The sequence below is a fragment of the Methylocella silvestris genome (assembly GCF_002891535.1).
Taxonomy (GTDB): domain Bacteria; phylum Pseudomonadota; class Alphaproteobacteria; order Rhizobiales; family Beijerinckiaceae; genus Methylocapsa; species Methylocapsa silvestris_A.
In genome coordinates, this window is the sequence record NZ_PDZR01000022.1 from 1 (window position 1) to 57,671 (window position 57,671).

Consider the following 57,671-nt stretch of genomic DNA (forward strand, 5'->3'; position numbering starts at 1 on the left):
CGATCCGGCCGGGCGTGCGGGCGAGTTACGCCGCGGACATCTTCCGCGTCGGCAACATCGCCGGCGAATGCCATCCGATCATCGCCGAGGGCATTGCGATGGCGCTGCAATCGGGCTGGCTGCTCGCCTGCGCGCTAGCGCGGCACGACGTCTGGGACGCGAGATCGCGCGCCGCCGCGGGGCGCGACTATTCGCGGGCGTGGCGGCGGCAGTTCACGACCCGCATCGCCGCCGCCGCGGTGCTGGCGCGGCTCGCGATCCTGCCGCAGACGGCTGGCGCGATGCAGGCTGTCGTCCGCGCTCTTCCGTCGAGCCTTTCCTTCGGCGCGCGGCTGAGCGGCAAGACGAGGGCTGTGCCGGAATGCCGATGATCCGCGAAAGATCGTCGCCACAATCGACAAGGCGGGCGCCATATCGCGGCGCACGGCGTTGTCGGTGAGGGCGACGCGTTCGACGTGCGGATCCAGAGTCGGCGCGCGGCGGGGCATTGACGCTCGGAGGGGCGGGTCGCGCTCGTCCCGTGCGGATGGATTGTGTCGATGAGCGCGGCGGCGCGGGATCTAGGACGGCGCCTGTCAATATCGAATTTGCGCGGTTCTCGACGCGGCGCCGAAAACGCCACTTTTGCGCCGGCCGCTCCGGCCATTCGTCGGTTGTTCTCGGGTCTCCTTCGTCGTTGTGTAGGGGCTTCCGCTGTTAGAGGGATGATTGACCGGGTTTTGCGCTCGCGCCGCGGCCCCGAAACGCTTTTCGACGGCGTCAGTGCGACGCCTGGGGCTCTGCCCTGAATTCAAGCTGCTCTTAACTTCATCGTGAGCGGCGCATCCACGAAAATCCGACAGGGCCTCCGCCTGAGGAGCTTTTGTTGGACGTCACGCTTAAAATCTAGACGTAATAGCTATATCTTACACCGCAATGCTTATATTTTGTGCGCAAATCTACTTGATGTGGTTGTATTCACGAGCTTTAGAACTAGCTCAATGCTTCAATTTGGTGCGCGCTAAGTGTTCCGGGTATTGACATTCCGTCTATATGTTTCTTATAAAGAAAATCTGTTTATTGGCGGCGAGGCCTTGGGCGCGCTGTCTATTCCGTAGCCACTGGAGATTCCATGGATTGGTCGCGCCGAAAAATCCTCAAAACGACGCCACTTGCAGCTGCGGCCATCGCGGCTCCGCATCTTTGGCTTCCAATGTCGAGCGACGCCTGGGGCGCTACGCTGAAGAAAGGCGAGCCTATCAAGGTCGGCCTCCTGTTTTCCCTGACCGGGGCGCTCGCTGTGCCGGAAGAAGATTCAACCCTCGTCATGCAATATGCGATCGACGAGATAAACAGGAACGGCGGCGTTGCCGGACATGAAATTCAACCGATCATCGTCGATGCAAAATCCGACTTCAATGTCTATGCGGAAAAAGCCAAGGAGCTGATCCTTCGCAACAAGGTCATCGCAATTTTCGGTTGTTATACATCAGCAAGCCGCAAGTCTATTCTGCCGGCCGTCATGTCGCAGAACAGCCTTCTGTACTATCCGACCTGCTATGAAGGCGCGGAGTGTACGCAAAACACGATCTGCACCGGGCCGCTCGCCAATCAGCATTCCAAGGACCTCATTCCTTATATGGTCCAGAATTTCGGCAAAAAGGTCTTCTTCGTCGGTTCGAACTATGTGTGGCCGAAGGAATCCAACAAAAACGCGAAGGTCTGGCTCAATGCCGCCGGTGGCGAATTGGTCGGCGAGGAATATATCCCGCTTGGCAGTTCCGAATTCGGTCCGATCCTGAACAAGATCCGCGACGCCAAGCCGAACTTCATCTTTTCAACGGTAGTCGGCGCGTCCGATATCTCGTTGCACAAGCAATTCAAACAGGAAGGGTTCAAGGTTGACTCGATGCCTATTGCATCGCTGACCACCGGCGAAATCGAAACCCGCGCGATGGGCAATGAATTTGGCGCCGGCCACTTCCTCTCGGCGCCCTATTTCCAGGGGATCGACAACCCGACTAACCACAAATTCGTCGAGAGCTTCCTCAAGAGCAAATATGGCAAGAATGGGGTTACCCATTACAACATGGAAGAGACCTACATTTCTGCCTATGTGTTCAAGCAGGGGCTCGAAGCCGCCGCCCAAAAAGCCGGCGGCATCGATGGCGTAACATCCCGAATGATCAGGGACGCCAGCGGCGGCGTCAAAATTGAAGACAATATTTCCCCCGAAGGCCTGATTTGGATTGACGATCAGAACTTCAACACCTGGTTGAAGCCAAAGATCGGGCAGTGCCAGGCCGATGGAAGCTTCAAGATCGTGAAGCAGGCGGAAAGCCAGGTCGCGCCGGATCCTTACTCCATCTATCCCGATGCAGGCGTGTGCACCTCCGTCGGGCTCAAGGCGCCGGACGGAAAACTCCGCGTGAATGTGATCTGATTGCGAGCCCACGCGCCGGAGAGATTATCCGCCGCGTGCTGCGGCAGGATGAGGAAAAGACAAACGCCTGTCCGCCCTCATTCTGCTTCCTGTCGCCTGGAAGCGATCGCCTGCATTAGTCTGGATCGACTGAATCCAGCCTCATCACGATCCAGAGCGGCGGTCGACCGTCGATCCTCGAGGTCGATCATGAACCGAACATTGCGAGGGGAGCGACGATGCCCCCATCGCGACTACTCAAGCACAAAGGACGCCCTCGCCATGCGCCGGACGCGCAATGGCGACGGGGCATCGGAGACGTGGCGTTGGGAAATTCACTATCTGCGGACATAGCTCCGATTGCGAATGCGCTGATCCTTGGCCTCAGCATCGCCAGTATCTGGCTCATCGCAGCGCTCGGTCTGGCCATCATCTATGGCGCGATCGGCGTGATCAACATGGCGCATGGTGAATTCATCATGCTCGGCGCCTATACGTCCTATGCCTTGCAATCTTTCTTTGGACTTCCGTTTCTCCTCTGCATTCCGGCAGCCTTCATCGTCGTCGCTTTCATCGGCCTGCTGCTTGAGCGGGGATTGATCCGCTACCTGTACAAGCGGCCCCTCGACACTCTGCTGGCGACATGGGGCGTCTCGCTTGTCCTGACGCAACTGGTTCGCCTCACCTTTGGCAGCGATCCGAAATACATAGCAGTCCCCGAGATGTTCCAGAGCAATGTCCAGCTCGGTTTCGTCAACCTTTCAGTGTTGCGCATCTTCGTCTTCGCGCTGACCATTGTGCTTGTGGCGGCGACGGCCTTTCTGTTTTACCGCACTCGGTTCGGCATGCAGGTTCGCGCGGTCATGCAGAACAAGGAAATGGCGGCGTCCTTCGGCATCAATGCCGACCGCGTCTACATGCTGACCTTTGCGCTTGGCGCCGGCCTCGCTGGCGTCGCCGGCTCCCTGCTCGGCGTTCTTGCGATCGTCCTGCCGACGATGGGAACCGCCTATGTGGTGCAGGCCTTTCTCGTCGTTGTCGTCGGCGGTGGAACCATCCTCGGAAGCGTGGTCGCGTCGGGCCTCACGGGCGAGTTTCAGTCGGTGCTCGCTTATGTGACCAATGAAACCTTCGCGCGCTTTCTGCTCTATCTGCTGATCGTCGTCCTGCTTCGGTTCCGGCCCGCAGGGCTGTTCGCTCCGGCGAAGGCGCGTCGTTGACGTCGCCGAAGCCGACGGCACAAGCATCGGTCAGGAACTCGTATATGACAAATCTCTACCACAATAGATCGGCGCAATGGATTGTCTACGCGCTGATGTTCGCCTTCCTTGCGGCCATTCCTCTGATCACGAACGATTCGTTTCTTCTAAACCAGTTCGCCACTTATGGCGTCTACGGAATGCTCGCGGTTTCGATCAGCTTGAGCTGGGGATTTGGCGGCATTCTCAACCTTGGCCAGGGCATCGCCTTTGGCCTCGGCGCCTATGGCATGGGCATGACCATGCAGATGCAGTCGCAGGATCCCGTATCAAATCCGATCCCGCCCTTCATGCTGAATAACAGTCTCGATCATCTCCCGGCGCTGTGGAGTCCGTTCCAGAACACGGCTTTGGGATTTATTCTCTCTCTGGCCGTGCCGACGATCTTCTATGTCTTCTTCGGCAGCCTTATGTTTCGCGCTCGCGTGTCCGGACCTTTCATCGCGATCATGACGCTCGCCATGCTGACAGCGCTCTACACGCTGATTCTCGATATGCAGCCCTATACCAACGGCGCCAACGGCATCGCGCCTCCCGCGCCGCTGAAGCTCCTTGGCGCCGAGATCGATCCCTATAGCGTCGCGAGCTACTGGATCGTCTACGGCGCCCTCCTTTTTGTGACGGTCGCCAGCAAGCTGATCACGCAAAGCAAATTCGGTCTCGTGACGCAGGCGCTGCGTAGCGATCCGGAGCGCGTTCGCTTCCTTGGCTACAATGTCGCGTCCTATGAGACGATCGTCTATGCATTGTCCGGGCTCATTGCTGCGCTCGCCGGATGTTGCCTCGTTATGCTTGTGCAATATGTCTCGCCGGCGCAACTTGATGTGAATTTCAGCATAGGGATGGTGATCTGGGCCGGCATCGGCGGCCGCTTCTCGCTCATCGGCTCAATGCTCGGCGCCTTTCTCATTCAGGGCGGCCAAAGCTATCTCGGCGACCAATTCCTCGCGACATGGCTTTTGCTGCTTGGCGGGTTCTTTATTCTAGTCGTTCGCTTCCTGCCGAAAGGGCTCGCTGGCCTTCTCGAACTGTCGCTCGGAATGATTGGCGCGCATATGCAACCGAAGGACGCGAGCCGACCGCAGCGTGGCGCCGAGGCGACGAGCAAGGCGGAGGCCTGACATGGGCGTGCTCAATATTCACAATCTGTGCAAGAGCTTCGGCGGGACCTCGGTCATCAATGATTTCAGCCTCGAAGTGACGGAGCTCACACTATGTTGCCTTGTCGGGCCAAATGGCGCGGGTAAGACCACCACCATGGATCTGATCACAGGGCGACAGAAGCCGACGTCCGGCCAGATTTTGTTGCGCAGCGATGAGATCACCAGCCTTGGTGAACATGAAATCGCGCGCCTCGGCATAGGCCGCAAGTTTCAGGTTCCGGCGGTGTTTCGTGATCTGAGCGTTCGGCAGAATCTCGAAGTCGCCTACAGCCGCGAGGTCAGTCCGTTCAAGAACCTGTTCAGCTATCGGCCCTCCGGCCTTAATCAGAAGCTTGAAGAGATCTTGACCATCACCGGCCTTGGCGGTCGCGTCGAGACCGAGGCAGGAACGCTGTCGCATGGCGAAACGCAATGGCTCGAGATCGGCATGGTGCTGATGCAGAATCCGGAGATTCTCCTGCTCGACGAACCTGTCGCCGGAATGACCGAAGGCGAGATTGAAAAGACAGTCGGCATTCTGAATGAGCTGAAAAGAACGCATACACTGATCGTTGTCGAACATGACATGGCCTTTGTCCGTGAAATCGCCGATGTCGTCACGGTCATGCATATGGGCGCGCTGCTCGCGCAGGGCTCGATCAGCGAAATGGAGGCAAATCCAAAGGTGCGCGAAGTCTATCTCGGCGACCCGGAGGATTAGAGATGCTTCTAGGGCTTGATCATGTCACTTCGTTTTACGGCAAGACGCCGATTCTGAAAGATATCGGTTTCGATCTTCATCAGGGGCAGTGTCTCTGTGTGCTCGGACGCAACGGCGTCGGCAAGACGACGCTTCTTCGCACGATCATGGGCCTGACCGACAGGATGACGGGCGATATCCAAATGTCAGGTGCAAACATCAGCACCGCTCCAACGCATCAGCGGGCGAAATACGGGCTCGGCTATATTCCGCAGGGTCGTCAGATCCTGGCGAAATTTACAGTGAAGGAGAATATCCTGCTCGGCACTTTCGCCCGCAGTGACGGCCTGGGGGAAGTTCCACCGCTCTGTCTCAGCCTGTTCCCCTATCTTGCGGAAAACCTTGAAAAGCAGGCGGGGCTTCTGTCGGGTGGCCAGCAACAGCAGCTCGCCATTGCGCGCGCGCTCGCCACCAACCCGAAGATCCTGTTGCTTGACGAACCGACCGAGGGCATCCAACCGAATATCGTCCATGAAATCGGTCAGACGCTGCGTCGTCTCAATACCGAATTCGGCATCACGCTGATCCTGACTGAGCAACATATCAAGGTGGCGCGAAAACTCGGCGACGCTTTCCTGATGATGGAGAACGGACGGATCGTCGCCCGCGGTCCGATCGCGGAGATGACCGATGAACTGGTTGAGCGGCACATGACGATCTAGCGCCCGCGTAAAATTCGCGCCATTCCCAGAGACAGGAGATCAAGTTATGGAGCCAATTCCAAAAAAAGGCACGCCGGAGCGCCAGCGTTTGATTGACGAGCACAGAAGATGCGTCGACTCGATGAAGGGCGTCGCCGGCTTCAGCGTCCTCGAATGCAGGACGCCGGGCGATACGACCGAGGTCGGCGGCGGTATTTACATTGATCCGACGCTGCGGCGCGTCCTTTTACGCATGCGCGGCGAGCGGCCTCGGGGCAAACTGGTAGTCATTTGCACGAAGATCGAAAAAGAATGGCGAATTGGGCGCCTCAGCGGCATTCGCGGGGTTCCTCCGACTTTTGCGACCGATGAGATCTACACCAGTGAGCAGGAGATTCAGCACGCGATCTTTCTGATGCGGCTCGATGAGCTGTCGGAAAGCTACGGCTTTCCGGAAGACTTCGATGAAGGCTGGAAGCGTCGCGACGATAACTGGCCCGCCACCTGATCGCGACCACCGCAAGCGAGTAAATTCTGTAAAGTCCTGGAGCAAATGATGACGTCCATGAGGCTGACGGGTTACGCTGACAAATTCAGCGTCCATCCCGGCGACAAGATCCAATTCTATGTAAACTGCGATGGTCCTGCCGAATATTCCGCAGAGATTGTGCAGATGATCAACGGCGACACCAATCCGCGCGGACCGGGCTATATCGACGCGAAGATCGCCGCCGATATCAACGGAACATATAGCGGCCGTAAGCAGGTCGTGCACAGTGGCTCCTATGGTTACGCCCAAGACGCCAGGCCGTTCCGCGTCGAGAGTTTCACGCTTCAGTGTTGGATCTGGCCAACAGCCCCCAAGACGCATCCGCAATATTGGAAACATAGCGCGCAGGGACTCATCGCCAAATGGTCGCAGGATTGCGGATATGGGCTCTTCATCAACGAGGATGGCTGTCTCGAACTTCGCATCAATGAGCACAGGATCACCACCGGGGTTCCGATACGCGACCACGCCTGGCATTTTGTGGCTGCGACCTTTGACGCCGCAACCGGCGCGGTGAAGCTTTATCACGAGCCTCAGGTCGTCTATGCGCTGGACCCGGTCATCGATCCAGTCGAGACAGTTCTGAGCGTGGCGATTAGCCATGCGCCCGTGCCAACGACGATTGCGGCCTATGTTGAGTCTCTTGCGCCAGATGATCCACTGGCGGCCTCCTCGAAGCCTGCGGGAATCGTATTTGCCGGCAAATACAATGGCAAGATCGACAGCCCGCGCATTTGCAACACGGCGCTGTCCCGACAAGACATCGAAAGCATGAAGCTTGGCGCCCAGCCCGGATTGACCGAGCGCAGAAATTCCGGCCCATCGGGGCGCCTTTCCGAGACGATCGTCGCAGCGTGGAATTTCGGCAAGGGCATCGACACGCTGACCGCTTTCGACGAGGGTCCTTATGGCCTCAACGCACAGCTGGTCAATTGTCCCAATCGCGCCATGACCGGCTATAATTGGTCGGGAACGAATTTCGACTGGAAGCACGCCCCCGACGAGTATGGCGCGATCAGCTTTCACGACGACGATGTGGACGATGCGCGGTGGTCCGCCGATTTCGAATGGAGCGTGCCGATCGAGGGCGTCAAGAGCCGCTTCTACGCGGCCAAGCTGACGACCGCTGACGGCGACGAGGAGTTCATTCCTTTCTGGGTCGTGCCGCGGGTCGGCGAAGAAACCGCGAAGATAGCGGTGATGGTTCCGACGATCAGCTACATGGCCTATGCCAATGAACATGTCGCCTGCAACGCCGGCGGCGCCGAGCTGTTCACCTATCGCGTGCCGATCATGCAGCAGCAGAACATGTTCCTTTCGGAGCATCGCGAATATGGCGGCTCGATCTACGATACGCATACAGACGGCACCGGCATTTCGATATCCTCCCGTTTGCGGCCTATTCTGAGCATCCGACCGAAATACGATCACTTTCTCGCGCAGGCGCCGTGGCAATATCCGGCGGATCTTCACCTGATCTACTGGCTGGAGACGATGGGCTATGAATATGATGTCTTCACCGATGAAGACATCACCTATGACGGCCTCGCCCGGATCGAGAACTACAATGTTCTCATCACGGGGTCGCATCCAGAGCACAACAGCGGACCGCAGCTTGACGCTCTGCATAATTACACGCAGCGCGGCGGCCGCCTGATGTATATGGGCGCGGACGCCTGGTACTGGGTACATTCCTTTCATCCGGCCTATGATGGAGCTGGCCGCGGCGTGGTGACGGAGATGCGTCGCTGCGAATCCGGCATTCGCACGTGGCGCGCCGATCCCGGCGAATATTACCATCAGAGCACTGGCGAACTTGGCGGAATGTGGCGCTTCCGCGGTCGTTATCTTCATTCGGTGGCTGGCGTCGGCATGTCTTCGGAAGGGTTTGACATTTCAAGCTATTTCTCGCGCACGCCTGACAGCCTCGATCCCCGCGTCAGCTGGGCGTTCGAAGGCATCAGCTATGACGAGAAGCTTGGCAATTTCGGCCTTGTCGGCGGCGGCGCGGCTGGTCTCGAACTCGATATCGTTGACACCATGTTGGGGTCGCCGCCGCATACGCTCGCGGTTGCGACATCGGCGGGGCGCCATACCGAAGCCTATCTGCTTGTGATGGAAGACTTCGGCTTCAATCAGCAGGGCACCGACGGCACAACCCATCCGCGGGTGCGTGGCGACATCGCCTATCATGAGACTCCCAATGGGGGCGCTTGCTTTGCGTTCTCGTCGATCGCCTTCTGCGGTTCGCTGCCGTGGAACAATTGCGACAACAACATCTCGAAGCTGGTGAAGAACGTTCTCGACCGCTTCGTTGTCGACGGCCCTCTCCCGGCGCCGCCGGCGGGCTCTGTCATGCATCGCGGCCGGGCGGATTACGACGCCACGGCGCCTGAGCATCGCAGCCGCAAGGAGCGTGGCGAGCCCTTGCCAGTCTGACAAGTGGCGCGGGCAGGAGGCACCGCTTGCGTCCTGCCCGACGCAGCTAGTCATTCCCTTTGTATCTTCGCATGATCCGCGCTGCTTGTCCTTAGCTTTGCGGCTCATCATCAGGAGCGAGATCATGCCGGAACATGCGGGCGCCGCGCCGGACTGTGAGCTACCGGTTCAGGGTATGTTAAATCGTTCCGCCCGGCCGCTTCCGCCGGCTGCTTTCCGGTCGTTGGATTTCGCCAGCGCCGAGGATGCGGCGATCTGGACTCGCTCGTGGGTTACCATCGGTCATGTCGCAGATATACCCCGTACGGGAGACATCCTGCCCTTTACCGTCGGAACGCATGGCGTTCATGTCGAACGCCTCGCTGATGGCGGATTGATCGGCCGCTTCAACAAGGCGCAGCACGGCGGGTGCCGATCCGTGCCCGTGCAATGTCAGACCGGCGCGAAAACAAAATGCTCGTTCACCTCCTGCGGCTACAGCCGAGATCGTCGTCCGATCGCAGCAGGATCAGCGGAGGACGCCAAGGCGCTTGATCAATATATTGGACTGCGACCGGAGCGACTGTTGCCTGTCGCCGTGAGGACTATCGACGGTCTCATCGCGGTCAATCTCGATCCGCGCGGCGCGGAGGCTGCTGACTGGCTTGATCAGGCCCTTCTTCCAGACGTCGCCTCAAATGAAGACTCAACGCAGCAATCCGTACACTGGCTTGAGTGCAATGCGGATTGGAAATTGCTGGCGTATCAATTGGCCGCCGGGACAGAACTGTCGAGCGGTTTGGATTTTGTCCGCACCTCGATCCTGCTCGCCGGCGGCGCCAGGGCGACGGCGACGCTTCTTTTTCCAAACGCCGTCATCGTCAGCGCAAACGACGGACATTGCGTGATCATTCTGCAGCCGGTGGCCATCGGCCACACTTTATGCCGGATCCGCGTATCCGGCGCCGGTTCGGAGACGAAATCCCCTGAGTCGCTGCTGCAATCCTGGCTTGTGGAGATCTCACCCCGTCTACAGCAGGCAAAAGCGTCCCAGGCCGCAATTTGCTTCGATCCCACTGATCCAGAGTCTGACTCCGTCCAACGCGGGCCTTTGAGACACGCAGCCGAGCCTGCGCGCTGGCTCGTATCAAAAATAAGCGAGCAGATCCAGTCTTGCTCGATCACAGCGCCGGGACCGTTTCAAGCGACGGCGCATATAGGGAGACGATCGTGAATACAGTTGCGCCGGCGCCTGCGGAAGACGAGCTCGCTCTCGCGATCGCCAGCTTCAAGTCCGGCGACTATCCAACCGCCTTTCCGTTCTTCAGCGCTTTGGCCGAGGCCGGGAATATGGAGGCGCAGGCGTGGCTTGGCTCATTCTACGCGAATGGAACCGGAGGGGTCGCGCCGTCGCTGCCAAAGGCGCTGGCATGGTATATTCGCGCAGCAGGACAGGGGCATGTGCAGGCCGCGACCAATGTCGGCGCCATGCTGGCCATGGGGCAAGGGGCCCGGCAGGACCGCGCAGAAGGCGCGAAATGGCTGGCGCAGGCTGCAGAACGGGGCGACCCGATGGCGCAATATAACCTCGCGACGCTCCTGTCCAAAGGCGACGGCGTTCCTGTCGATAACAAGCGCGCCGCTGATCTCTACCGACGGGCCGCTGAGACGGGGCATTTTCCCTCGCAGGCGCGGCTTGGGTATTTCTACGCAAATGGCCTCGGAGTGGAAAAGAATCGCATCGCGGCATTCGCGTGGCTGTCGCTGGCGGCCCGCCACGGCATCGGAATTGCTTTAACGGCGCTGGAATCTCTCGTAGCGGACATGTCGGGCGAGGAGAAGAAGCGCGGGCTTGGCTTGGCGCAGAAATTCCAGAGTCAGATGGCGTCTGGAACCGCGCCGCCAACAATCAATCCAATCCCGGGCTAAGCCGATGACCTACAGCGTGCAGCAGATCAAATTCGAGCTGATAAGCTATGTAAAGGAATTTGGCGGGGATTTTCGTGAATGGTCCGTGGGCGTGGCGGACGATGCTCCGAAAGCTCTTTTTGAAATCAACGAAGTGGATCCTGTGCGGGATATTTGGCTTTGGAAGCCTGCCGTCTCGGCAGCCGCGGCCAAACTGGTTCACGCCTGGATGACCGGGCGCCAGCGCGCCAATTCGGCGCCAACGAGCGGCGCTGCGGGGGCCAGCGTTTTCATGTTCAAGAAAACGAACTGAACGCGAATCAGCAGCTATATCCATTCGGCGGCGCCCGACTTCTACGGGCCGGCTAGCCAATCAAACGCCGGCGTCGGCAGTTTGTGGTGCGACGCAATCGAGGCAGCGCAGTAATCTCAGCCAAGGAGCAGGCGCATGATGCACGGCGATATTTCCAGTAGCAACGACGGCGTCGGCGTCGCTGTCGTAAATTATAAAATGCCGAGGCTCCACAGCAAGGCCGAGGTTCTTGCGAACGCCCGAAAAATAGGCGAGATGCTCATTGGCATGAAATCCGGTCTGCCGGGGATGGATCTCGTCATCTTCCCTGAATATTCGACACAGGGCATCATGTATGATTCGGACGAAATGTATGCGACCGCTGCCGCCGTGCCTGGCGAGGAGACAGAGATCTTCTCAGCCGCCTGCCGCAAGGCGAAGGTCTGGGGCGTCTTCTCGATAACGGGCGAACGTCACAACGAGCATCCGCACAAGGCGCCATACAACACCCTCATCCTTATCAACAGTGAGGGTGAGATCGTCCAGAAATACCGCAAAATCATGCCATGGACGCCGATCGAGGGATGGTATCCGGGAGATCGCACTTATGTTTCGGATGGTCCCAAGGGTCTGAAGATCAGCCTCATCATCTGCGACGACGGAAATTATCCCGAGATCTGGCGGGATTGCGCCATGCGGGGCGCCGAGCTGATCATCCGCTGCCAGGGCTATATGTACCCGGCCAAGGAGCAGCAAATTCTGATGTCGAAAGCGATGGCCTTCGCCAACAACTGCTATGTCGCGGTGGCCAATGCAGCAGGATTTGACGGCGTCTACACTTATTTCGGCCATTCGGCCCTCATCGGGTTTGACGGTCGCACGCTTGGGGAATGCGGAACGGAGGAAATGGGAATTCAATATGCTTCGCTCTCGAAGTTCCTCATTCGCGACGCGCGCAGGACTCAACAGTCGGAGAATCATCTTTTCAAACTGTTGCATCGCGGCTATACAGGCATGGTGAATTCCAAGGAAAACCAACCGGGCGTCGCAGAATGTCCCTATGAATTCTACCGGCGCTGGATTGAAGATCCCGAAGCCGCCCGGGAGGCTGCGGAGGCGCTCACGCGTACGAGCCTTGGAGTCGAGGAATGCCCGATTGAAGGCGTCCCGCTCGCCCCAACCGTGCGGGCGGCGGAAAAGCCGAGGGCGGAGCGGCAGAAAAAACCCGCCGCCTCGCGTCCGCTCAAACCGGCTTTGCGATAGGGTCGGGAGGCGAGGCGGAAGACAATGCGGGTGATCGATCGAATTCTCGGAAGCCGCCTCGATGAGGCGCTGGCGGTGCGGCTGCATCATCTCGAGCACCACGACGGCGTCGATTTCTTCACGCTTCAAAGCGCCGATCTCGGACGACGGCGATTGCGGGCGACAACCGGCAAAGGCGAAGAAATCGCCCTGGCTCTGCCGCGTGAGCAGCCGCTTTTCGACGGCGCGGTGCTTGCGCTCGAGCGCGACTACGCGCTGATCGTGCGCGTCGCCGAACAGCGCTGGCTCCGTCTTGTTCCGCAGGACAAGGCAAGCGCGGTTGAGCTTGGCTATCACGCGGGAAACCTGCATTGGCGCGTTCAGTTCGAGGGCGACGCGCTTCTTGTCGCGCTTGAAGCGCCGATCGAGGATTACCTCGTGCGCCTTGCTGGCCTCGTCGCATCCGGGCGGGTCCAATCCTCCGTGAAGGCGCCTGAAGTGACGTCATGCTGATGCAATTGCTGATGATGCAGAATGCCGACGCCGCGTTTCCCAGTGGCGGTTTCGCCTTTTCCAATGGCGTTGAAGGTCTGGGGGCGCTGCGCCGGCCTTTGACGGGGCCTGATCTGACCGATGCCTTGACCGCGTCGCTACGCCATCGCTGGGCGGGCGCTGATCGCGTCGCGCTGATCGGCGCCTTTCGCGCCAGCGACGACCATGGGGCGCTCAGCCGGATCGACGCCGCCGTTGAGGCGGCGACGCTCGCCGAACCCATGCGTGTGGGCTCGAAGCGAAACGGACGCGCTCTCCTTGTAACTCATACGAGGCTCGAATCGCCCGGCGCCGCGGCCTTGCACAAGGCGCTGTCTGATGGGCGTCTGCTCGGTCATCTGCCCGTCATTCAAGGCGCGCTGTGGTGTGGCCTCGGTCTTGGCGAGGCGGAGGCCGTCCTGATTTCCGCCTATCAGGCGGCGGCAAGCATGGCGACCGCCGCGATTCGTCTCGGGCATATCGGCGCCATCGATGCGCAGCGCAGCCTTTCGGCGGCACTTGAAGTCATCGCAGACATCGTCCGTCAGCCGATGGAGCAAGGCGTGACGCCCGGCTCTTCAAAGAACGAAGGCTGTACCGGCGTTGTGCCGCGGCAAAGCCCGAGCCCTGTCATTCTCACGAATTTTACGCCATTCATCGAGATCGCCGCGATGCGACTCGCTGGCGCCGATCTGCGTCTCTTTGCCAATTGAGGCCCAAAATTGCTGTTGACCCCAACCGAAATGGAACGGCTGACGATTTTCACGGCCGCCGAGCTTGCGCGCAAACGACGTGCAAAGGGTCTGAAGCTGAATTACCCCGAGGCGGTGGCGTTCATAACAGATGAAATTCTGGAAGGGGCGCGGGAAGGACGCAGCGTCGCCGATCTCATCGGCTATGGCTCCACGCTGTTGACAACGGAGGATGTCATGCCGGGGGTCGCCGCAATGACGTCCGTCCTGCAGGTGGAGGGCCTTTTTCCCGATGGGACAAAGCTTGTCACCGTCCACAACCCGATCCGCCCGAGGGAGGGATCGGACCTTGAGGATTTCGAACCTGGGCTGATCACCGCTGCAGAAGGCGAAATCGAATTATCCGCGGGCCGGAGCCTGACGGTCCTCGATGTCGTCAATACGGGGGATCGGCCCGTTCAGATTGGCTCGCACTATCATTTCTTCGAGGTCAATCGCGCGCTGGATTTCGACCGGAAGGCGGCGATCGGCATGCGTCTCGACATACCGGCCGGAACGGCCGTGCGTTTCGAGCCTGGCCAACGCAGAACGGTGGGGCTCGTGGCTTTCGGCGGCACGAGGATGCTCAGCGGCTTCAATAATCTGATGCTGGGAATGGATGACAGCGAGGACGCGGTTGCGGCGGCGCTCGCCCGCGCCGCCGCCAATGGATTCAAGGGCGCCTAAAGGAGAACGCGCATGGCGATCATTCCTCGCGCCGATTATGTAGCCATGTATGGGCCGACCGTTGGCGACAGCATCCGGCTCGCCGACACTTCGCTGACCGCCGTCGTCGAGAGGGACTATGCCGTCTATGGCGATGAATGCCTGCATGGCGGCGGCAAGACGCTGCGCGACGGCATGGGCCTCGCCGCAGGACTAACCAACGCAGACGGCGCTCTCGATTTTCTGCTTTGCAATGTGCTGGTGATCGATCCTGTACTCGGAATCGTCAAGGGCGATCTTGGCATAAGAGGCGGCCGCATCGTTGGCGTGGGCAAGGCGGGCAATCCAGCCATCATGGATGGCGTCGATCCACGCCTCATCGTCGGCGCCGGCACCACGGTCCGTGATTGCGAAGGGCTGATCGCGACGGCAGGCGCGATCGACGTGCATGTGCATTTCGATTCCGCGGCTCTTTGCGACCATGCCATCGCTTCCGGCATAACGACGATGATCGGCGGCTCGCTCGGGCCAATTACGGTAGGCATCGATTCAGGCGGCCCGTTCAACACCGGCAAGATGTTGCAGGCGGCCGAGCAATGGCCGATCAATTTCGGCTTTCTCGGTCGCGGCAATTCACACAGGCCCGCGCCTATGGTCGAGCAGATCGAGACCGGCGTTCTCGGCCTCAAAATTCACGAGGACTGGGGCGCCATGCCGGCGACCATCGACGCCTGCCTTGGCGTCGCCGAGGATCACGATTTTCAGGTGCAGCTGCATACCGACACGCTGAATGAATCCGGCTTCGTCGAGGATACGCTGCGCGCAATCGGCGGCCGCACGATCCATATGTATCACACGGAAGGCGCCGGCGGCGGCCATGCGCCAGACATCATCCGCGTCGCGGGGCTGCCGAATTGCCTGCCGTCCTCGACCAACCCGACCAATCCCTATACCGTCAACACCTTCGACGAACATCTCGACATGACCATGGTATGCCACCATCTCAACCCGGCGATTCCGGAGGATGTCGCTTTCGCGGAAAGCCGCATCCGCGCGCAAACCATCGCCGCCGAGGATGTCCTGCATGATATTGGCGCGATTTCGATGCTTGGCTCGGACAGTCAGGGCATGGGCCGCATTCATGAAGTGATCTGCCGGACCTGGCAGCTCGCCTCCAAGATGAAGGATCAGCGCGGCCTGTTGCCGGAAGAGAGAGCGGGCTTTGGCGACAACGCTCGGATCTTGCGCTATATCGCTAAATACACGATCAACGCCGCGCGGACCTTCGGCATCGCCGAGCACATAGGCTCGCTGGAAGACGGCAAGATGGCGGATATCGTCATCTGGCGCCCGGCGTTCTTCGGCATAAAACCGGAACTGGTGATCAAGGGCGGTTTCATCGCCTGGGGCGCGATGGGCGATTCGGCCGCCTCGCTGATGACGTGTGAGCCAATGATGATGCGCCCGCAATGGGGCGCATTTGGCCTTGCCAAACAGGCGCTGTCCGCCTGTTTCGTGCATCCGCTGGCGATCGCGCGTGATCTTTCCGGCGAACTTGGCCTGCGTAAGGCGCTGCTGCCGGCGAGCGGAACGCGCAAATTGTCCAAGGCGGATATGCTGTGGAACGACGCCTGTCCCAACATCCGCGTCGATCCGCAAACCTTCGACGTGTTTGTCGATGGCGAAATCGCGACCTGCGCTCCAGCCCGCATATTGCCGCTGGCGCAGCTCTACATGCTGAGGTGAGCGGGTGACGATCAATGAACCGCGTGAGGGAAGCGCCTTGAAAGCGGCATCGGCGGCGCGCATCGGGATCGGCGGCCCCGTCGGCTCGGGCAAGACCGCGCTGATCGAGGCGTTGATCCCAATTCTTGTGGCCCGCGGCATTGATCTCGCCATTGTCACCAATGATCTCGTCACAAGGGAAGACGCTGAACGCCTGCGCCGCTCCGGCCTGATCGATCCCGCGCGCGTCTCTGCCGTCGAGGCGGGCGCCTGTCCGCATACCGTCATCCGGGAGGATCCGACGCTGAATATCGTCGCCGGCGACGAGCTCGAAGCGCGCCTTCCCGGCCTCGACCTCATGATCTTCGAATCGGGCGGCGACAATCTCGCCTCGACCTTTTCGCTGGATCTCGTCGACTGGTGGATTTTCGTCATTGATGTGGCGGGGGGCGGCGACATTCCCCGCAAGCGCGGTCCGGGCGTGTTGCGCTGTGATCTCTTGGTGGTGAACAAGATCGATCTCGCGCCCTATGTCGGCGTCGATCTCGATGCAATGCTGTCTGAGGCCCATGCGCTGCGCGACGCAAAGCCTGTGCTGACGACAAACGCCCGAAGCGCGGAGGGCGTCGAAGCAGTAGCTGACGCCATCGCCGCCGCCGTGTTGTTCAAGCTGTAGAGCATGTCCGCCACAGGATCAGCCGAGGAAGCAGCAGGACGTCGATCTGAGGCAAGCCTTGTTTTTGCAGTCGGCGGCGGCCGCACCTTTTTACAGCGGCAGCGCGTTCCCTATCCGTGCCACATCACGCGGCCATTCTGGCTCGATGCGGACTGTCCGGATCTTGCCACGCTCTATCTCCAATCGGCATCGGGCGGCCTCTACCGGGGGGATCATCTGCGACTGCTTATCGAAGCAAGGCCGGGCGCGCGGGCTCATGTGACAACCCAATCGGCGACTGTCGTGCATGATACGGGGATGTCGCCGGCGCGCCAGGAGACATGCGTCGCTGTAGGACATGAAGCCTTTTGCGCCGTGACGCCCGACCCTTTCATTCTGTTTCCAAACGCCGAACTGGCGAGTTCGCTGAATATTGTTCTTGGGGCGACTTCGCGCGCGATCGTCGCCGAGGGATTTGCCTGTCATGATCCGGCTGGCAACGGGCGTGCGTTCAGTCGCCTTGAGCTTTCGCTGAGCATCCGCGATGAAAAGGGCGGCGTCGTCGTGGCGGAGCGCAGCGTCATCACCGGATTGGAGGCGTTTTCAAGGGCCTCGCCGCTTGGACCTTATCGCGCCTATGCGTCCATGATCATTCTCGGGCCGGCTGACAGCGCGCCTGACCCTTGCGTCGTTCAGCGCGTTTTCGATGATGAAGAGTGTCTTGCCGGCGTCAGCCGTCTTCCCGGCGCGATCGGGCTGGGCGTCCGCGTTCTGGCGCCGGATGGCGGCAGAATGCGCATGGGGCTGCAGGCAGGATTCAACCTTGCCTTCAGGTCTCTGACCGGCGTAGCGCCGGCCAGACGTCGCAAATAGCATTTCCCGGGCGAGCCGCGCGATTCCGGCGCAGAAGCGCCCGCACCTGTTCACATCCATCTTCATGCCGTGAGGGTGGGGGCTTTGCGATGTTTCGTGGCGCTTTCATAGTCGAAGGCGAAGGACAGGAGTTTCGCCTCGCTCCACATTGGCCCGATGAAGATGAGGCAAAAGGGTGCGCCAGAGGCGTAATAGCCGGCCGGGACGACAACGCCCGGCAGGCCCGCAATATTGATTTCGCACACCGCCGTCTCATGCAGCGTCTCTTTGCCGACCAGAGGCGGCAGCTCGTCGCGCATCTGCGGGAAGACGAGGCCGTCAAGCCTCTCGCGCGCCGTGACCTCCTCGAAGATTGCGAGATAGGATTCGCGCGTCGCCAGAAAATCCGAGAGATCTGGCGGCATCAGCGGGTTGGCGCGGCCGGCGGCGAGTTGTGGAAGTCCCTCCATGTAAAACAACACGCCTGTCGGCGCGAAGGGATCCTCGCTCGCAACCGCCTTGGCGAAAACCTCAAAAGAGGGAATCGCCACATCAGGCCCCATCCTTTTGAGGTAGCAATCGAGGTCATAGGGGAGCGATTCCATCCCATGCGCGTCGAAATGGTCCGTTCCCTTGGCGGGGCGCCCGAGGTCCGCAAATCCCGAGCCCTTGAACGGATCTTCGACCAGGCTCGCGCCGCGCGCCTCCAGTTCGCCGATGGCGCGCCTATAGAGGGCGCTCGCCTCCGCGGAGAGGGGACGATTACGCCAGCCCGGCCCATAGAGCCCGAGGCGTTTGCCCTGAAGCGATGTGGCGTCGAGGCCCGCGGCATAGCCGCCTATGGGCCTGCGCCCGATGCCGGCGACGGTCTTTGGATCTTCCGAACTGAATCCCGCGAGCGCGTCAAGCGCCAGCGCCGCGTCGCGCACGCAACGCGCAATCGGCCCGACCACATCGCGCGTCATCCCGGCGAGCGGCATCACGCCGGCGTTCGGAACCAGCGCGAAGGTTGGCTTGATCGCAACGAGATCCTGCGCGGAGGCCGGATTCTCGATTGAGCCGCCGGTCTCCTCGGCAAGGCCCAATACTGCGAGACTTCCGGCGACGGCCGCCGCCGTGCCGGCGCTGCTGCCGCCGGGCAGCCGGTCCGGGACGACCACATTGAGGGTGACGCCCGCCCAGCTGTCGCTGGCGTGGCTTCCCGTCGCGCTCAGCACCGGCACATTGGTCTTGCCGAGAATAATGGCGCCAGCGGCCCGCATCCGCGCCACCACTGGCGAGTCGGTTGCAGGAATGAGGTCGACGCCGCCGGCCCGGGCGCTGAGCAGGCGCCAGCCGCCGGTGCTCGGCAGCCCCGCCATATCCATCGTGTCTTTCACAACGACAGGGATCCCGGCAAGCGGGCCGAGCGCCTCGCCCGCCGCGCGACGCCGGTCGATCTCCCGGGCGTCTTTCAGGGCGTCAGGGTTCATCGTGATGAGGGCGACATAACGTGGATTATAGAGCGCGATCCGATCAAGATAGGCCTGCGTCAAAGCTTCCGACGTAAGCATTCCACTTGCAAAGGCCGATTGCGCGTCCGCGACCGTCATCTCGTTGGGGTCGGCTGGAGCGAGTTCAGTGGCGGTGAGGCGATCTGTCAAGTGAAGCTCCAATCGGTTGATTCGTTTTTGAATGATATTGATCATTGTCAAGCGTGGGGAAGCTGCGTGACTATTGCGCGATGACGCTCTGCGCTTTGAGCCAAGGAGTTGCGGTCCGCGTCAGACAGCGGCGAGATAAGAGGTCCAGCGCGTGTCACGCATCACCGATCACGCCCGCATATGTTTCCATACGCCATATTTGTAGAAATCGAAGCTGAGGGTCGAAACCCTGTTCTGGACCATCGCCCAGGTCGCCCATTTGAGGTCGGCGAGGGCCTTGTGGATGACAAGGCGGGCCTTCATCGCAAAGTCGTAGCGCCCGGAATACGCCTCGATAATTTCGTTCTCAACCGCGTCGTCGAAAAACATCTCGCCGCACCAAACCCCAAGATCGTAGCAGCGGTCGTTGTTGGAGGCGTATTCGTAATCGATCAGCATGACTGACTTGTCTGCGTCCAGCATGAAGTTTCCGGGCATGGGATCGTTGAAGCAGGACACGAGGTCAATGCCCGATGCTTCAAGGGCTGCGCGCGCCAGATGATATTGTTCAGTGAACCATGGGAAATCTGCCGGCGTCCGTCCGCCGAGCGATCTGACCTGATCGAAATGCTCGTCGATCATGTCGAAAATCGTTTTGGTCAGCGGCAGGAGGCCGGAATTATTGAAGGCGCGATAGACGCCGATGGCATTGGCCCGGATCGTTTGATCAAGAAAATCGGCATTGGTGGAGGCCCGCCTGCCTTCGAGGAAATCATCGATTTCGATCCCCTGGGCGGCGAGATAATCATAGTTTCGCGGCACGATCCCGAGCCTCTCGGCGCTCTGGGCCGCGGCCAGGGCCACGGCCCGGTCAATGAACATCTCGGTGCCGCGTCCGGGGATTTTGACGAAGTAGCTTTTGCCGTCGACGTTTACACGCCAGTTGACGTTGCTGATGCCGCCGTGAACCGGGACGTAGCTGAGCGTCAGGCCGCCCCAGGCAACGACCTGACAGAGCGCCGCCTCGAGCTCTCGCTCGGCGTCGGTCGATGCCTCGCTAGGCGCCTTGCCCATTGTAGTGTCCAACATGACGTAACTCGCTGAAGGTTCAAAGTAGCTGCAGCATGGCCTCAAAGCGCGGATCGCCTGCCGCGATCTGGCAGCGAAGCAGCCGCCATTGCGAATATTTCAGGAATTCGAGATTCTTGCGCGGGGAGATGGCGTGCATGAGCCGCGCCCAAAGGCCCCAGTAGAGATCGTCGGCGACGCCATAGAGCCGGCAGCGATTCAGTGATTGCGGCCGAAAGCATCCATCGAATTCCTCAAGCGCGCCGCGCATGTCGGTATCAAAGGCGAGGGCCTCGTTGAGCAAGATCCCGAGGTCGAAATAGGGATCGGCGTCACAGGCGTTATCGAAGTCGACGAGCTGGATCGCCTTGCCCGGCCCGACCATGACATTCGAGGCGAGGCCGTCGCCGTGGCAGGGCTTTGCGTCCCATCCCGCCAAGATGAACGCTTGCTCGATATTGCCTGCGGCGGCGCGCAGCCGCCCAACGCCGGCAGGCGCTTCGATCCCGCCCGCGGCGAGATCCGCCTCGAGCTGACGAATGCCGTTGAAAACCGTCCATTTGCGCCCGAAGGGCGGGCCGGCGTGGATCGCCTTTTTCGCCGAGACGACGTTAAAAAGGATGGTCGCGTCGGCGAAATCGTCGACGGTCGCGGTCCGCCACATCTCGTCCAGTCGGTCGAAGAGAGTGGCGCGCTCGGCCGCAAAAAGGCGCAGGGGCTTTGGCGTCGTCCCAAGCTGCGCGGCGATGCGGGCGGCCTCGAATGCTGCGCCGACATCGACGCTCGGCCAGAGATCTGGATGCAGGATTTTCAGGAAGAACCGCTCCGGCGCGGCGCCGACGTCGATTGCGAAGCAGACGCTATCTACAGCCCGGTGCAAGGGCGACATGACGGGCGTAGCGCCCGCTTCGTAGCGGACGCTGAGGCCGCGCCATTCGGGCGTCGCCGCGATCAATGCTTCGACGAGCCTCTCTTCGTCGGTCAGGGCCTCTCCGGGCTTTCTCATCCTGAAACTCCGGCAAACCAGCTATGAAGCGAGGACATCGCCATCCTCGCACAAGCGCCCCAAAGGCCCGTCTCGGCATCCTTTCACAATGTCAAGTTATGGCTTGACTCCCTGATTCAAGGCCGCAACAAAGATTGAGGACGAACCGTTCAAGGCAAGCGCCGCAGCTCCCAAAACACGCACGGAAAAATCCGCCGCTTGACCCACCGCCCGCACCGCGGGAGGCATCAACCGCCCAGGAAAATTCTCGATAAAAATCCTGGGTCAGTTCGAAGCGAAATCAACATCAGGTCGGAGCGGCGATGCCGAGCATAAGGCCGAGCGGCACGATAAAGGTCCCCCCAACGTAGATGCCGTCCTTGGGACGGGTGGCGGTCGACGGATTGAAGAAGCTGTTCGGATTGATCACATATTGGAACACCGGCTCGAAAGCCATGCCGGCGGGCAACGCAATGTGAGCATTCGCCTCTATGATATATTTGTTGCGGTTGAACGGCGCTCCGGAGCCGCCTGCGACGAAATTGGACGCCGCCAGGAACTGGTTGTAGTTCGGGTTGAGTTGCGACCAGTTGAATTTGACGCCGAAATTGTCCGCCGGCCGGCCCGCGAAGGGCGACATGAGCTTTGCGCCCCCATAAACGCTGGTGGAGATCGGCACCGTCGAATCTAACGCGAAGCCGGCGCTGCCGTAGAGCGAAATGGCGGTCGGAGTGGGATTTTTCTCTGTTCCGCCATCGGCGCGCCAGACCACCTGATCGCCCTGAAGAACGACGCCGGAAGTTCCATTTCTGGTTTTCGCCACGCCGCCGAAGGCCGTCGCGACATTGTTGTCGACGTGGCTCTGGGAATTATAGAAGCCCGTGAAGGAATAGGCGCCAGGATAAGGATTGGTCGCGAAAGTGGTCTTCCAACCAATCTCACCCATGGCGATCACGCCTTGTGGGTCTTCCTGGTTGAACCACCTGTAGCCGGTCTGTGAGTTCGCTCCCGGGCTGCCAGAAAAGACACCAGCCTCCGCGTAGACGGGCACGTCAAACTTGTAGCTGAGATTGGCTCCCCACACGCCGCGCTGCGGCGACGTCCAGCCGGCGTTTTCATACAGGATGTCTTGAAAACAACTGTTGATGGAATTGCAATTCGGCAAGGCGTAGTAGCGGTCTGGATGGGATTTGCCGATTTCGAAGTCGAGATGGTCGTCGAAGAGCTTTTGCTCGAAAGTCATGATGGATAGCCAGGCCGTGGGCGGCGTGAACGGAGGCTGATAGCCCACCGTGCTATCGCCGATTTGAGGCGCAATGCTGAGATTCTCGACGATGCCGAAGAAGGTGTTCTCATAGTGCAGCGAGGCGCCTTGCCAGCCGGCGATCTTGCCCAAATCAGCATCGCCTCCAACGATGAAATAGGCGGAATTGGAGTAGCGGCCCGTCACAAGGCCAGCGCTCGGGTTGCCTTGGACGAAGTCGATGGCAAGAGCATGGAAGGTGTAGCCTTGCGCGGCCAATGGCACGAAGATCGAAGCCAGCGGGCCATTGAAGCCTGGCTTTGCTACCGGCTTTTCAAGACCGACCACAAGGTTCGGATTGACGTCTTCAGGCGAGGCGCCCGGCGCGGCTTGGCCAACTCCCTCCTGGGCGAAGGCGGCGGAAGCCATACTCAGAAGAGCGCCAAGAGTCAGGGCAGCGCCCGTGCGCGTTAAACAGACGCGCACATGCGGCGAGGCAAACGGAGACGATCCGCCAGAAGCAGTTGTATTCGACATTCTGAACTCCCAAAATAAGCAGGGCCGGTGAAGTCTCGGGGGATTCCCTAACCAGCCAGAATCCGGCCTGAACCAAACCTTCGCATTCCCATCACTGGGAAATTCCTTCAGACGACGCGCACCAGCGCGCCCGTTCATACGCTTTTGAGGCCGGGAGGCTTCGCCAGACGTTCCTGCGCGTCTTCATTGAGAGGCGCCGGAACCATCAATGCTTATTTCCCGTAAATCCGGTGGACAGCCCAGCTGAGGCTCGCAAAGCCATGCTCAGTCAGACCAATCACCGGAAAATCTAGCTATTTAGTCCGATCAGCTAATCGATACAGCTAAGACTAGAGGCGGCGAGATCAGAATGTCAATCCACTGATAAAGAAAGTTTCCTGTCAGTGATATTTTGGCATCATCCTGTTGATCTGAATCAAGGCAGAAACCGTGCCGTTGATTCGCGTTTCCAAAAAGAGTGAAGCCCGCTTACTTCCGCGTGCAGACTTGCCGGTCCTGGCGCTGGAGGGGGATGGATGTCACCCAGGCGCGCGCATCCCTTGCTTCATCATTTTGTGGCGTAGGAGCGGTCAGGCTGGAGAGCGCCGGGACTGGATAAAGCTGGTTGCTCCTGTGCTGCTTCCGCGGCCATTCTATATTTACGGAAACACCGAGGGATCACGTCCGCCGACCACGGCCATCAAGACAGCGGCGCCGCCTTTCACGCCCAAGCCGAAGCTATGTAGTCTCAGCTTGCAAGGCCTGCCCAGAGTTTTTGCAATTGCCTACTTTCGGCAAGCGATTCAACTGATCTCCGTGCATTCGTTTCATCATATGATCGGCGCGGAGTCAGGGATTGGTCAGCATTCAGGGATGAGCCACGAAGCGACGAGTATTGGAAGGCTCGGGCGCGATGAGCGACAAATCGTCCTTAGTTCAGTCCTGCGCTTGATAAGAAGGTGAGGCAGCCCCAGCCACGGATCGCGCACATAGTCGGGCTAAGGCGTCGCCGCCCGCCAGTCTGCATGGATGCGGAGAAGATCCGATCAATCTTCACGTCCGCGCCGAGGCGGCCCTTCGATGGCGAGGCAATAAAGCATGTCGGCAAGAATTTGCGTGCCGATCTGCTGATCCTCGGGCGCGGTGTATTCGGTTGGATGACGGATGACGCCGCCGCGGCTTCTGACCGCCAGCACAATCGCCGGACAGAACGCCGAGAGCGCAACTGCATCTTGACCCCCGATCGTCTCCAGGGGGCGCGCCGTCTCGCCATGCGGTGCGGCGATGCGCTGCGCCAGCGAGACGAGCCCCGGCGCGAAGCTGCCGGGCTCGCGGCGGTCGATCGCGCGCACCTCATGGACGACGCCGGCCCTCTCCGCCGCCGCCTCGAACTTCTGCTTCATTTCTTCCTCGGCTGCCGCGAGGATCGCCGCCGAAGCCGATCTCAGCTCGATGAAGAGCACGGCTTCGCCGGGCACAGTGTTGGGGGAATTGGGAAACACTTCGAGACGGCCGACAGAACTATGAAGATCGAGGCCATGCCGGCCGGCGATGTCCCTGACGTCGGCAATCACATAGGCGGCGGCGAGCAGCGCATCCTTGCGCTGGGCCATCGGCGTCGGGCCGGTGTGGGCCTGGCGGCCGAGGAACGCGAGACGATATTTGACGGCGCCCCAGAACCGGGTGAATGCAGCCGAACTGCTCCCCGGCCTGATCCAGAAAGGGCGCGCCCTCTATATGCAATTCGATCAATGCATCGGGACGCGCCACAATGTCTGCGCCGGCATAGCCGATGGCGTCGAGCGACTGCGCGCCAGTGACGCCGTCGCCGTCGCGGCGTTGCAGCGCCCAGTCGAGTTCCGCCGCGCCGGCAAAGACGCTGCTGCCAAGGGGGCTCGGCTGGAAACGTGCGCCCTCCTCATTGGTCCAGTTGACGACCGTGAAATTGCAGGCCGAAAGGCGGTTTTCGGCGATCAGCCGTTCGCGGACCGCAAGCACCGCCTTGCAGGCGGAGATCACCCCGAGGGCGCCGTCGAAGCGCCCGCCATTCGGCGGGCTGTCGAGATGCGAGCCAACCATCACCACAGGGGCGTTGTCGCCGACGAGCGACAGGCGCCAAATCGGTTGCCGATGGCGTCGACCTGCTGGACGAAGCCATTTTTAGTGAACCAGTCTGCCAGCCAGTCGCGCGCGAGGCCGTCCTGGCGCGACAGCGTCAGACGGTTCATCGAACCGTCTTCGCCACCTCCAGAAGTATATATGACGTCCATCATCGCCTGCAGGCGAGCCGGATTGATGGGGGCGTGGCTAGACGGAGAGAGCTTATCAGGCAGGGATGACTTCCACATTTGACTGAGCGAATTGATCGCAAAACTCACTGGCCAGCGCGCTGCCGGTGATGACGGCGTCGAGGCGAAGGATGTGTATGGATCCGAGCCGGCCAAACTTCGAGCTGTCGGCGACGTTTGATGTGACATTGAATCCTCTCAATGCACTATCACGAAACGGAGGAAAACAGTCATAATCAACTTAGAAGAACGCCATATAAAGCTGAATTTATACGAGAATTCCAGACCTTGCCCAGATTTCACATTTGTCGTATCTGTTGTTTTTGCATTATTGCCTATTATCTCGGCGCTTAAACGTGGCGTGAATTGAGCGCGCGGGAAATGCATTGATCGACCGAAGCGCGTCATCGATCCACCTCGCTCATCGCGCAGAAAATGCAGACCAGGGCTTACTTCCGCGGCGCTCGCCGCGCATTTTCGCTGTCGGCGCCCACGAACCGGCGCACCGCTGACGAATCACGCCACGACGACTGGTCTGCAAGCTACCGCTCGGGGTTGCGTCGAACCCCCATCGAGCTTTCGGCATCTCGCGGATCGCGTTCAACATTCGAGCTTGCGAGCCGCATTCTGCTTGCCCCCGGATCCATTCCTCCCGGATCCATTCCTCCCGGATTGGATGATGTATGCGGGGAGCTTTGGAGAATGTCAGCTCGGGTCGACGGTTATTTCCATTGCTTCTCTTCATTGACCCATAGCGCGCCGGGAAGCATTCCGGGCGCGATAAAGGCGTCGACAATATTGCCCAGCAGGATCGATATATTATTCTTGAAGTTTTCGGTTGGAAGGGCCTGCCCAAAGGCGATCGATCCGCTCGAAAACACAGCGCCATTGTTTGGCGCTGTGAAATAGACCATGTCGGCTCGGATACGATAATCCTGCGATCCGGCAAGGCCCGGATAGGGATAGAGAATTTCCTCGATCGAGAGCATGTAATTGTCGCTGTGGCCGCCGGAAGATGCGATGATTTTCGCATGCGGCGGCGTTCCATATTGGAGATCATAGCGATCGAGCTCCAGCCCCGCCGCGCCGCCGTAAGCGAGGCCGGACTCGCCGAGCATTTCTCCCTCAATGCCCTTCATCATCCATGACACGGTGCGGTGATAACTGTCCGGCATCCGTCGATAGGGCCTGCTCGTCTCGAATCCCTCACCGATGAAGCCGACGCCCAACAATTTCTGCGGCGCCCGGCCGAGATTTTTCCACAGGCCGCTCTTCTGGCCGGTGGTGACAAGATAATGCTCGCCAGGGCGCGCGCTCCAGGCGCGCATGCCGGAATCGAGTTTGCGTACCTCCATGGTTGACAGATCGTCCTCGCCGAAGGCGACATTCCAGTAATAGCCATTGCCGCCCATGTAGATGTAGCGGCCGCCGCCGGCGATGAAGTCCTCAGTCGCATCGAGCATTTTTTCTGAGTAATATTCAGGATGTGTGCCGCTCATGACGCAGCTGTAGTATCTGATGGCGTCGAGGCCCTCCCGATGCAGGTCTTCGTCGGTCAGCACCTCATAATCGTAGCCCTTGTGCTCCAGCCACGCTATAACGGAAAGATCGGCAGGAAACTGCCAGGTTACGCCCATGCTCGATATCCGATGTTTCGGCCGCATGTTGACGAGCGGACGATGGTAGGATGAAAAGCAGACGCCGTTTCCATCCGCCCAGCAGTCATAGGTTGAAAGGCCGAACTCCCAGTTCTTGTGCATCTCTATGTCGATTTCGGAAAGGATCGGCGGCTGTCCAGTCATCGGCTGGATAATCTGCGCGTCGAAGCTCAAATGTTCATTGGCGTAGGCGAGATAACTCGCCGTCGGAAATAGAAACGCCAGACGCGCCTTCTGGATCGAAGGGCGCACGAAGAACACGACATATTCTTCGCCAAGGCCCCGGCCCGGGCCGGCCCGAAGCCGCATGGCATAGGCGCCGCTTTTCAGCGCGGCCGGCAATGCGACGCTTCGCGTGACTTCCCAATTGGCGTCGATCATGGCGTCGTAATGAAACTCGACTCCGCCATATTCCTGCGGCGCGAGCCGAAAGCAGTCGTTGCGGCCGTTCCAGTTCCAGCCGGTCTGTCCGCGCACCGGGCGATTGTAACCCCAGGCATGCAGATGATAGGGACCAGCGTCCTCAACGAGATCGCCGATCCCCTTGTCGGTATAGCCGAGCGTTGTATCCCAATAGGCGATCATGGCCTCGGGCGCCGGTAGGGCGCCGCCCATGATGGTCGCCAGCTCTGCCCAGTTCAGGACGCGATTGTAGACGCCCGGCCGGTCGATCTTGCCGCAGTAGGTTTGCGACACGAAAGGGCCACGGGCTTCGTGCCAGTCGCGCGAGCCGGCAATCAGAAACGGCGTCTCGGCCAGATGCGTCTGGCGGAAGCGGAACGGCTCGCTGACATGCGACCTGTAGTCGATCGGACACACTTTGCCGAGCAGGCCGTTATAGCGATTGGCGACGCTTTCTTGATGGATCGTGGCGCGGCCGATTGCGCGATCTAGCGTCGCGGCGACAAAATACCACATCTTGGGTATCAGAGGAATCTCTGTTTCGACATAGTCGACTTCGTCGCCCCGTCCGACCCAGAACTCCAGATGGCCCTTCGGATTGATCCCGAGGCAATATCCGACATTTTTGATATTGTTCCAGCGCCCGAGCAGGCATTGGCGCAGGCCGGCGTCGGGCAGGCTGGGGAAAATAAAGGCGTAAAGCGTGAGGCTCCCCTCAATGGCAAGGCGGCCCTCGGGATCAACCGCCTCGAGGAACGATCCGATCTGCGTATATTGTTTCTTGACGGCCCAATCGCCATTGGCCTCGCAGGCGATCTCCTCCTCGACGAATCCCGGTCCGTCGGGATGTTGGTCGCCATGGATCAGGCGAACAAGCTGCGCGTTGGCGTTAGCGGCTCCGTCGGCGTTTACGTGAAAGTTGATTGTGTCGCCGGGCTTGACGCTGATCCTGTTCGCATATCCGAAAATCTTGACATGAGCCATTTAGCAATCCAGAATCTTGGCATGGGTGGGTTCGCCCGACTTCCTTGAATGATGAGTGTCACTCTTTGAAGGCAGGCGCGATAAGCAGCGTCAAAATCAGGATTCGAGCAGATCCTGCACGCGGCGCAAAAACACGCCATGATAGGCTTCATTCTGCGACCCGTAGATCCTGTCTTCCACGACGCGCGGCGCGACTCCGCGATGTCCGGACAGAGCGACGATGCGATAGGCCTTGAACGGCTCGACGACGGCGATGGCGTATTTATCGGCCATAGGCGCGCGCCGGAAATAGAGCAGCAGACGTTCGAGCGGCTCGCTGTGCTGTCCGAGTGGGCTTCGTTGATGCTCCTCTATCAACTCGGACGAAATCAGCGTTCGCAAATAGTCGCGCTGCATCTTGTCGTAGCGGCGCCAGTAGCTTAGATCTTTATTCTTTGTCTCGGTGACTTCTTCGGGGAGCATTTCGCCTCCTTTCACGGCGCGCGTCGAACGTCGTTCGCTTTTTTTCTTGTCGCGCCAGGCGCGAAACTGTGCCTTGACGCCAAAAAGGCCTTCGCGCAGGAAGAGCACGACGCCTAGCATGATCACGCCAATCAAAAGCAGCCGGACCGGGCCCATAGAGATCAGGATCTTGTCGAGCAGGATGACGATCGCCGTGCCGACGACCGCGCCTTCCGCGCGGCCGAGGCCGCCGATCACGAGCATCGCTAGTCCAAGCAGAACGGTATCGAAGCTAAAAATCGAAAATGCGACGCCACGGAAATGGGCTGTGTAGAAGCCGCCAATGAAGCCCAGGCCGATGGATGATATGACGAAGACAAAAATGCGCGCTCGTCGATAATCGACGCCTGTCGCCTCGGCGAAGGCCTCGCGTTTCTCCGGCGCCATCCGCAAGATCCGTCCAATTCTCCGGCCGTTGATGAGACGGTACAGACAGAGCGCCATGATCATCAGGACGAAGCAGGCATAATAGGCGAGCAAAGACTGGCTATGCTGGTCCCAGCTTTGGGGGATGTAGCTGTCCGCGCCGTAAAGTCCGCCGGTTGAGGATCCGAACAATCTCGATTGCTGCGCATAGACGCGGCAAAGTTCATTGAGGCCCAGAGTCAGCAGCGCGTAATAGAAGCCATCCAGGCGCGTCGCAGGAATGGCGATGATCAGGCCAGAAAGGAGCCCGATCATCGCACCGATGAAAGGCAGCCCATACCAGGGTATGCCATATTGAATCGACAGATAGGCTGTACCGAACGCAGAAACTCCGACCACCGCATAGGTCGCCAGCGAATAGATCCCGGCAGTCCCGATAATTAGCATCCAGCATAGATTGATCGCAGCATAGATACCGAATGTTGCTCCGGCCGTGAGCAATGTGTTTTGCAGGTCAGCCGGCACGAAAAGGGGAGCGAGCGCCAGAGCCAGCAGGCCGAGCAGCCACCAGATCGGGCGCTTATCGACAATGGTTTTCTCGCTGCGGAGGGTCTTTGGATTATATTCGCCACGAATATTCAGGACGCGGCGCCGCGTCGGCCAATAGCGTAGCCTGTTCCACAATGCCGCCCCGTGGCCAGACCATTTGTAGTAGTATCTGAGCCGTCCCACAGGCAGCATTACAGCATCCGAGCTGCGGGTCCTGTCCCAAACCTCCTGTGGGCTGACGTAATCGATTGTTGGAAGCTCCTCGACTGCGTCCTTCACATCCCAGAGGTAAAGCGGATTGCGCCAGGAATTGGTCATTTGTTCACGCTTCCCGCGCTTTATCGAGGATGCCCGCGATTCCGCGCGGCCGCACCAGCAGGATCAGGATAATAAAGGCGAATTGCGTTATCAGGACATATTGGCCGCCCAGCGCGACGCTCGTTATTGCTTCATTGAGACCGAGAAGAACGGCGGCGATTGCGGCGCCTCGCACGCTACCGAGACCGCCGCAGAGCGCGATGCTGACGCCCTTGATCATCGGGGTCAGTCCACCGAAAGGGGAGATGTAATATGTCTGGGACAGCAGCACGGCGGCGAGGCCGGCGAGGCCGCCGGTGATCGCCATGACATAAAAGCCAGTGCTGCGAACGCCAATTCCGACAATTGCGGCGGCGTGGGGGTTCATCATCATGGCCCTGATCTCGAGGCCGCGCCGGCTCGATCGCATCCATTGCAACACCAGCGTAACGACGACGATCGATGCGACGATGTTGCCGATCTTGTCGGCCGTCAAAACGATATGGCCGAGGTGGATTTTCCAGGATCCGAAGATTTCCGGCAGACTCTTTGCGCGCGGACCAAAATACCACATCAGCGTCTGCGTGCCGATCAGATTGATGGCGAGCGTGGCGATCATGCCGCGCACAGTAAAGCTTGGTTTGTCGTGAATGGGGATGAAGGCGAGCGCGCAGACGAGCAATCCCATGAGAGCGCCTGTGAGGATTCCAGCCATCAGCACAACAGCGCCAAAGGTGGAGATATATTGGGCGCAAAGCCACGCGCCATAGCCGGAGGCGGCGAAGATGAAGCCATAGGAGAGGTTGATGAGCCCGACGCTCGACCATGTAATGGAGATGCCGATAGCCAAGGTGCCATAGATGCACGCCAGCACGAGGGCGTTGATAAGAATGAAGCCGAAATCCATCTGCCGATCAAAGCTCCCGCGTGGTTTCGAAGCCGAATTTAGCGGAAGCTTCGCCCTTCAATTTTCCAACATGCATGCTGATGATCCGGTGGACGCGGCCTTCGAGGAGGGCAACATTCTGTTCCGCGATCACCATGGCGGAGCCGCCGAGATCGACGCTCATCAGCGCGTCCATGACGCCTTTGCCGATTTTCGGGGCGAGGCCGAGCGAGGGCTCGTCGACCAGAAAAAGCGAGGCTTCGGCCATCAGTCCGCGGCCGATCGACACCATGCGCCGTTCGCCGCCGGACAGGCGGCCGACAGCAACATGCATGAGCTTGACGAGAGGCGGGAAGATTTCAAGGATGCGCTTCTTTCGTTCAGCTCTCTCCCGCCAGGCGCGCGGTGTGAAGGCGCCCGAATCAAGATGATCTTCGACAGACAATCCATGAAAAATCTCGTCCCCCTGGGGAATCAGGGCGAGGCCCTGGCGCACGATGAGATGGGTGTAGCGGCCGGGCCCCTGACTTCGTGTGCGCCCCACCTCAACGCCGTTGAGACAGACCGATCCGCGCTGCCAGCCGGTCAGCCCGGCGATCGCGTAGAAGAGCGTTGATTTGCCGTGCCCGTTCAAGCCGACAAGACCGACGCGCTCGCCGGAATAGACTATGAAGTCAAGATCATGGATCACCCGCATCGGACCGTAGCCCGCAGACAGGCCCTTGACGTTCAAGATTTCGCGTTTGCCGGTCATCGCGCCGCCTGCTGCATCATTCGAGCGCTCCCTCGACGACGTTTTCGAAATAGGCCGCGCGAACGCGCGGATCATTCAGCACATCGGCCATGGATCCTTCCGAAATCACTTCTCCCACGTCCATGACCATCACGCGGTCGGCAATCGTCTCCAGAAGCTCCATGCGATGTTCGACGATGATGATCGAAATTTGCATCTCCTTGGAAAGGAGGCGGATTAGGTGATCGATCTCATCGACCTCCGAATTGATCAGCCCGGCCGCCGGTTCGTCCATCAGGATCAGCGCGGGCCGGCGCATCAACAGGCAGGCGAGCAGCAGCTTACGCCGATTGAACGTTTCGAGCTGTGCTGTGGGTTCGTCGGCGCGGACGCGTAGCCCGACCAGTTCGGCGCCATATTCTGCGTCAAATCTGGTCAAATAGGGCTTGTAGGCCTGGCGCGCCGCCTTGAAAGTCTCTCCGACGGTAAGTTCATCGGGGACCACCGGCGTCTGATAGGTTCGCCCGACGCCGAGCCGCGCGCGGGCGTAGAGCGGAAGCCGCGTGATGTTTTCGCCCTTGAGCAGGACCTTCCCGCTTTTCGGCTGGATGCGGCCCGACAACACCTCGAAAAGACTGGTCTTGCCGGCCCCATTCGGCCCGATGACGCCGAGCACTTCACCACGGCGGACATTCAAGCTGACCCCGCTCAGAATCGTTCGCCCGCCGAGATTGAGATGAATATCCTCGCACGCAAAGAACGCGGCGTCGCTTTCACGTATTTCGGGGGCGGGCGTCATGGCTAACCCCACCAGGGCGCTGGCTGCAGCGCGGATTCCTTGATCTGGTAGGGATAAATGATTTTGTGCTCGTTGTTTTGAACCTGGACATAGAGCTGGCTCATGCCCTTTTCGAGTTCGGACGCTGAAACGGCATAGCCATTGTCGGGAAAATGCGCGGCTTCCTGATATTCATTGCGCATGTCCATATGACCGCAGACGCCGCGGTAGGGATTGGCGCGCACCCAGTCGCATACGGCCTTGAAATTGGATGGGTCGCCCGTCGCTTGCCACGCCGCCTTCAGATAGTAGGCGATGTCATAGCCGTTTCCAGTGTAGACGAGGCCCATTATTCCGGGAAAACGCTTCTTGTATCTGGCGCGGAAAGCGTTGCCTTTCTCGTCGGCGTAGACGCCAAGGACGGTGCTCCAGCAGAATCCGTTGGCCGCCTCGCCCGCAAGCGTGAGGAATTCGGGCTGCGATGGTCCATATTGCAGATAGACGAGCGAGTCCTTCACAGGATCGCTGACAAACTGCTTGCAGAACGCCGCATATTCGGCTGCAACCCAATGGTCGATCATGATCGCGCCGGCGTCGGTCTGCTTCAGCTTTTCAATGACCGGACCCCAGTCCTGCACCGGAAACTGGATGTCGGTAACCGCGGCGACTTCAAAGTTGCTTTTTTTCAGCGCTTCCTGCGCCGCTTTGGAAATTGTCTGACAATAGGCGACCTGCTCCTGAACAATATGCACCTTGCGATTTTTTGGCTTCCAGGCGCCGGACTCCTCCATGGCCTTGAGCCAGATAGGATAGGTATATCCGTAATGCACTTCCGACGGATCGGTCTGGAAGACATGGCTGTATTTTTCGGGATTAGCCTTGAAAGCACTCGTTGCGGCGCGTTGCGTGTTGCCCTGCAAATAGGGGCATTTGTATTTGGCGGAGGCGTCCATCGCCGGAATCGGAACAAAGAGAAAGGCGTTGGAAATCGCGTCCACTTTGGCGTCGACGCAGGCTGCGATGGCCTGTTGGCAGCTTTCCGGTGAAAGCTTGTCGACATCCGTGACGAACAGTTTCAGCTGGCGGCCCAGAATGCCTCCGGCGGAGTTTATCTCCTCCATCGCAAGCGTTGTGCCATTCAGGTGGTCAAGATCGTCGGCGACGCCCGCTGCCGCCGTTTGCGACGTAGGTACGCCAAGGAGAATTGGCTTTTTGTCGAGCGCAAAGGCTCTGGAAATATAGGGAGCTGGCACGCCCGCCGCGACTGCGCCCGCCGCAGCGCCCTGGACGAGTTCTCGGCGATTGATCTTGCGAACCATATCCTTGCCTTTCTGGAAGTTGGCGCCAGGGCAGGGTCGTCGGTCTGGGCGCCGGCAAGACCATGGAAGACGTCTGGGCCGTCATAACCTAGGAGGTAACATCTAGAAAACTAGTGGAAAACGCTAATAATGGTCAAGGGCCCGACCCCGCCATTAAAAAATATTTCTTGTTAAGAATAATTCCTGGTCCCCCAGGGCCCTCGGGAGCGACCTCTAAATTCTCAAAAAGGGCTAGACGAAATCCGTGATTAGAGCTTAGTTAAAACGTTTAGTCTGTCTCAAAGGTTTGGCGATCATAATTGGACCGCTGCGCTTTTCGGTCGCGGTCTTGCGTGCTAAAAGCAGCGTGATTTGAGCGCCTTTGCGATCAGACGCCGTCGCTAGGCGAAGCTTCGGGCGTCTAACGCAAGGCCATCTCCGCTTTCCGTTTTGGCGCATCGAGACATTTAAAATGAAAATTCTGATCGCTGACGATCACTGGATCGTGAGGGCATCTCTGAAGCAGGTGGTTCAGCGCCTCGAAAGAATGCTTTCCTTCTTTGAGGCAGCCACGTTCGACGAGGCAATTTCAACCTTGCGTCGGCAGCCCGACATGGATTTGATGGTCGCGGATTTGATCATGCCCGGATTTGACGAATTTGCCGGATTGCAACGGCTGCGCACCGAATTCCCGGAAGTGCCGGTCGTTGTTGTTTCTGTGCATGAGGATGTCGAACACGTTTTTCGCTCGGTTGAACTCGGCGTCATCGGCTACATCCCGAAATCGGCCAGCGGCGCCGAAGTCGAGCGCGCTTTCGAACGCATACTCGCAGGCGAAGTATCTTTTCCGCGCGATATCATCAAACAATCCTCGAACGGCGCCAGTGCGGGCTCGGCGCGGGCTGCGGTCGAAACGCCGATGCTCGAACGCGACGTCAATTCCCTGACCAACAGGGAGCGAGAGGTTCTCCTTCTTCTCGGCAATGGCTATTCTGTGAAGCGCATCGCCGTCGATCTCAATCTCTCCGTCCACACCGTTCGTGTGCACATCGGCAATATGATGAAGAAGTTGGGGTTTCAGGATCGTTCCGCGACGGTTCATTACGCAGTCAATCTGGCCAATACGGCAAGGACGGGCGCCAGGTGAAAGGAATGAGGCGGGGTGGTCATCGATTCGCGGCATGGCGATGCGGACGTAGAGCGGTCCGCCTGGGTCGCGATTGCCGACGGCCTGGACGCGATATCGACGGGGATCGCCATATGGGGAAGCGATCGACGTCTGCTCTATGCCAACCAGTCGTTCCGGCGATCGTTCGGAGCGAACGGCTCCGAAATTGCTGCCGGATTGACATTTTCTGACTATCTTCGTCATGCCGCCCGGTCCGGCGAATGGCTGTTGCCTGGTCCGGGCAATCAATGGATCGAAAGCCAGGAGGCGCTTTTCGGCATTGACGAGCGCAGCGAGGTCACCCTCGCAGACGGTCGCACGCTGGACGTCGCGCAAAAGCCCGTCGCGGGCGGCGGCATGGCCCTTACCATCCGCGACGTCTCCAGCACGAAACAAAGCGAGCGCGCTCTGCGTCACGCCAAGGAAAAGGCCGAGGAGATGGATCAGGCAAAGTCGCGATTCCTGCGCGCAGCCAGCCATGATCTGCGTCAGCCGCTCGCGACTTTGCGAATTCTGGTCTACAATTGCATGAGGGAGGAGGATAAGGACCGACGCGACGCTACGCTACATGTCATGGAAACGGCGGTCTCGATTATGGAAGATCTGCTTGGGTCGTTGCTACAGATCGGTCAACTAGACGCCGGGCGGATCATCCCGCGTGTGACGACTTTCCAGCTCGGAGAGCTTTTCAGGCGGCTCGACGTCCAGTTTCGGCACCTCGCCGACGAAAAGGCTCTCGTGATGCGCTTTGTGGCGCCGCGCGGCGCGGTGACTTCCGACAAGGCGCTGCTTGAGCGCATCCTCAGCAATCTTGTAGCAAATGCAATTCGCTACACGGAGTTTGGCGGAATACTCATCGGTTGCAGGCGCGTCGGACGCGCGCTGCGCATTGAAGTCTGGGACACAGGCGCCGGCATAGAGGCGGAATATCTGCCGCGTATCTTCGACGAGTTCTACAAGGCGCCGAATGCGACGCGGACGCAAAAGACCAGCCTGGGTCTCGGATTGAACATTGTCAAACGCCTCGCCTCGCTCCTTGAACATGAGGTGACGGTTCGTTCCTCGCCAAACAATGGGACCGTTTTTACAATCGCGGTCCCGATCGGGAATCTCTGGCACAGTGCGATCGGCGAGCCGGAGATCAGCGAAATGCTGGGCGGCGAATTTGTCGGCATGGTGATGCTCGTCATAGAGGACGACGATGTTTTACGTCGCGCCATGAAAGAACTGCTCGAGCGCTGGGGCATCATCGTGCTCGCTGTCGACTCGCAGGAGCAAGCGTTGCAGGTGCTGGACCTGGAAAAAGCCGTACCCCGGCTGATCATCGCCGACTATAATCTGCGCGGAAGGTTCGGGACTGAGGTGGTCCGCGCGCTGCACGATGCCTTAGGCAGGGATGCGCCAAGCATCATCGTCACCGCGGACGCCGATCCGTGCGTGATCGAGCGGATAAAACTTGAGGGTTTCCCGGTGTTGATCAAACCGGTCAGCCCGCCGCGACTTCGTGTTCTCATGCACAAGCTTATTTTCGAGCCGGGCTGATCTCGTTTCAAGATCAAGGGGGCGGCGGTCGAGGTTCATCCAAGGCGCATCAAGGGAACAACAAGGCAATGTCGTCCATCCACGCCAAGGGCCCCCCCATTCCAATTGGAAGCATGGTGCCCCTCTCCGGGCCGTCCGCCGCCGACGGCGCGGAGTTCCGCAAAGGCGTGGTGCTCGCGACTGAGGAAGTCAATGCGCGGGGCGGCGTCCAGGGCCGTCCGCTTCATCCGATTTTTGTCGACACCAGACATCAGAGCGCGGAGGAGGTTGTTGCAGCGGCGTGCAAGCTGATCGAGGTCGACAAGGTCCATGCGATCATCAACGGCTACAACATAGGCGCACAGAACTCCGAATATGAACCGATTGCGAATGCCGGCATTATTTATATCCATCACAATACGCTGTTGCAGCATCACGACACGGTTCTTAGCGATCCCGAACGCTATTTCGGCTGTTTCATGGCTGATCCAGCGGATTACTGGTACGGTCAGGGCTTCATCAAATTCATTTCGTGGCTGCGGGACACGGCGCAATGGAAGGCTCCATCCAACCGCATTGCAATTGTCTCCGGATCGAAGCCTTATAGTATCGTGATCGCCAATGCGATGGCGGCAGCGGCTGCGCAATTCGGCTGGAACGTCGCTTTCGGCCCGCATGTTGTCGCGACCCCGACAACAAACTGGCGCGCGGTTTTGAAGATGGTGCGCGCCGTCGAGCCCGCCGTCATCGCCAATACCCACTTCTATTCTGGCGATCTTGCTCATTTTCAGCTGCAATTCATGGAAAATCCGACCAATAGCATTGTCTATCTGCAATATGGCGCGATGCATCAATCGTTCATCGACATCGCCCAAGCCAAGGCGGCGGGCGTGATCGTCAGCACGGTAGTCGGTCTCCTGCGCGATGACATGGGCCAGCGTTTTGCTCGCCGTTATATTCAGAGATTCGGGGAGGGCTCAACACCGCAGGTAGGCTGCCAATCCTACATTGCGGTGCATCACTACGCGATCGCAACAGCGATCGCCGGCGGCTCAGGCGGACCAGGAGAATTCGAACAGAATCACGCAGTCGCCCGCGCTCTCCGCGAGACAATCTACAGGAGCGTTGCGGGCACGATTCGCTATCATCCGAAGTGGCAGGCCGCCATGCCCTATCCAGATTATGTTCTCGATCCGTCATTGGGCTTACCGCATCTGTTCTACCAAATCCAGGACTGGAAAAACGGTCCCCTGGCGCTTATTGCACCCGAACCCTACAACACGGAGCATTTCGTTCTGCCTCCCTGGATTCAGACAAGCTCCTGACCTTCCCTTCGGCGTAAGCCGCGTTTTCAGGCCAAATCGACGATCTCCCGCCCTGGCGCCTAGGCGCAGGGCAGGAGATCGTCGGAGTCGACAAGCAGGGAAAAACGGTCGATTTCCTTCTCCGCGCAAAGCGGGATGTCGCGGCGGCCAAAGCGTTTTTCCGTCGGGCGTTCACGAGCCAGGGTCTACTGCCGCGCGCCATCACGCTTGGCGGTTACCAAGCCTCGCATCGGGCGGCGGGGGAGTTTCTCGGCGAACATAGACGCGGCGAGCGGACCAAAGTCAGATCCTCGAGGTACTTCAACAATTTAATAGAGCAGGACCATCGTTCGATCAAACTTCGATTGGGTCCGATGCTTGGGTTGAAGCGCTTTCAAAGCGCCTCAATCACCATCGCCGGTATTGAACTCATACATCGGATCAAGAAAGGTCAGTTCAACTTTGGCGATCTTCGCAACAAAGACAACACGGCGCCCGCGGTCTGGAATTCAGTTCTCACCGCCTGAGCCCAGGTCGCAGAGCCTCATCGAGGCGCTTCCGAAACTTTGCACTGGAACCGCTGGGCGCGTTTTCCAAAAAATCGTTCTCCAGCCTTAACTCGCCGATCTTGGCGTAAGGGATTTCAAATCGACGGCTGGCGCGGCGGATTCGGAGCGAACCTCTGATCGGAATACGCCAGCCGCCCCTTCCCGTAGTTGAGAGGATTGATTTCAAATTGTCCGCGGGGCATGCGAAAAGGGAGGCTGCGGCGCATGAGCAGCCTCTTTTCCATAGATGGGCGGGTCAATGCTCAAAAATGCGTATTGTCGGAATCATGCAGCCCCTCGATGATTGCTTGGCTTCGGTCCGTCCCGCCGGGAGGGCTTGGTTTGGACCTCGACCATATTGCGGACGTGGGCGGATGAACTTTGTCGAGCCCGGGCGCCGCGCCATCCATTCCCCGGCGCCGCTGCAGCGCTCGGAGGGAGGCGCGAGTCTTTCGGCGCGTTGGATTTCGGGGAGCACGCGTCTCCACGCGCTGCGTCAAACCTCGCCATGCCGGATTTTTTTCCCGCGCCGGAAAGATCCGGCTGCCCTCGAGGCGATCCTCGTCAATTCCAGCGGCGGTCTTGTTGAAGGCGACCGCATCTCGATTTCGGTCGAGGTCGGCTGCGGCGCCAAGGTGATCATGCGGACGCAGGCGGCCGAAAAAATCTACCGCTCCCTGACGCGCGAAACAGTGGTCGCGACCGATCTTGTCATCGGGCGCGGCGGCTTTCTGGACTGGCGCCCGCAGGAGACGATTCTCTTCGACGGCGCGCGGCTCTCGCGCAGCCAGAGTTTCGTCGTCGAGGCGGATTCGCGCTTTCTTTCCGCAGAGGTCGTGATTTTCGGCCGTATCGCCCGCGGCGAAACCTTTGCCCACGGCGAATTGCGCGACGCCGTCACCGTGCGCTGCGGCGGGCGGCTTCTCTTCGCCGATCGTTTGCGCCTTGGCGGCGAGATCGCTGCGCTACGCCACGCGCGCTTCGGCCTCGGCGGCTCGGCCGGGATCGCCAGCGTCCTCTATTTCGGTCCCCGGGCGGCCCGGCTTTTGCCTTTCGCGCGCGCGCGGGCGGAGCAGCGCTGCGGCGGCGCGACCCTCGTCAACGGAATTCTCCTTGCACGTTTCCTGCATCCGGACGAAACGCGGCTGCGCGGCGCCGCGGCCGAATTCCTCGATGAACTGAGCCTCGAAATCGCAACAACGGATAGCCGGGACGCCGCATGAATCTCAGTCCGCGCGAAAAAGACAAGCTTCTCGTCGCCATGGCCGCCGTGGTCGCGCGGCGTCGCCTCGAACGCGGCGTCAAGCTCAACTATCCGGAGGCGGTCGCCCTGATCACCGATTTCGTCGTCGAAGGCGCCCGCGACGGCCATAGCGTCGCCGATCTGATGGAGCGCGGCGGCGCCGTGATCCGGCGCGAGCAAGTGATGGAGGGCGTCGCCGAGATGATCGACGAAATCCAGGTCGAGGCGACCTTTACCGACGGAACCAAGCTCGTCACCGTTCACGAGCCGATCCGATGATCCCCGGCGAGATCATTGTCGCAGAGGGCGACATCATCTTCAATGCGGATTGTGACGCCATCACGCTTAACGTCGCAAATCTTGGCGACCGTCCGATCCAGGTTGGATCGCATTATCATTTTGCTGAAACCAATGCGGCTTTGTCCTTCGATCGCGCCGCAGCCCTTGGCCGGCGGCTCGACATTGCGGCGGGAACAGCAGTGCGTTTTGAGCCCGGCCAGACGCGTGAGGTGGCATTGATCCCATTTGCCGGCGCGCGCGAGGTTTTCGGATTTTCTGGCGCCGTCATGGGCAAGCTCGACAAGGACTGAGTCATGCCTGTCACGATGAGCCGCCGCGCTTATGCCGGCATGTTCGGCCCGACGACCGGCGATAAGATCAGGCTCGCCGACACCGAACTCCTGATCGAGGTCGAGCGTGATCTAACGATTTATGGCGAGGAAGTGAAATTCGGCGGCGGCAAGGTCATCCGCGACGGCATGGGCCAAAGCCAGCGCTCGCGCGCCGAGGGCGCGGTCGACACCTTGATCACAAATGTCGTCATTCTCGATCATAGCGGCGTGGTGAAAGCCGATGTCGGTCTGAAGGACGGACGCATCGCGGCGATCGGCAAGGGCGGCAATCCGGATATCCAGCCGGGCGTCACCATCATCATCGGGCCGGGCACCGAGATCATTGCCGGCGAGGGCAAGATCCTGACCGCCGGCGGCGTCGACACGCATATTCATTTCATCGCGCCGCAACAGATCGAGGAGGCGCTGTGCAGCGGCGTCACCACTATGCTTGGCGGCGGCTCTGGCCCCGCGGAGGGAACCAAGGCGACCACCTGCACCTCGGGGCCCTGGCATATGATGCGCATGATGCAGGCGGCCGAAGGCCTGCCGATGAACATTGGTTTCTTCGGCAAGGGCAACGCCTCAAAGCCCGCGGCGCTGATCGAAATGGTCGAGGCCGGCGCCTGCGGGCTGAAGCTGCACGAGGATTGGGGGACGACGCCGGCGGCGATCGATTGTTGTCTCTCGGTCTGCGACGCCCTCGACGTGCAGGCGACGCTGCACTCCGACACGCTGAACGAAAGCGGCTTCGTCGAGACGACGATCGCCGCCTTCAAGGGCCGGACGATCCACGCCTTCCACACCGAAGGCGCCGGCGGGGGCCATGCCCCGGATATCATCAAGGTGGTCGGCGAACAGAATGTGCTGCCCTCCTCGACCAATCCGACGCGGCCTTTTACGCGCAACACGCTTGACGAACATCTCGACATGCTGATGGTCTGTCATCATCTTGATCCGCACATCGCCGAGGACATTGCTTTCGCCGAGAGCCGCATCCGCAAGGAGACCATCGCGGCAGAAGATATCCTCCATGATCTTGGCGCGCTGTCGATGTTTTCGAGCGACAGTCAGGCGATGGGACGCGTCGGCGAAGTCGTCATCCGCTGCTGGCAGACCGCCGACAAGATGAAGCGACAGCGCGGCGCGCTGCCGGAGGACATATCCGGCAACGACAATTTTCGCGCCAGACGCTACATCGCGAAATATACCATCAACCCGGCGATCGCGCATGGCATCTCTCATGTGGTCGGCTCCGTCGAGCCGGGCAAGCTCGCCGATCTTGTCTTGTGGTCGCCGGCCTTCTTTGGCGTCAAACCCGACCTTGTGCTGAAGGGCGGTTCGATCGCTTACGCCTTGATGGGCGACGCCAACGCCAGCATTCCGACGCCGCAGCCGGTGCATTACCGGCCGATGTTTGCGAGCTTCGGCAGGAGCCTCATTGAGTCGAGTCTCATTTTTGTCAGCGCGGTTTCGATCGAGCGCGGCGTCGGCGCGCGCTATGGTCTTTCGCGACCGCTCGAGGCGGTGCGCAACACGCGCGCGATCTCGAAAAAAAGCATGATCCTCAATGATTCGACGCCTGTGATGGAGGTCGATCCGGAGACTTATGAGGTGCGCGCTGACGGCGAGCTTCTGACCTGCGAACCCGCCGATGTGCTGCCGATGGCGCAGCGCTATTTCCTGTTCTGACATGAAAACGCCGCGCGCCACAGCCGTGCTTGCGAAGGGCGCCTATCTGGCGGCCGAGGAGATCGGCACGGTCACACTGTCTTTCGACGACCGCTACCGTCGACGCATCCTTCTTGCCATAGATGGCGGGCGCGGCGAGTTTCTGCTCGATCTGCCGCAGGCCGTCCGCCTCGCCGAAGGAGATGGCCTGAGGCTTGAGTCGGGCGGCGTCGTCTGCGTCATGGCGGCGCAAGAACCGATGCTGGAGGTGCGCGCAGGCGCCTCGAGCCTGGCGCAGCTCGCCTACCACATCGGCAATCGTCACCTGCCCGCGCAGATTATGGGCGAGATGATCCTGATCCGACAGGATCAGGTGATTGAGGACATGCTGAACGGCCTCGGCGCCGACTGCCGGAAGACCCTGCGCCCGTTTTCGCCGGAGCAGGGCGCATATGGCCGCGTTCCGAGGCACGGTCACGCGCACGGACGTGACGATCATCATAGTCATGATGACGGCCATGCGCATGCCCATGACGGATGAGGGCGAGTGGCTGCCGCTCCTTTTGACCTGGTTGTCGCCGTCCTATCCCGTCGGCGCTTACAGCTATAGCCACGGGCTTGAATGGGCGGTCGAACAGGGCGAGGTTTTATCGCGCGACGATCTTGCCGAATATGTCGGCGCCGTTCTCGAGATCGGCGGCGGATGGTCCGACCTTGTGCTCGCCGCGGCGGCCTGGCGCGCCGTGGTCGCCGAGCGTCGCGACGAACTTGCCGCCGCCGCCGAGCTTGCTCTTGCTCTGCGTCCAACCAGCGAATTCGCCCTTGAATCGCTCCAGCAGGGTATGGCCTTCGCTGCAACCACCTCGGCCGCCTGGCCGGACGACGCTTATGCGGCATTCCGGGGCGATCACCCGGAGGGCTTAGCCTATGCGATCGCGGTTGGCGCTGCCTGCGCCACGCGTGCGCCCCTGCGCGCAATGCTCGTGGCGCTGGCGCATAGCATCGCCGCGAATCTCGTCTCGGCCGGCGTGAGGCTGATTCCACTCGGCCAGACCGATGGGCAGCGGGCCCTCGCCGCGCTGCATCCAAAAATTGCGGTCATCGTCGCGCGCGCAATGTCCTCGACGATTGAGGAAGCAGGTTCGAGTACGGTCGCCATCGACCTTTTCTCCATGCGTCATGAAACGCAATACACAAGGCTTTTCCGATCATGAGCGAGACGAACGGTCCATTCCGCATCGGCATCGGCGGCCCCGTCGGATCCGGCAAGACAGCGCTGACCGACCGGCTGTGCAAGGCTATGCGCGAGCGCTGGAATATCGCTGCGATTACTAATGACATCTACACCAAGGAGGACGCCGAATTTCTCACTCGCTCGGCGGCGCTGGCCCCCGAACGGATTATGGGCGTCGAGACGGGCGGCTGTCCGCACACGGCGATCCGCGAGGACGCCTCGATCAATCTCGCCGCGATCGACGCGATGAACGCGCGCTTTCCCGGCCTCGACCTCGTCTTCATCGAAAGCGGCGGCGACAATCTTGCGGCGACTTTCAGCCCGGAACTCGCCGACCTCACCATTTATGTCATCGATGTTTCGGCTGGCGACAAGATCCCGCGCAAGGGCGGCCCGGGGATAACCCGCAGCGATCTGCTCGTCATCAACAAGATCGATCTTGCCCCTCTCGTCGAAGCTTCGCTCGAAGTGATGGACCGCGACTCGCGCAAAATGCGCGGGGAGAAACCCTTCCTTTTCACCAATCTGAAGACGAATCAGGGCGTAGCCGAGATCGTCGCCTTCATCGAAAGGCAGGGCGGCCTTTCAGGCGTCTGACTGCCGCCGATGCGGGATCGAAGATACGTCGAATGCCCCATACCGGACCAGCCGGGATCCACCTAGTGTTGTGTCGCTCGAGCCTTGGTCCGTGTTCCTTCGTCCTGGCCTCGGGCTTGGGTCGAGGCTTTGGCCTTTGTCGCACAAACTATGAGGATCTTGATGAAGCCGACGCAGCGGCCTGCCGCACAATTGTCTATCGCCCTGCTCGCCGCGACCGTGCTGAGCTCAGCTGCCTTCGCCGAAACGGTCAAGGTCGGCGTGCTCCAATCCCTCAGCGGCACAATGGCTATCAGCGAAGTCACCGTGAAGAACGCCGAGATGATGGCGATCGATGAAATCAACGCGGCCGGCGGCGTGCTCGGCAAGCAGATCGAGCCGATCGTCGAGGACGGCGCCTCCGATCCCGCGATCTTCGCCCAGAAAGCGACCAAGCTCGTGCAGGACAATGGCGTCGTCACCGTGTTCGGCGGCTGGACCTCGGCGAGCCGCAAGGCGATGCTGCCCGTGTTCCAGAAGCTGAAGAGCCTGCTTTGGTATCCGGTGCAGTTCGAGGGCAACGAATGCTCGCCGGCCATCATGTATTCCGGCGCGCAGCCGAACCAGCAGATCGTGCCGGCCTATGACTGGGGCAAGACGAAAGGCTATAAATCCTTCTTCCTCGTCGGCTCCGACTACGTCTTTCCACGCACCGCCAACCTCATCTTGAAAAAACATATCGCGCTCGACAAGCTGACGATGGCGGGCGAGGAATATGTCCCGCTCGGCGGCTCCGATTTCAGCGCGGTCATCGCCAAGATCCAGGCGGCCAAGCCCGACGTCATCTACAGCACCTTGAACGGCGATTCCAACGTCTCCTTCTTCAAACAGATGTCGGCCGCCGGCATCAAGCTGCCGGTGATGTCTTTCTCGATCGGCGAGCAGGAAGCGCAGGCGATGGGCGCCTCGCTCGTCGAGGGGAGCTACGCGGGCTGGAATTATTTCCAGAGCATCGACACCCCGGCGAATAAGAAGTTCGTCGCCGATTATCAAAAGAAATTCGGCGCCGGGGCCGCGGTGACCGACCCGATGGTGCATGGTTATGTCGACGTCTACGCCTGGAAGGCGGCCGTCGAGAAGGCCGGCAGCTTTGATGTCGACAAGGTGCGCAAGGCGGCTGTCGGCCTCGAACTGGCGACGCCGATGGGACCGGTGAAATTCGCGCCGAACCAGAGCCTTTATCAAAAAGCCTATGTCGGCGAGCTCGACTCCAAGGGCCAGTTCAAGATCCTCTGGGAGTCGAAGGACGTGATTCCGCCGGACCCCTATGATCCGGTCGCCTTCCCCGGCAAGAAGTGCGAGCTCTGACAGAGCGCCTCGCGCCGCGCGAGACCCGCGCGGCGCTCTCGTTTGAAGGCGGGTCCCATGGGAACTTACACGCTTTTCGTCGGCCAGATCTTCAACGGCTTCAGCGTCGCGTCGCTCTTTGTGCTGGCGGCGCTCGGCCTTGCCCTCAGCTTCGGCCTGATGCGCGTCATCAATATGGCCCATGGCGAAATGCTGATGCTTGGCGGCTATCTTGCCTATCTGACGCTGCTCGTCGTTCCCGGCCCGTTGGGCATTCTCGTGGCGATGCCGGTTGCTTTTGTCGGCGCGGCGCTGGTTGGCGCGGTGATCGAATCGACCGTTATCCGCCGCCTCTCCTCTCGTCCGCTCGACACGCTGCTCGCGACTTGGGGCGTCAGCCTCATTCTGCAACAGGCGGCGCGCAATATCTTCGGGGCGATTGGCGTCGGCGTCACCGCGCCTGAATGGCTGAACCATTCCTTCCGCGTCGAGACCGGGCTGCTCGCCGGGCTCAATCTTCCAGCAACGCGCATCTTCATTCTCGCCGTCGCGATTGTCGTGCTCGCGGGGCTCGGCCTCCTGATGGCGAAGACGCGCATCGGCCTGCTCGTGCGCGCCGTCAACCAGGATCGCTTCATGGCGGGGGCTTCGGGCATTAATGTGCGCCAGGTCGATCTCGCTGTGTTCTGTCTTGGCGCTGGCATCGCGGGCCTGGCCGGAGTCGTGCTGGCTCTGCTCGGACCGGTGACGCCGAATGTTGGTCAGACTTACATCATCCCGGCCTTCCTCGTCGTCATCCTCGGCGGTCTCGGCAGCCTCGTCGGCACCACCATCGCCTCGGTCATGGTCGGTCTGTTCTCGGCCCTCGTCCAGATCTTCGTCGACGTCAGCATGTCGCAGGTGCTCCTCCTTCTGTTCGTCATCGCCTTTATCCAGTTCCGGCCGCAGGGCGTTATCGCCGTCCGCTCGCGGGCGCTGGACTGAAGCTGCGCGCAAAGGGAGACAACCGATCATGTACGCTCGAATCCTGCGCTTCAGATGGACCATCGCGATCGTTGTGGTCATTATCGCCGCGCTCGCCCCCTGGCTCGTTTCCGCCTACACGCTGACGCTGCTCGGACGCTTTCTCGCAATGTCCATTCTGGCCATCGGCCTCGTGCTGCTGTGGGGCGAAGCGGGCATTTTGAGCCTCGGCCAGGGCGTCTTTTTCGGCCTTGGCGGCTATGTCATCGCCATGAATCTGAAGCAAGCGACGCTCGGCGAGGGCGAGATCCCTGATTTCATGACCTGGAGCGGTCTCGACGCGCTGCCGTGGTGGTGGACGATCTTCAGCCACCCTTTGCTGGCGATGCTTGGCGTCATTCTCGTCCCGGCCGCGGTCGGCGCGGTGTTTTCATGGCTCGTGTTTCGCCGGCGCGTCGGCGGCGTCTATTTCGCGCTGATCACCCAAGCCCTGGCGCTCTGCTTCGCGACGCTGCTCGTCAGCCAGCAGCAGTACACTGGCGGCTTCAATGGGCTCACCGATTTCAAGACCCTGTTTGGCTTCGATCTCGGCGCCATCGGGACGATCTACACGCTCTACTGGGTCACGGTGGCGTTTGTCGTCGCGGCCTTCGCGATCACCTATTGGCTGCTCGCGACGCGCTATGGCAAATTGCTGCGCGCGACGCGTGACGGCGAGAACCGTGTGCGCTTCCTCGGCTATGATCCGGCGCCCTATAAGGTCATCGCCTTCAGCATCGCGGCGGCGTTCGCGGGCATCGCCGGCGCGCTGTTTACGCTGCATGCTGGCGTCGTTTCGCCGGCCCTCGTCGGCGTCGTGCCCTCGATTGAAATGGTGATCTGGGTCGCCATCGGCGGCCGCAAGAGTCTGTGGGGGGCTATCGCCGGCACGCTGATCGTCAATTTCGCGCGCGACCAGATCAGCTCGGCGCTCCCGAGCCTATGGCTCTATGCGCTCGGCCTCGCTTTCGTTCTCGTCGTCACCTTCCTGCCGGATGGGCTCGCCGGCCTTGGAACAAATCTTGTGTCTCGCCTGACGAAGCGGTCAGACGACGCGCCAGCGGGCGCCGCGCCGATCGTGCGAGCGGAAGGATAATTCATGGCGCAAGCGCTCCACGAACAACTGACAGAGCCCAATCTTCTGCTTGCCGTTGACGGCGTCACCGTTGATTTCGACGGCTTCAAGGCTCTTAACGGCTTCAGCCTGACGATCGACAAGGGATCGCTGCGCGTCGTCATCGGCCCTAACGGCGCCGGTAAATCGACCCTCTGCGACACCATCATCGGCCGTGTGCGGGCGACCAGCGGGCGCGTCGTCTTCAAAGGCGAGGAGATCACCTACCTGCCGGAATTCGAGATCGTGCGGCGCGGCGTATGCCGCAAATTTCAAACGCCGGGCGTGCTGCCGACGCTGACCGTTCTCGACAATCTGATGATTGCCGGACAAAAAGACCGCAGTTGGCGTCGCTCCTTCGGCCTGCGTCAGGCGCCCGAGGAAAAGGAAAAGATCGAAAAAATTCTTGAGACCGTCGGCCTGACAGATCGAAGCCATATTCTGGCGGGGGAACTCGCCCATGGCGAAAAGCAATGGCTCGAAATCGGCATGGTGGTCGCCACCGACGCCGAGCTTCTGCTGCTCGACGAGCCGACGGCAGGCATGGGGCCGAAGGAAACCAGCAAGACGGCGGACCTCATCCGCGGCCTTGGCGGCCAGCATGCGGTGCTGGTGATCGACCATGACATGAGCTTTATCGAGCAACTGAACGGGAGGGTGACTGTGATGCACCAGGGCCAGTTCCTCAAGGAAGGCAGCGTCGCCGAGATCCGCAAGGATCCGGATGTCGCCGCCGTCTATCTTGGGAGGGCGGCAGATTGAGCGCCCTTCTCAAACTCGACAAGGTCTCGGTCGCCTATGGCCAGAGCCAGGTGCTTTGGGACATCGATCTTGAAATCGAAGAGGGCGGCGCCATCGCTCTCATCGGCCGCAACGGCGTCGGCAAAACGACGCTCCTGAAGACCATCATCGGCGCGATGCGCCTCAAGAGCGGCTCCATCTGGTTCAAGGGCAAGGACGTCTCAAGCTTCCAATCATTCGAACGGTCGCGGGCGGGGATCGGCTTCGTGCCGCAGGGCCGCCATGTCTTTCCGCATCTGACGGTCGAGGAAAATCTCGAGACGGGACTCTCGGCGCTGGCGGGACGCGGCCAGGCGGTCGGCGGCATCCCTGAGCATATCTACGAACTGTTTCCCAAGCTGAAACAGATCAAGGCGCGCAAGGCCGGCGTTCTCAGCGGCGGCGAGCAGCAGCAGCTCGCAATGGGCCGCGCGCTCTGCGGCCAGCCGAGCCTTCTCTTGCTCGACGAGCCGACAGAGGGCATTCAGCCGAATGTGGTGCAGCAGATCGAGGACGCGCTGCGGCGGGTGCGAACCGAGCTTAAGGTGACGATCGTCATCGTCGAGCAATATCTTGATTTTGCCTGGTCCTTCGCCGACAGCTACACCGTGATGCAGCGCGGCCGCTTGATCCGGCAAGGCAGCACGCGCGCCGAAAGCGCGGCGGACGTCGCCCATCTCGTCAATATCTGACAGGCGTCATTGCATCTAAAGCCGCGCGGCAAGAGTCTGTACGGCCATGACCGCAGCGGCGGCCCTGTTCTCGACGCCGAGCTTTCGGAAAATCTGTTCGAGATGCTTGTTCACGGTTCGCGGGCTGATGCTCAAAATGGCGCTGATGTCGCGGTTGGACTTTCCCGCCGCGAGCCACACCAGCACTTCGGCTTCGCGCGAGGTGAGCGTCATCGCCTCCTTAAGGCGCTGCGCGCCATCGCCAGCCTCGCTATCGGCTTCTTTCAGCCGGTAGAGGAATTCGTCGGGCCCGGTGCGGCTCAAGAACTGGCACTCGATGCGGCGCGAGCCGAATTGCAGCACCGCGCATTTTGACCCAAGGCCGATGTCTTGACGCAACAGGCTGAGGCGGCGCAAATTGCCGGCGTCGATCCAGCCGGCTTCGCCGATCTCGGCAGATAAAAGCCGCTCGGCCTGCGGCGTGCTCCACAACAATTCGCCGCTTTCGTTCAGCGCCATCAGGCAGCGGCCGGTGGCGTCGAGCGCGCTTCTCGCCCCATAAGCGATGCGAGCGTTGGCGAGATGAACCTTGATGCGCGCGACCAGCTCGCCGATGACGATCGGTTTCGTCACATAATCGACGCCGCCTGCGGCAAGTCCCTCGATCACATGCTCGGACTCGGTGAGGCCGGTCATGAAGATGATCGGAACATGCGAGAAATGCGGTTCCTGCTTGATCCGCCGACACAGCTGAAATCCGTCCATGCTTGGCATGCGGGCGTCAAGCAGGATAAGATCCGGCGTGATTTCAGCCAGCGAATTAAGCGCGCTCTGCCCGTCGATGGCGGCAAAGACCGTGAGGCCCTCGCGCTCCAGCGCCTCGGTCAGAAAAGCGAGCGTTTCTGGCGTGTCGTCAATGGTAAGAATTTTGTCGCGACGCTTTAACGATTCACCCATCGCGCGGCTCCGTTCTCAGGACGTCCATATATTTGTTGAAGTCAAATCGTTTCACCAAAGCGCGCAGAACCGCGATGTAGCTCGCGGCGTCCGGCTCCTCCGTCTCCCATTCCGACAGCTTGGTCTCAATGCCGCGCACATAGCCGATACGCCCGAGCTGCAGCAATTCCTCGCGGCGCGGCGCGAGGCCTGCAGGCGGCGCGGGCGGGGCCGAGGGCGGCGCGCTGGATTTTTCCGCGTCGCATATCCATTCAAGGGCGAATTTCCTCTGCAGAAGATCGAGCAGCTGCTGCACCTCGAGCGGCTTGGTGAGAAAGGCGTCATGCGCGCCTTCGGCGCGTCGCGCGCTTCGCATGTCGTGAACGTCGGCTGAGATAATGACAATCATCATATCCGGAAAGGCGCGGCGTAGCGCCTCGGCCGCGTTCCAGCCGTCGAGCGCCGGCATGGAGATGTCGAGAATGGCGACATCGGGGCGGGCGCTTGCGGCAAGCTCGAGCGCCGCCGCGCCGTCCTTGGCGGCGCTAAGATTGAATCCGAAGGGGCGCAGAATTCGGGTCAAGAAATCAATATGTCCGCCGTCATCGTCGGCGATCAGGATTTTGAGGCGCGGTCCGGCATAGCCGCGGATCTGCGCCGCGCGTGGCGACCGCTCGTCCGGCTGGGCGACTTCGGAGAGAAGGATGCGCAGCAGGAATTTGCTGCCCGCGTCCGGCGCGCTTTGGACCGTGATCTCGGCGCCCATCACCTGCGTCAGCAGCCGCACGATGGTGAGGCCAAGGCCGGTGCCCGGCAGCGCGCGCGCCTGAGGCATGCGACCGCGCTCGAATGGCTCGAAGATGGTTTCAAGGTCGTCGGCGCGAATGCCAAGGCCTGTGTCGCTGACTTCGATCTCGGCGACCTGACCGCGGTAACGGATCTTGAGCGCTGCGTGACCCGAGGGCGTATATTTGATGGCGTTCGAGAGCAGATTGATCAGGATCTGCCGCAGCCGCTTCGGGTCGGTATTGACGACGGAAGGCAGAGTTTCCGGCCGCTCATAGATAAAAGTCAGCCCTTGCGCTTCCGCCTGGGGCCGGAACATCTCGACGATCTGATCGAGAAATTCGGGCAGGCGCACCTTTTCCCACGAGAGACGCGTGACGCCGGTCTCGATGCGTGAGATGTCGAGCAGACCATCGAGAAGGCTCGCGAGATGCTCGGCGTTGCGCCGGATGATGCGCACGCCGTCGGCGTTGCTTTCGATCGGCGCGCCCTCCATCAGTTGAGCGTAGCCAAAGATCGAGTTCAGCGGCGTGCGGATCTCATGGCTGAGCCCGACGATGTAGCGGCTCTTGGCGAGATTGGCGGCCTCGGCCGATTCCTTGGCCTTTTGCATGGCGTGCTGCGTCGCCTTATGCGCCTCGATTTCCTGCGTCAAGGTGAGGGCTTGGCGTTCGGCTTCCTTTTCTGCGGCGCGGCGGCTGTCATGCGCAAGGACGAGAAACCATGAAGCGAGGCCAAGCAGGATGATGAGCGCCCAAAATACAATCCAGAGCGTCGTGCCGACGATCGGCCGCGCTGTGGGGGCGAGCGAACCATAAGCAACATAGATCTGCGCGAGGAGATAAGCGACGACAAGGGCGAAGACGACGAGGACGCCCAAAAAACGGCCTAGCCGCGTTCTGAAGAACGCGGCAATGCGGCGGGGCAGGACGACATTGATCGCCGCGGAGATTTGATCTTCGAGCCGCTTGCCAGGCTTGCACATATCATGGCATCGCGCCTCGAGCGTGCAGCAGAGCGAACAGATCGGAGCGCCATACGCTGGGCAGAAGGCCATGTCGGCGCGTTCGAAATCATTCTCGCATATCGAGCAGAGGAAGGCTCCGCGATGGGCGGGCAGATCGGCGTCCGTGCGCGCGATGGCGTATCTCCCACGCGTCGCAACGGCGATCAGCGGAGCCGCGGCGAAAGCGACGACGAGGCCGATGATTGCGCTGACCGGCCGCAGCTCCTCGCCGAAGGCGCCGAGAAAGACCAGAGTCGAGATAAAGATCGACAACGCCATGGCGCCCACGCCGACGGGGTTGACGTCATAAAGATGGGCGCGCTTGAATTCGACATGGGGCGGGCTGAGCCCCAGCGGCTTGTTGACGACAAGATCAGCCGTCAACGCGCCGATCCATCCGACCGCGAAATTGGCGTAGATCCCCAAAATGCTGTGAATGGCGCGGAAGACGCCGAGCTCCATCAACAGGAGGGCGAGCAACACATTGAATACGAGCCAGACGACGCGGCCCGGATGGCTGTGCGTGATCCTTGCAAAGAAATTTGACCATGCGATCGAGCCGGCGTAGGCGTTGGTGACATTGATCTTCGTCTGGCATACGGCGACGAAGACGCCCATCGCAATTAGCGCCGCGGCTGGGGAGTGGAAGACCTCGACGAACACGAGGCGATAGAGTTCCGCCGGCTCGGCGGCGCGTTCCGCCGGCACGCCATGGGCGAGTGCGGCATAGGCGAGGAAGGAGCCCGCGAGGAGTTTGAACGCGCCGATGACGACCCAGCCCGGGCCGGCGCCAAGCATGGCGCTCCACCAGCGCAGGGCGCCGATTTCCTTGCGCGCCGGCAGGAAGCGGAGATAATCGACCTGCTCGCCGATCTGGGGCAGTAAAGAGAGCAACGTTGCAACGGCGCCGGCGAACAGCAAGGGGCTGATTGAGCCGTCCGGCGAGCCGCTTTCGCCGGAAAAAGCGCTCCACTCCTGTAGCTTGTCCGACTGACTGAGGGCGAAATAGAGCAGCGGAACGAATTGAAGAATGAGCCAGATCGGCTGCGTCGCCAGCTGCATGCGGCTGATGCGGCGTATGCCATAAGCGGCGATGGGGATGACGATCAGCGCGCTGATGAGATGGGCGATCGGCAAGGGAATGCGAAACGCCATGTTGAGGGCGAAGGACATGATGCTCGCCTCGATGGCGAACAGAATGAAGGTAAAAGAGGCATAGATCAGCGAGGTCAACGTCGAGCCGAGATAGCCAAAGCCCGCGCCGCGCGTCAGCAGGTCGATGTCGACGCCATAGCGGACGGCATAGTAGGCGATCGGCGCGCCGCAAAGAAACATCAATATGCCTGCGGCGACGATGGCGGCGACCGCGTTGGAAAACCCATAAGCGAGAGTGATCGACCCGCCGATCGCCTCGCAGGCGAGGAAGGACACGCCGCCGATCGCCGTGTTGGCGACGCCGAATGCGCTGCGCCGCGCGCGCGTCGCGGTGAAGCGCAGCGCGTAGTCCTCAAGGGTCTCATCGGCGACCCATTGATTGTAACGCCGCTTCTGCGCGCCAATGCTCTGCGTCGCGCTCCCCGGGATCAATTCATGGCCACCTTTCGTATTGTGTGGCGGCGTACGTCGCGAGCCTGGTCTGACGACTGACTCCGGCGCAGCGACGAGCCCTAGCTAAGTAAGCAATTTGGGGGCCAAAACGGCGCGCGTAGGCACATGAAGAGAAAACAATAAGGGCGCGACGCGGCGAGCTTGTCTTGTCGTTTGTTGTATAAATGTAACTCGTTATTGAAAAGAAGAGCCGAGGGAATATTCTTTACGGCTGTGGCGAAATATCTTCATACGCACTTCCACGTATTCTTGGAAATCTCAGGTTCATCTAGGCTCACAATCAAGAAGAGTTCCCTGCAAAGAAGTGGCTTCGCCCGATCCGCGCTTGGACGAATGGGAGTTTAGACAATGAAAGACCGTTCAGTATCGGGTAGGACGCGGGGCCCGAACGCATCCAAGGCAGGCGCTCTCGCGCTTTGCATCGCTCTCGGGTTCGGCGCCATAGATCTCAAGAAAGCGGAGGCGGGAGAAACCATCGATCTTGGCGACGGCAGATCGTTCACGATCGGCGCTGGCCTCAGGACGAGCGTCGGCTCGGTTTCGTCTTTTGCGCCTGGCGGCTACGGCAACGGAACCACGGCGCAATATAACCTCGACAGCTTCCGGATTTACACCGGCGCGACGCTGAATGAATATATCAAGGCAACATTCAATACAGAACGCTCCTATGGCAACGGGCCGATCGGAGTGCTCGACGCCTATGTGCAATTCGAGCCGATGAACGAAGTCAATGTCTGGGTCGGTCAGATGCTGCCGCCAAGCGATCGCGCCAATCTCGACGGCCCCTATTATCTGAGCGAGTGGTATTACCCCGGCGTCGTATCGCAATATCCCTCGCGCTTCTATGGGCGCGACCTCGGCGGCACGGTGTGGGGCAAGCTGTTCGACAAAAAGCTAGTCTATTCCGTTGGCATCTTCGCGGGCCACAATCTTGCAACCTACAATGGCGTGCCGGGGCCTGGCGTCGATCCCACGACCTTCGGCTTCTTTGGTCCGTCAAATCAGGCGCATAATCCGCTTTTCGCCGGTCGCGTCGTGTATAATTTCTGGGACCCGGAACCGGACCCCGCCTATTACGAAGCCAGCACCTACTACGGCAAGGTCGACGTCCTCTCGATTGGCGTCGCCGGCATGTTTCAGCAGGATGGGGTCGGCACCAGCTTCAACTCCGCAAATTATGGAGCCTGGAACGTCGACGGCCTGATGGAGAAGAAGCTCGGCGACTATGGCGTGATTACGCTGGAAGGCGCCTATTACAATTACAACACGGGCGGCATCGTGGACGTCCCGGCGAACTACAATAACGCCGGCCTCACCGCGAACATCGGCGGCGTAACGCAGGGCAACGGCTATCTCGCGAGCGCCGCCTACCTTATTCCCTATACGGTCGGCTATGGGATCGTGCAGGGACAGTTTCAGCCATACGCCCGCTACCAGCACTTCGACGCCACCGTTCTCGAGACATGGCAGTCGCAGATCGATTTCGGCGTCAACTATGTGATCAAGCCGCATGATCTGGTCGTCACGCTGGATTGCGCGCTGAATTCGGCGAGCAACACGCATAGCGGCACGCGGGTGACGCTCGGCCTGCAGGTGCAGCTCTAAGCGGCGCGTCAGGCCGAACCTCGGCGACGCACCGACCGGATTTCCGGGCGGGACGTCGTCTAGTCGCCTACGGAGCGGCAAGCGAGCTGAACCGGCAGGTTAAGCGCGCGGCGCACGTCGAATGCGGAGCTTCGGTCGGAGACGCCGCGAGAGCGGATCGCTCATCGCCTGCCGGCTCGCTTCAATGTGAAGATGTCGGCGAGAGGCGCGCCATCGGAGTCTCGCGTGATCTGGCTCCAATGGGCCAGCGTTCCCTCGCTTTGGCGGACGGAGGATAGCGTGACGACAATTCTGTCGCCCGGCTCGATATTGCCACGATAGACGATGTCGCGCGCCTGCGTTGTAAGGCCGCGTTCGGGCGTCAGCAGCTCCCATTCCAATCTGTCGACAAAGGACTGGAACGAGGTGAAGTAGAGCAAATCGGCGCCGTTGAAGTCCTGCGACGGGCAGGGGTTGATGAGCAGACGGCCGATCTCCCGCGCGTCCGAGCGGGAGAAGCCGAAATGCTGCTCGAACGCGCCGGCGCGAATGCGCGCGGCGGTCGCAGCCGCCTTGAACGATGGCTCCGCAGTCTCCGGCGGCGGAAAGCAATCGAGTGCGGTGCGCATGATCGAGCGATTGCGCCCAGCGACGCGGCGCTTCACGAAGACCGACACGAGTTCGACGACGCCCGCGGATCGTCCGCGTCGGCTGAGGCGATGCACGCTGGCGAATTGCGTGCCGGAGATCCGCGTGATCGCAGACTCGATGACGAGTTCGTCGTGCTCCGCGAAGGAGGCGAGCGAAGCTTCGCGGATCGATACGGCGGCGAAGGCGGCATAGACCCGCGCGCCGCTCTCGTCCCGGAAATCGGGGAGTTCGCGCCCCGCCATTTTGGCGAGCAGCATCCAGTGCCGGTGGCCAAGCTCTTTCAGGAGCCAGGTCTCGGACAGGCCGCCAAGGCTGAGATGGGGCATGCCGAGGCGAACCACGTCGCGCGATACGAACGCCTGCCGCGAAGGAAAGGCGAGGGACGAAACAGCCATGTTCACGAGAGACTCTCCGCAGTTTCGGCCGAGTCCGCCGCGCCAGCGAAATGTTCCTCGATACGGTCGGCAAGGAACGAGGCGTCACGCGCGACGCTGCTGAACCGTCCGGATCCCCAGGTGTGGAGCCAGGGCAGGCCAAGGAAATAGACCCCCGTCTTGCGCGTGACGCCGCGGCGATGTTGCGGATGGCCGCCGCCGTTGAAAACAGGCGCGTCGAGCCAGCGAAAATCCGGCTGGAAGCCGATGCACCAGATGATCGTTGTAACGCCGGCCTCTTCGAGGCTCAGCGACAGCGGGTCTTCCCGCGGCGCCCACGCCGGGACGTAGACGGACGGCGGCGGCGCTTCTATGCCGTTCTCGTCGATATATTTGTCGATCGAGGCGTTGATGCCGTTGTAGATTTTGTCGGCATCGTCCAGCGCCGTCGTCAGAGTCGGTTTGAAGGTCAGCGCGTCGCCGTCGATGTCGTCCAGCGCGCCATAAAGCTGCATGCCTTCCAGCGCGAACCGGCGCAGATCGATGTCGCGTCCGCCATCCCGCCCGGTGACATAATGGTTGGTGTTGTCGCGAACGCCTTCACGCAGCGGATGACGGTCGACGGGCATGTCATAGTAGCCCATATCGGCAAGCCAGGTCACGACGTCGCGGCCGCGATAGAAACGGGCGCAGCGCGGCGCGGCGCCGACGGCAAGATGAACCTTGCGGCCGGCCAGATGCAAATCCTCGGCAATTTGGGCGCCCGACTGGCCGGAACCGACCACGAGCACTGCGCCCTCCGGAAGCGAAGCCGCGTTGCGGTACTGTTCGGAATGAATTTGATGAATCTCCTTCGGCAGCCGCTCGGCCATACGCGGCACGATCGGCAAATGATAGCCGCCCGAAGCGACGACGATCTGTCCGGCGGTGTAGCTTCCTGCGCTGGTCTCGACAGAAAATCCGCCTTCTGGCCGAACGGCGACGCGGCGAACCGCAACGCCCTCGCGCAGCGGCGGATCAACCACTTTAAGGAATCCCTCAAGGTAGGCGATGATCTCGTCCTTCTTCATGAAGCCGTCTGGGTCCGATCCTTTGTAAGGATGGCCCGGCAACTGACATTGCCAGTTCGGCGTGACCAGGCAGAAATTGTCCCAGCGTTGCGAGCTCCAGACATGCATCGCTGTGTTCTTCTCGAAAACAAGATGCTCGACGCCGCGGCGCTTGAGCTCATAGCTGATCGAGAGGCCGGCTTGTCCGCCGCCAACGACAGCGACCGGAATATGGGGGATCGTGGCTGAATTTGTCATGGCGTTTGATCTCTTCGTTCATTCTTCGAAGGCGTCGACTGTGACGCACGGGTCGGGGATTTCGGCAAAGCGCCGGGATTTGGCCTCGATGTTGGCGAGCTGTCCCAGCGCCAGCGAGCAGGGGCGCCCGTAGCGCGCCTCGACGCGCGCGCTGGCTGTGGTCAGCGCCGCGCGGCTGAGGGCGACAAACTGGTCGAGCGTGTAGCTGGCGCCCGGCGTCAGATAGTCCTTGACCACGAGCGACGGCGAATAACAGCTCTCCGGCGAGCCGTCGGGCCAGCGGATCAGAAAGCGCATCTCAGGCATCGACGGTTTCCTTCAGGCTTTCGTAGCTGGCAAGATGCGCTTGCGCCGTCCCGTCCCAATCATGCCGCGCGGCCGTAGCGAATCCATTTTCTATGAGTTGAGCGCGAAGCTGCGGGCGCAACGCCGCCGTCATGGCGCGCGCGATCGAGTCAACATCAAGCGGATCGCACCAGGCCGCCTCGTCAGGCCCGAGATATTCTGTGAAGGGCGCGATCTTGGAGACGATGACCGGAACGCCACACGCCATGGCTTCCAGCACCACTAGGCCGAAGCCCTCTTTGAGGGAGGCAAAGACCAACCCATCCGCCAGCCTGTAGAGCACCGGCATGACGGCCTGCGCCAGCGGCCCCGTGCGGATGACCGCGCCAGGCGGCAG

Annotated in this window: 49 protein-coding genes and 3 pseudogenes (1 of these 52 running past the window's edge); 35 read left to right on the plus strand and 17 right to left on the minus strand. The window is 60.5% G+C overall.

Features of this window, described 5'->3' with window-relative positions; translation table 11 throughout:
• The 18 genes and pseudogenes from CR492_RS16090 to CR492_RS16175 form a co-directional block, all read left to right on the plus strand.
• Positions 1 to 371 (plus strand): annotated as a pseudogene (locus CR492_RS16090) (NAD(P)/FAD-dependent oxidoreductase); the annotation flags it as partial.
• A 740-nt stretch (positions 372 to 1,111) separates the two neighbouring features.
• The gene (locus tag CR492_RS16095; RefSeq protein ID WP_102844758.1) at positions 1,112 to 2,422 is read left to right on the plus strand and encodes a transporter substrate-binding domain-containing protein; all 1,311 of its coding nucleotides are present in this window, start codon (positions 1,112 to 1,114) and stop codon (positions 2,420 to 2,422) included.
• A gap of 305 nt (positions 2,423 to 2,727) precedes the next feature.
• Complete coding sequence (gene urtB, locus CR492_RS16100; RefSeq protein WP_245412124.1) at positions 2,728 to 3,621, plus strand: urea ABC transporter permease subunit UrtB; 894 nt, start codon at positions 2,728 to 2,730, stop codon at positions 3,619 to 3,621.
• A gap of 44 nt (positions 3,622 to 3,665) precedes the next feature.
• Positions 3,666 to 4,781, plus strand: a complete 1,116-nt coding sequence (urtC, locus tag CR492_RS16105) for an urea ABC transporter permease subunit UrtC (RefSeq protein ID WP_102844760.1) — start codon at positions 3,666 to 3,668, stop codon at positions 4,779 to 4,781.
• 1 nt (position 4,782) lies between these two features.
• Positions 4,783 to 5,523, plus strand: coding sequence for an urea ABC transporter ATP-binding protein UrtD (urtD, locus tag CR492_RS16110; protein WP_102844761.1), 741 nt, complete (start codon positions 4,783 to 4,785; stop codon positions 5,521 to 5,523).
• A 2-nt stretch (positions 5,524 to 5,525) separates the two neighbouring features.
• Positions 5,526 to 6,224: an urea ABC transporter ATP-binding subunit UrtE gene (gene urtE / locus CR492_RS16115; protein ID WP_102844762.1), complete on the plus strand. Its 699-nt coding sequence runs from the start codon at positions 5,526 to 5,528 to the stop codon at positions 6,222 to 6,224.
• A gap of 46 nt (positions 6,225 to 6,270) precedes the next feature.
• The gene (locus tag CR492_RS16120) at positions 6,271 to 6,711 is read left to right on the plus strand and encodes a N,N-dimethylformamidase, small subunit (RefSeq protein WP_102844763.1); all 441 of its coding nucleotides are present in this window, start codon (positions 6,271 to 6,273) and stop codon (positions 6,709 to 6,711) included.
• A 48-nt stretch (positions 6,712 to 6,759) separates the two neighbouring features.
• Complete coding sequence (locus CR492_RS16125; protein WP_102844819.1) at positions 6,760 to 9,192, plus strand: N,N-dimethylformamidase beta subunit family domain-containing protein; 2,433 nt, start codon at positions 6,760 to 6,762, stop codon at positions 9,190 to 9,192.
• A 223-nt stretch (positions 9,193 to 9,415) separates the two neighbouring features.
• Complete coding sequence (locus CR492_RS16130; RefSeq protein ID WP_146030304.1) at positions 9,416 to 10,405, plus strand: hypothetical protein; 990 nt, start codon at positions 9,416 to 9,418, stop codon at positions 10,403 to 10,405.
• Complete coding sequence (locus CR492_RS16135; RefSeq protein WP_245412125.1) at positions 10,402 to 11,100, plus strand: tetratricopeptide repeat protein; 699 nt, start codon at positions 10,402 to 10,404, stop codon at positions 11,098 to 11,100. The genes CR492_RS16130 and CR492_RS16135 overlap by 4 nt, the downstream gene beginning before the upstream one ends.
• Positions 11,101 to 11,104: 4 nt before the next feature.
• Positions 11,105 to 11,392 carry a hypothetical protein gene (locus CR492_RS16140; RefSeq protein ID WP_102844765.1) on the plus strand — a complete coding sequence of 96 codons (288 nt, stop codon included), beginning with the start codon at positions 11,105 to 11,107 and terminating at the stop codon, positions 11,390 to 11,392.
• A gap of 135 nt (positions 11,393 to 11,527) precedes the next feature.
• Complete coding sequence (locus tag CR492_RS16145) at positions 11,528 to 12,634, plus strand: aliphatic amidase (protein ID WP_102844766.1); 1,107 nt, start codon at positions 11,528 to 11,530, stop codon at positions 12,632 to 12,634.
• A gap of 24 nt (positions 12,635 to 12,658) precedes the next feature.
• On the plus strand, positions 12,659 to 13,126 hold the full coding sequence (gene ureE / locus CR492_RS16150) for an urease accessory protein UreE (RefSeq protein WP_102844767.1): 468 nt from the start codon (positions 12,659 to 12,661) through the stop codon (positions 13,124 to 13,126).
• A complete protein-coding gene (locus tag CR492_RS16155) occupies positions 13,120 to 13,857 on the plus strand; it encodes an urease accessory protein UreF (RefSeq protein WP_102844768.1) in 738 nt (245 codons plus the stop codon). The genes ureE and CR492_RS16155 overlap by 7 nt, the downstream gene beginning before the upstream one ends.
• 9 nt (positions 13,858 to 13,866) lie before the next feature.
• Positions 13,867 to 14,562, plus strand: a complete 696-nt coding sequence (locus CR492_RS16160) for an urease subunit gamma (protein WP_102844769.1) — start codon at positions 13,867 to 13,869, stop codon at positions 14,560 to 14,562.
• Positions 14,563 to 14,574: 12 nt separating this feature from the next.
• Positions 14,575 to 16,287 carry an urease subunit alpha gene (ureC, locus tag CR492_RS16165; protein WP_102844770.1) on the plus strand — a complete coding sequence of 571 codons (1,713 nt, stop codon included), beginning with the start codon at positions 14,575 to 14,577 and terminating at the stop codon, positions 16,285 to 16,287.
• A 37-nt stretch (positions 16,288 to 16,324) separates the two neighbouring features.
• Positions 16,325 to 16,942, plus strand: coding sequence for an urease accessory protein UreG (gene ureG, locus CR492_RS16170; protein ID WP_245412126.1), 618 nt, complete (start codon positions 16,325 to 16,327; stop codon positions 16,940 to 16,942).
• Between the two features lie 3 nt (positions 16,943 to 16,945).
• Positions 16,946 to 17,794 (plus strand): urease accessory protein UreD, encoded by an 849-nt coding sequence (locus CR492_RS16175; RefSeq protein ID WP_102844771.1) that lies wholly within the window; start codon positions 16,946 to 16,948, stop codon positions 17,792 to 17,794.
• 62 nt (positions 17,795 to 17,856) lie between these two features.
• On the opposite strand, the gene CR492_RS16180 is transcribed toward CR492_RS16175, so the two are convergent.
• The 11 genes and pseudogenes from CR492_RS16180 to CR492_RS16235 form a co-directional block, all read right to left on the minus strand.
• Entirely contained in the window at positions 17,857 to 19,365 is a 1,509-nt protein-coding gene (locus CR492_RS16180) for an amidase (RefSeq protein ID WP_245412133.1), read from the minus strand.
• Positions 19,366 to 19,584: 219 nt separating this feature from the next.
• Complete coding sequence (locus CR492_RS16185; protein WP_102844773.1) at positions 19,585 to 20,469, minus strand: phosphotransferase; 885 nt, start codon at positions 20,467 to 20,469, stop codon at positions 19,585 to 19,587.
• 34 nt (positions 20,470 to 20,503) lie between these two features.
• Positions 20,504 to 21,469 (minus strand): phosphotransferase family protein, encoded by a 966-nt coding sequence (locus tag CR492_RS16190; RefSeq protein WP_102844774.1) that lies wholly within the window; start codon positions 21,467 to 21,469, stop codon positions 20,504 to 20,506.
• A gap of 286 nt (positions 21,470 to 21,755) precedes the next feature.
• Positions 21,756 to 23,366: a carbohydrate porin gene (locus CR492_RS16195; RefSeq protein ID WP_245412127.1), complete on the minus strand. Its 1,611-nt coding sequence runs from the start codon at positions 23,364 to 23,366 to the stop codon at positions 21,756 to 21,758.
• 887 nt (positions 23,367 to 24,253) lie between these two features.
• Positions 24,254 to 25,555, minus strand: a pseudogene (locus CR492_RS16200) (Zn-dependent hydrolase).
• Between the two features lie 662 nt (positions 25,556 to 26,217).
• On the minus strand, positions 26,218 to 28,539 hold the full coding sequence (locus tag CR492_RS16210; RefSeq protein ID WP_102844776.1) for a N,N-dimethylformamidase beta subunit family domain-containing protein: 2,322 nt from the start codon (positions 28,537 to 28,539) through the stop codon (positions 26,218 to 26,220).
• Between the two features lie 96 nt (positions 28,540 to 28,635).
• The gene (locus CR492_RS16215; protein WP_102844777.1) at positions 28,636 to 30,273 is read right to left on the minus strand and encodes a branched-chain amino acid ABC transporter permease; all 1,638 of its coding nucleotides are present in this window, start codon (positions 30,271 to 30,273) and stop codon (positions 28,636 to 28,638) included.
• Between the two features lie 4 nt (positions 30,274 to 30,277).
• Entirely contained in the window at positions 30,278 to 31,159 is an 882-nt protein-coding gene (locus CR492_RS16220; RefSeq protein WP_102844778.1) for a branched-chain amino acid ABC transporter permease, read from the minus strand.
• Between the two features lie 7 nt (positions 31,160 to 31,166).
• Positions 31,167 to 31,892, minus strand: a complete 726-nt coding sequence (locus CR492_RS16225) for an ABC transporter ATP-binding protein (protein ID WP_102844779.1) — start codon at positions 31,890 to 31,892, stop codon at positions 31,167 to 31,169.
• A gap of 16 nt (positions 31,893 to 31,908) precedes the next feature.
• On the minus strand, positions 31,909 to 32,670 hold the full coding sequence (locus CR492_RS16230; protein WP_102844780.1) for an ABC transporter ATP-binding protein: 762 nt from the start codon (positions 32,668 to 32,670) through the stop codon (positions 31,909 to 31,911).
• A 2-nt stretch (positions 32,671 to 32,672) separates the two neighbouring features.
• Positions 32,673 to 33,968, minus strand: a complete 1,296-nt coding sequence (locus CR492_RS16235; RefSeq protein ID WP_102844781.1) for an ABC transporter substrate-binding protein — start codon at positions 33,966 to 33,968, stop codon at positions 32,673 to 32,675.
• 451 nt (positions 33,969 to 34,419) lie between these two features.
• Between CR492_RS16235 and CR492_RS16240 the strand changes: the two genes are divergently transcribed.
• The 16 genes and pseudogenes from CR492_RS16240 to urtE (CR492_RS16315) all read left to right on the plus strand — a co-directional run bounded on the left by CR492_RS16240 (position 34,420) and on the right by urtE (CR492_RS16315) (position 48,758).
• Entirely contained in the window at positions 34,420 to 35,094 is a 675-nt protein-coding gene (locus CR492_RS16240) for a response regulator transcription factor (RefSeq protein WP_102844782.1), read from the plus strand.
• 15 nt (positions 35,095 to 35,109) lie between these two features.
• Positions 35,110 to 36,657, plus strand: a complete 1,548-nt coding sequence (locus CR492_RS16245) for a hybrid sensor histidine kinase/response regulator (protein WP_102844783.1) — start codon at positions 35,110 to 35,112, stop codon at positions 36,655 to 36,657.
• 68 nt (positions 36,658 to 36,725) lie between these two features.
• Positions 36,726 to 37,961: an ABC transporter substrate-binding protein gene (locus tag CR492_RS16250; protein ID WP_102844784.1), complete on the plus strand. Its 1,236-nt coding sequence runs from the start codon at positions 36,726 to 36,728 to the stop codon at positions 37,959 to 37,961.
• A gap of 86 nt (positions 37,962 to 38,047) precedes the next feature.
• Positions 38,048 to 38,467 (plus strand): annotated as a pseudogene (locus CR492_RS16255) (DDE-type integrase/transposase/recombinase); the annotation flags it as partial.
• 395 nt (positions 38,468 to 38,862) lie between these two features.
• Positions 38,863 to 39,711 carry an urease accessory protein UreD gene (locus CR492_RS16260; protein ID WP_180982580.1) on the plus strand — a complete coding sequence of 283 codons (849 nt, stop codon included), beginning with the start codon at positions 38,863 to 38,865 and terminating at the stop codon, positions 39,709 to 39,711.
• The gene (locus tag CR492_RS16265) at positions 39,708 to 40,010 is read left to right on the plus strand and encodes an urease subunit gamma (RefSeq protein WP_102844786.1); all 303 of its coding nucleotides are present in this window, start codon (positions 39,708 to 39,710) and stop codon (positions 40,008 to 40,010) included. Before CR492_RS16260 ends, CR492_RS16265 begins: the two co-directional genes overlap by 4 nt.
• Positions 40,007 to 40,321 (plus strand): urease subunit beta, encoded by a 315-nt coding sequence (locus CR492_RS16270; RefSeq protein WP_102844787.1) that lies wholly within the window; start codon positions 40,007 to 40,009, stop codon positions 40,319 to 40,321. Before CR492_RS16265 ends, CR492_RS16270 begins: the two co-directional genes overlap by 4 nt.
• Before the next feature lie 3 nt (positions 40,322 to 40,324).
• Positions 40,325 to 42,034, plus strand: a complete 1,710-nt coding sequence (gene ureC / locus CR492_RS16275; RefSeq protein WP_102844788.1) for an urease subunit alpha — start codon at positions 40,325 to 40,327, stop codon at positions 42,032 to 42,034.
• A gap of 1 nt (position 42,035) precedes the next feature.
• Positions 42,036 to 42,554 (plus strand): urease accessory protein UreE, encoded by a 519-nt coding sequence (locus CR492_RS16280; protein ID WP_102844789.1) that lies wholly within the window; start codon positions 42,036 to 42,038, stop codon positions 42,552 to 42,554.
• Positions 42,466 to 43,227 carry an urease accessory protein UreF gene (locus tag CR492_RS16285; protein ID WP_245412128.1) on the plus strand — a complete coding sequence of 254 codons (762 nt, stop codon included), beginning with the start codon at positions 42,466 to 42,468 and terminating at the stop codon, positions 43,225 to 43,227. Before CR492_RS16280 ends, CR492_RS16285 begins: the two co-directional genes overlap by 89 nt.
• Positions 43,224 to 43,844 carry an urease accessory protein UreG gene (gene ureG, locus CR492_RS16290; RefSeq protein ID WP_102844790.1) on the plus strand — a complete coding sequence of 207 codons (621 nt, stop codon included), beginning with the start codon at positions 43,224 to 43,226 and terminating at the stop codon, positions 43,842 to 43,844. The genes CR492_RS16285 and ureG (CR492_RS16290) overlap by 4 nt, the downstream gene beginning before the upstream one ends.
• A 162-nt stretch (positions 43,845 to 44,006) precedes the next feature.
• Positions 44,007 to 45,191 carry an urea ABC transporter substrate-binding protein gene (gene urtA / locus CR492_RS16295; protein ID WP_245412129.1) on the plus strand — a complete coding sequence of 395 codons (1,185 nt, stop codon included), beginning with the start codon at positions 44,007 to 44,009 and terminating at the stop codon, positions 45,189 to 45,191.
• Positions 45,192 to 45,248: 57 nt separating this feature from the next.
• On the plus strand, positions 45,249 to 46,154 hold the full coding sequence (gene urtB, locus CR492_RS16300; protein WP_102844792.1) for an urea ABC transporter permease subunit UrtB: 906 nt from the start codon (positions 45,249 to 45,251) through the stop codon (positions 46,152 to 46,154).
• A 28-nt stretch (positions 46,155 to 46,182) separates the two neighbouring features.
• On the plus strand, positions 46,183 to 47,268 hold the full coding sequence (urtC, locus tag CR492_RS16305; RefSeq protein ID WP_102844793.1) for an urea ABC transporter permease subunit UrtC: 1,086 nt from the start codon (positions 46,183 to 46,185) through the stop codon (positions 47,266 to 47,268).
• Between the two features lie 3 nt (positions 47,269 to 47,271).
• On the plus strand, positions 47,272 to 48,048 hold the full coding sequence (gene urtD, locus CR492_RS16310) for an urea ABC transporter ATP-binding protein UrtD (protein WP_102844794.1): 777 nt from the start codon (positions 47,272 to 47,274) through the stop codon (positions 48,046 to 48,048).
• Positions 48,045 to 48,758: an urea ABC transporter ATP-binding subunit UrtE gene (urtE, locus tag CR492_RS16315; protein WP_102844795.1), complete on the plus strand. Its 714-nt coding sequence runs from the start codon at positions 48,045 to 48,047 to the stop codon at positions 48,756 to 48,758. The genes urtD (CR492_RS16310) and urtE (CR492_RS16315) overlap by 4 nt, the downstream gene beginning before the upstream one ends.
• Positions 48,759 to 48,773: 15 nt before the next feature.
• On the opposite strand, the gene CR492_RS16320 is transcribed toward urtE (CR492_RS16315), so the two are convergent.
• Together CR492_RS16320 and CR492_RS16325 are read right to left on the minus strand one after the other, a co-directional pair.
• A complete protein-coding gene (locus CR492_RS16320) occupies positions 48,774 to 49,694 on the minus strand; it encodes a response regulator (RefSeq protein ID WP_102844796.1) in 921 nt (306 codons plus the stop codon).
• On the minus strand, positions 49,687 to 53,052 hold the full coding sequence (locus CR492_RS16325; protein WP_102844797.1) for a hybrid sensor histidine kinase/response regulator: 3,366 nt from the start codon (positions 53,050 to 53,052) through the stop codon (positions 49,687 to 49,689). Before CR492_RS16325 ends, CR492_RS16320 begins: the two co-directional genes overlap by 8 nt.
• A gap of 369 nt (positions 53,053 to 53,421) precedes the next feature.
• Between CR492_RS16325 and CR492_RS16330 the strand changes: the two genes are divergently transcribed.
• Positions 53,422 to 54,678 carry a hypothetical protein gene (locus CR492_RS16330; RefSeq protein WP_102844798.1) on the plus strand — a complete coding sequence of 419 codons (1,257 nt, stop codon included), beginning with the start codon at positions 53,422 to 53,424 and terminating at the stop codon, positions 54,676 to 54,678.
• Between the two features lie 161 nt (positions 54,679 to 54,839).
• Here CR492_RS16330 and CR492_RS16335 read toward each other — a convergent pair whose 3' ends face one another.
• The 4 genes in view from CR492_RS16335 to CR492_RS16350 are tightly spaced (at most 18 nt apart) and all read right to left on the minus strand, a layout consistent with a single transcriptional unit that may run on beyond the window.
• The gene (locus CR492_RS16335) at positions 54,840 to 55,703 is read right to left on the minus strand and encodes a Pnap_2097 family protein (RefSeq protein ID WP_102844799.1); all 864 of its coding nucleotides are present in this window, start codon (positions 55,701 to 55,703) and stop codon (positions 54,840 to 54,842) included.
• 2 nt (positions 55,704 to 55,705) lie between these two features.
• Positions 55,706 to 56,989 carry an MSMEG_0569 family flavin-dependent oxidoreductase gene (locus CR492_RS16340; protein ID WP_102844800.1) on the minus strand — a complete coding sequence of 428 codons (1,284 nt, stop codon included), beginning with the start codon at positions 56,987 to 56,989 and terminating at the stop codon, positions 55,706 to 55,708.
• Positions 56,990 to 57,007: 18 nt separating this feature from the next.
• Positions 57,008 to 57,295: an MSMEG_0570 family nitrogen starvation response protein gene (locus tag CR492_RS16345; protein ID WP_102844801.1), complete on the minus strand. Its 288-nt coding sequence runs from the start codon at positions 57,293 to 57,295 to the stop codon at positions 57,008 to 57,010.
• Positions 57,288 to 57,671, minus strand: the 3' portion of a protein-coding gene (locus tag CR492_RS16350; protein ID WP_102844802.1) for an MSMEG_0565 family glycosyltransferase. The gene runs 762 nt beyond the window's last position; only the last 384 of its 1,146 coding nucleotides appear in the window; its start codon lies off the right edge, out of view; the stop codon is at positions 57,288 to 57,290. Before CR492_RS16350 ends, CR492_RS16345 begins: the two co-directional genes overlap by 8 nt.

What these genes read in the sequence shown, in the direction of transcription:
- CR492_RS16095 (WP_102844758.1), top strand. Translation starts at nt 1,112, where the DNA reads ATGGATTGGTCGCGCCGAAAAATCCTCAAAACGACGCCACTTGCAGCT.
- urtC (WP_102844760.1), top strand. Translation starts at nt 3,666, where the DNA reads ATGACAAATCTCTACCACAATAGATCGGCGCAATGGATTGTCTACGCG.
- urtD (WP_102844761.1), top strand. Translation starts at nt 4,783, where the DNA reads ATGGGCGTGCTCAATATTCACAATCTGTGCAAGAGCTTCGGCGGGACC.
- urtE (WP_102844762.1), top strand. Translation starts at nt 5,526, where the DNA reads ATGCTTCTAGGGCTTGATCATGTCACTTCGTTTTACGGCAAGACGCCG.
- CR492_RS16120 (WP_102844763.1), top strand. Translation starts at nt 6,271, where the DNA reads ATGGAGCCAATTCCAAAAAAAGGCACGCCGGAGCGCCAGCGTTTGATT.
- CR492_RS16125 (WP_102844819.1), top strand. Translation starts at nt 6,760, where the DNA reads ATGACGTCCATGAGGCTGACGGGTTACGCTGACAAATTCAGCGTCCAT.
- CR492_RS16140 (WP_102844765.1), top strand. Translation starts at nt 11,105, where the DNA reads ATGACCTACAGCGTGCAGCAGATCAAATTCGAGCTGATAAGCTATGTA.
- CR492_RS16145 (WP_102844766.1), top strand. Translation starts at nt 11,528, where the DNA reads ATGATGCACGGCGATATTTCCAGTAGCAACGACGGCGTCGGCGTCGCT.
- ureE (WP_102844767.1), top strand. Translation starts at nt 12,659, where the DNA reads ATGCGGGTGATCGATCGAATTCTCGGAAGCCGCCTCGATGAGGCGCTG.
- CR492_RS16155 (WP_102844768.1), top strand. Translation starts at nt 13,120, where the DNA reads ATGCTGATGCAATTGCTGATGATGCAGAATGCCGACGCCGCGTTTCCC.
- ureC (WP_102844770.1), top strand. Translation starts at nt 14,575, where the DNA reads ATGGCGATCATTCCTCGCGCCGATTATGTAGCCATGTATGGGCCGACC.
- CR492_RS16175 (WP_102844771.1), top strand. Translation starts at nt 16,946, where the DNA reads ATGTCCGCCACAGGATCAGCCGAGGAAGCAGCAGGACGTCGATCTGAG.
- CR492_RS16180 (WP_245412133.1), bottom strand. Translation starts at nt 19,365, where the DNA reads ATGACGGTCGCGGACGCGCAATCGGCCTTTGCAAGTGGAATGCTTACG.
- CR492_RS16185 (WP_102844773.1), bottom strand. Translation starts at nt 20,469, where the DNA reads ATGGGCAAGGCGCCTAGCGAGGCATCGACCGACGCCGAGCGAGAGCTC.
- CR492_RS16190 (WP_102844774.1), bottom strand. Translation starts at nt 21,469, where the DNA reads ATGAGAAAGCCCGGAGAGGCCCTGACCGACGAAGAGAGGCTCGTCGAA.
- CR492_RS16195 (WP_245412127.1), bottom strand. Translation starts at nt 23,366, where the DNA reads ATGAACGGGCGCGCTGGTGCGCGTCGTCTGAAGGAATTTCCCAGTGAT.
- CR492_RS16210 (WP_102844776.1), bottom strand. Translation starts at nt 28,539, where the DNA reads ATGGCTCATGTCAAGATTTTCGGATATGCGAACAGGATCAGCGTCAAG.
- CR492_RS16215 (WP_102844777.1), bottom strand. Translation starts at nt 30,273, where the DNA reads ATGACCAATTCCTGGCGCAATCCGCTTTACCTCTGGGATGTGAAGGAC.
- CR492_RS16220 (WP_102844778.1), bottom strand. Translation starts at nt 31,159, where the DNA reads ATGGATTTCGGCTTCATTCTTATCAACGCCCTCGTGCTGGCGTGCATC.
- CR492_RS16225 (WP_102844779.1), bottom strand. Translation starts at nt 31,892, where the DNA reads ATGACCGGCAAACGCGAAATCTTGAACGTCAAGGGCCTGTCTGCGGGC.
- CR492_RS16230 (WP_102844780.1), bottom strand. Translation starts at nt 32,670, where the DNA reads ATGACGCCCGCCCCCGAAATACGTGAAAGCGACGCCGCGTTCTTTGCG.
- CR492_RS16235 (WP_102844781.1), bottom strand. Translation starts at nt 33,968, where the DNA reads ATGGTTCGCAAGATCAATCGCCGAGAACTCGTCCAGGGCGCTGCGGCG.
- CR492_RS16240 (WP_102844782.1), top strand. Translation starts at nt 34,420, where the DNA reads ATGAAAATTCTGATCGCTGACGATCACTGGATCGTGAGGGCATCTCTG.
- CR492_RS16250 (WP_102844784.1), top strand. Translation starts at nt 36,726, where the DNA reads ATGTCGTCCATCCACGCCAAGGGCCCCCCCATTCCAATTGGAAGCATG.
- CR492_RS16260 (WP_180982580.1), top strand. Translation starts at nt 38,863, where the DNA reads ATGAACTTTGTCGAGCCCGGGCGCCGCGCCATCCATTCCCCGGCGCCG.
- CR492_RS16265 (WP_102844786.1), top strand. Translation starts at nt 39,708, where the DNA reads ATGAATCTCAGTCCGCGCGAAAAAGACAAGCTTCTCGTCGCCATGGCC.
- CR492_RS16270 (WP_102844787.1), top strand. Translation starts at nt 40,007, where the DNA reads ATGATCCCCGGCGAGATCATTGTCGCAGAGGGCGACATCATCTTCAAT.
- ureC (WP_102844788.1), top strand. Translation starts at nt 40,325, where the DNA reads ATGCCTGTCACGATGAGCCGCCGCGCTTATGCCGGCATGTTCGGCCCG.
- CR492_RS16280 (WP_102844789.1), top strand. Translation starts at nt 42,036, where the DNA reads ATGAAAACGCCGCGCGCCACAGCCGTGCTTGCGAAGGGCGCCTATCTG.
- CR492_RS16285 (WP_245412128.1), top strand. Translation starts at nt 42,466, where the DNA reads ATGGCCGCGTTCCGAGGCACGGTCACGCGCACGGACGTGACGATCATC.
- ureG (WP_102844790.1), top strand. Translation starts at nt 43,224, where the DNA reads ATGAGCGAGACGAACGGTCCATTCCGCATCGGCATCGGCGGCCCCGTC.
- urtA (WP_245412129.1), top strand. Translation starts at nt 44,007, where the DNA reads ATGAAGCCGACGCAGCGGCCTGCCGCACAATTGTCTATCGCCCTGCTC.
- urtB (WP_102844792.1), top strand. Translation starts at nt 45,249, where the DNA reads ATGGGAACTTACACGCTTTTCGTCGGCCAGATCTTCAACGGCTTCAGC.
- urtC (WP_102844793.1), top strand. Translation starts at nt 46,183, where the DNA reads ATGTACGCTCGAATCCTGCGCTTCAGATGGACCATCGCGATCGTTGTG.
- urtD (WP_102844794.1), top strand. Translation starts at nt 47,272, where the DNA reads ATGGCGCAAGCGCTCCACGAACAACTGACAGAGCCCAATCTTCTGCTT.
- CR492_RS16320 (WP_102844796.1), bottom strand. Translation starts at nt 49,694, where the DNA reads ATGGGTGAATCGTTAAAGCGTCGCGACAAAATTCTTACCATTGACGAC.
- CR492_RS16330 (WP_102844798.1), top strand. Translation starts at nt 53,422, where the DNA reads ATGAAAGACCGTTCAGTATCGGGTAGGACGCGGGGCCCGAACGCATCC.
- CR492_RS16335 (WP_102844799.1), bottom strand. Translation starts at nt 55,703, where the DNA reads ATGGCTGTTTCGTCCCTCGCCTTTCCTTCGCGGCAGGCGTTCGTATCG.
- CR492_RS16340 (WP_102844800.1), bottom strand. Translation starts at nt 56,989, where the DNA reads ATGACAAATTCAGCCACGATCCCCCATATTCCGGTCGCTGTCGTTGGC.
- CR492_RS16345 (WP_102844801.1), bottom strand. Translation starts at nt 57,295, where the DNA reads ATGCCTGAGATGCGCTTTCTGATCCGCTGGCCCGACGGCTCGCCGGAG.